Source organism: Streptomyces sp. NPDC017890, assembly GCF_044328675.1.
Classification (GTDB): domain Bacteria; phylum Actinomycetota; class Actinomycetes; order Streptomycetales; family Streptomycetaceae; genus Streptomyces.
Genome location: NZ_JBIRHU010000001.1, coordinates 493,144 through 550,814, shown reverse-complemented (window position 1 = coordinate 550,814; position 57,671 = coordinate 493,144). Strand labels below are relative to the sequence as shown.

The window sequence follows — 57,671 nt, the reverse complement described above, 5'->3', positions numbered from 1 at the left end:
GCCCGCGGTGATCGAGCCGGCGAAGATCACGATGAAGTACCAGTGGTACCGGAAGGTCCCGAACCACGTGTCCGGGCTGGCCGAGTCGCCCTTCGGCGTCACCACGAACTTGCTCTTGCGGCGCAGCACGGAGTCGATGAGCGCCTTCGCGTACAGCGGCGCCGACAGCGCGGACATCACCATGCCGGCCACACCGCCGGAGCCCTCCGGCTCGTGCGGCGAGACGTTGTGGCGGCGGTTCCAGACGTACAGACCGATCTGGAGGGCGGAGGCGTTGCCGTAGAGCATCAGCCAGACGGCCGGGTCGATGTTGACACCCGAGGCGCCCAGGCCCAGGAACAGGCAGCAGCTCAGCGCCGCCAGGATCCAGTTCAGGGCCGACATCGGGTAGAAGATGATCATCATCGTGTAGTTGAAGAGCTTGCTCGGCGGGAGCGAGTACCAGCCCTTCCAGTACTGCTTGAGGATCGTCTCGTACGTCCCTCGCGACCAGCGCATCTGCTGGGTGAAGAAGTCCGTCCAGGCGTTCGGGCCCTCACCGACGGCGAGCACGTCCGGGGTGTAGACCGAGCGCCACTTGCGGCCGGTGGCCGGGTTCTTGTGGCGGTGGATCTCGAAGCCGGTCGCCATGTCCTCGGTGATCGAGTCGTACAGACCGCCGATCTGCTTGAGCGCCTTGATGCGCACCGCGTTCGAGGTGCCCACGAACATGGGGGAGCCGTAGCGGTTGCCGGCGCGCTGGATCAGTGCGTGGAAGAGGAACTGCTGCGACTCGGCGGCCTTGGTGATCGGGTTGTCGTAGTTGCCGTAGACCTGCGGGCCGATGACGAAGCCGACGTCCGGGTCGCGGAAGAAGCCGAGCATCCGCTCCAGGTAGTTCGGCAGCGGCACGTGGTCGGTGTCGACCGAGGCGAAGAAGTCGTAGTCGTTCCCGTGCGCGTCCAGCCAGGCGTTGTAGTTGCCGTGCTTGGTCTTGGCGCGGTGCGGGCCCTTGGGCATGTTCCACTTCGCGACGCCCTTGCGGGAGAAGTGGTGGACGCCGAGGCGCTCGCAGACCGCCTTCACCTCGGGGTCGTCGCCCTCGTCGAGGAGCCAGACGTGCATCACACCGCGGTGGCGGATCTTCACGGCCGCCTCCAGGGTCTTCGTCACCATCTCCAGCGGCTCCTTGCCGGGCACGAAGGAGGTGAGGAAGGCGACCCGGGTGCCGGTCTCCGGCACCACCGGGATCGGGTCCCGGGCGACCAGCGTCGCGTGCGCGTTCGACAGCACGTTCAGGCAGCGGAACAGCTCGATCAGGCCGATCGAGACGAGCATCACGATGTCGAGCGTGGGCAGCCAGTCGAAGGCCGGGTAGTCGCGCTCGGTCCAGTGCGTGGGCTGCAGCAGCCAGACCAGCAGCACCACCGACAGCAGCGGGGCCGCGGCCAGCATGAGGGCGACCCGGATGCGGTGCGGCTCCTGCGAGATCAGCGAGCGGTACTGCACCTTGTACGGCCGGTTCGGGTCCGGCTGGGTGAGGGGGCCCGCGAGCCGGCTGTAGTGCTCGTAGTCGTACCTCGGCAGGGTCTTCCTTATCCGGCGGAACGAGCCGGTGTTCCAGGTCCGGTGCCCAGGCACCCTGAGCTGCGTGGTCTGGGACGGGTCGTGGTCCTGCCCGGCGCCCGTCGGCGTCGACGTCATGAGTCATCCCCCCACACGCGCATCACGCGTGTTTCGTCGCTTCCATCGTCCGCTCCGGTCCCCCTCGACTTTCACGGACGTAACTGTGGTGGGTTGCTGTCACCACGGCATCCACACCTTATATAGACATGGAACAGCGACCCCCGGTTGCATGATGCCCCCCTCGGCATCCCCTCGGCATCCGGCCCCCCAACCGGACCAGGGTTCTACGGTGTTCGTCATGATCGCAAGATGCCGGGGAGCGGATACACCTGAGGCCCCCCGCGTGCTACGGGAGGCCTCAGGTTGTCGGTGCGCCGCCAGGGACTCGAACCCCGGACCCGCTGATTAAGAGTCAGCTGCTCTAACCAACTGAGCTAGCGGCGCCTGCTGACCTGCACAACTCTACCGGATGCCGGCCGGTGCTCCGGACCGCTCCCGCCGCCCCGGCGGCTCCCGGCCGCCCGTCCGCCGCCGTGTACATCATTCGGACCGTCAACATGCGCCCGAAGAAGACAGTTGAGAAACTGGCCGACATGTACCGAAGTGCACCGTCGCGGACATGTTCGCCGGGAGTGTGAGGGGAATCGCATGGAGGCTCCCGTATTCGAGGAAATCGGCCCCGCGAGCGACTGCGACTGCCCCGGCTGCCGTCACTGGCGCCGCGTCCTGCCGCATTCCCCGGCCGGTCGCGCCCCCGCCCATCCGGCGGCCCGCCGCGCGCTGATCGCGGCCGCCACCGCCACCGCCGCGGCTCTCGGCGCGGGTCAGGCGGCGGCGGCCCCGGCCGCCGTCCACGCACCGCACCGGCCGGGTGTCCTGGCGGGTGACGCGCCGGACACCCCCCAGGGGGTCAGGGCGCCGCTGTACGGCCCGCCCGGCCGGCCGGCGGCGCCCCCGGCCGGTGCGGAGCGGGCCGCGGTCACCCGTACGGAGATCATCGCCCGGGCGCAGACCTGGGTCACCGCGCAAGTGCCGTACAGCACGTCCGCCTACTGGTCCGACGGCTACCGGCAGGACTGTTCGGGTTATGTGTCGATGGCCTGGAAGCTGCCCACGAACGAATGGACGGGCAGCCTCGGCACGTTCGCCGACCGCATCACGAAGGCGGAACTGCTGCCCGGCGACATCCTGCTGTTCCACAACGCGGCCGACCCCCTGAACGGCTCCCACGTGGTGGTCTTCGGTGGCTGGACGGACGCCGCGCACACCACCTACACGGCCTACGAGCAGACCCCGCCGCACACCCGGAAGCAGCCCGCGCCCTACGCCTACTGGAGCGACTCCGCCGCGTACCTGCCCTACCGCTACAAGGGCCTCACCGGCGGAACGGCCGGCGCGGCGGGCGGAGCGCCGGCCGCCACGGCCCCCGCCTCGCACTCGGTGGCCGGCTACCCCGGCCGGGCGATGTTCCGGCCGGGCGCCGTCAACCCGTACGTCACCCGGCTCGGCAGGCGGCTGGTGGAGAGGGGATTGGGCACGTACGGCACGAGCGGACCGGGTCCGCGCTGGGGCGAGGCGGACCGGCGTGGTGTCGAGGCCTTCCAGCGCGCCCAGGGCTGGCGCGGCGGCGCGGCGGACGGCTACCCGGGCCCGGAGACCTGGCGGCGGCTCTTCTCCTGACCGCCCGCCCGCGGTGATCCCCCGTTTCCCCCGTTCATGACGCGTCTGGCGCGGAGGCTGGAGCACGCATGAGTACGACCTCTTCCACGAACCCGGACACCAGGCCGCCGGCCGCTCCCGAGCCCGAAGGGGCGGCGGAGGCCGGTCAGCGGTCCGTCCGGCTCATCCGCAACGAGGCCACCACCGAGATCCCCGTCCACCTGCTGTTCCGCGACGACCTCGATCCGGCGCCGGTGGCGGCGCGGCCCGCGGTGGCCGGCCGCCGGCCGGGTACGGGGGAGCGGCCCCGGACGCGGCGCCCCACCGCCGCGCGCGCTCGCCCCGTGCCGGGCGTCGATCCGGAGCTGGCGGAGCGTCCGGCCCGGGTGCTGCCCGGAGCGGCGGGCGTGGCCGCCGGGGCCTGCGGGGCGGCGGGCTGCGCGGTCACCTCCTGGTGGGCCGGGGCCGTACCACCGCTCGCGTCCGAGGCGCTGGGGCTGCCGGCGTACACGGGGTCCGGGCTCGGGCCCGCGCAGTGGGCGGCGTACGCGGCCGCCGGGGCGCTGGCGCTGTTCGGGTTCGGCGGGCTGGCCCGGGGCCGGACCGGACGGGCCTGGGTGCTCGGTCTCTTCGGCCGTTACCGGGGGACCGTCCGGCGCACCGGCCTGATGTGGGTCAACCCGCTGCTGCTGCGCCGCCGGGTCGACGTCCGGCTGCGGCACTGGCGCAGCGAGCCGATGCCCGCGGCCGACGGCAACGGGGTCGATCTGAGGGCGGTGACGCTGGTGGTGTGGCGGGTGCGGGACACCGCGCGGGCCACGCTGGGCGTCGAGGACCACGAGACGTATCTGCGCGAGTGCGTGGAGGCGGCGCTGGCCAGGGTGCCGGTGGAGCCGCTCGGCACGGTCCGCAGTGCGGCGGACGTGGCCGGCGAGACGCTGACCCGGCTGGTGGCGGCGGACACGGCGCCGGTCGGCCTGGAGGTGTTCTCGGTGCGGCCGGTCCGCGTGGAGTACGCCCCCGAGGTCGCCGCCGAGATGCACCGGCGGCGGATCGCCGCGCTGGACGCGGCCCAGCGGGCGAGCGTGCTCATGTCGGTCGTGGACTCGGTGGAGGACACGGTGACCCGGCTGACCATGCGCGGGCTGGTGGAGCTCGACGACCACGAGCGCAAGGTGCTGGTGAAGGACCTGACGGTGGCGTTCTGCGCGGGGCGCGGGGAGACGGGGGCCTGACCCGTTCCCCAATTGGTATGGACATGTTCAACCAACGGCAATAATCTGAGACTTGGTCTAGACCTGCACGGCTCACTGCACTTCCCCCACGTCACAGGAGCAGCAGTATGCGCACAAGGACCAAGCTGTACGCCGCCGCGGTGGGCATGGCGACCACCGGAGCCCTCGTTCTCTCGTCCGGCGGCGCCACCGGCCACGGCTACACCGACCTGCCGGTCAGCCGGCAGAAGGTCTGCCAGAACGGCACCGTCAGCGGCTGCGGCGACATCCAGTGGGAGCCGCACAGCGTCGAGGGCCCCAAGGGCTTCCCGGCGGGCGGCCCGGCCGACGGGCGGATATGTTCCGGGAACAACACCCGGTTCGCCCAGCTCGACAGCCCGAAGACGCCGAACGGCCAGGCGTGGCCGACCACCAGGGTGAACGGCGGGCAGAGCTACACCTTCCGCTGGCAGTTCACCGCCCGGCACGCCACGACCGACTTCAGGTACTACGTCACCAAGCCGGGCTGGAACCAGAACCACAACCTGTCCCGGTCCGACCTCAACCTCACGCCGTTCTTCACGGTGCCCTACGGCGGCAAGCAGCCGCCGGCCACGCTCTCCCACAGCGGGACGCTGCCCTCCGGGCTGAGCGGCCACCACGTCGTCGTCGCGGTGTGGACGGTCGCCGACACGGCCAACGCGTTCTACGCGTGCTCGGACGTGACCTTCTGACCGAGCGGCCGGGCGGACGGCAACGCGCGAAGGGCCCCCTCGCCTGGGCGAGGGGGCCCTTCTGCTGTGCGCCGCCAGGGACTCGAACCCCGGACCCGCTGATTAAGAGTCAGCTGCTCTAACCAACTGAGCTAGCGGCGCATGACTCCCGCCGTCCGCTTCCCGCGGCCGGCGACGACGAAAATACTACCCGGTCCCGGGGGGTGCTGCCGACCACCCGGTCCCCGCTCAGCGCAGGTAGGCGAGAACCGCCAGTACCCGCCGGTTGTCGTCGTTGGAGGGCGGCAGGTCGAGCTTGGCGAACAGGTTCGAGGTGTGCTTGATGACCGCCCGCTCGGTGATCACCAGACGCTGGGCGATCGCGGCGTTGGAGCGGCCCTCGGCCATCAGGGCGAGCACCTCCCGCTCCCGCGGGGTCAGCCGGGACATCGCGCCGCTCTGGTTGGTCTCCTTGGCGAAGAGCCGGGCGACGACGTCGGGGTCCATCGCGGTGCCGCCCGCCGCGACCCGGCGGACGGAGTCCACGAACTGGTCGGGGTCGAAGACCCGGTCCTTGAGGAGGTACCCGATGCCGCCGCTGCCGTCGGCGAGGAGCTCGCGGGCGTAGAGCTGCTCCACGTACTGCGACAGGACGAGCACCGGCAGGCCCGGCACCTGGCGCCGGGCCTGGAGGGCCGCCTGCAGTCCCTCGTCGGTGAAGGTCGGCGGCAGCCGGACGTCGACCACCGCGACGTCCGGCTTGTGCTCGAGCAGTGCCCGCAGCAGGCCGGGGCCGGTGTCCACGGCGGCGACCACCTCGAAGTCGTACGACTCCAGGAGGCGCACCAGGCCGTCCCGCAGCAGGAACAGGTCTTCGGCTAGGACAACGCGCATGGCACTTCCATCGTCAGAGTGGTCGGGCCGCCGACCCGGCTGCTGACGGCGAGGAGGCCGTCGAAGTTGGCGAGACGGCGTTCGATGCCGCGGATCCCGGTGCCGCGGCTCGGGTCGGCGCCGCCCTGGCCGTCGTCGGTGACCTGGCCGCGCAGCCTGCCGTCCTCGTACCAGAGGTCGACGGTGACGCTGTTCGGGGCGGCGTGCTTGGCGGCGTTGGTCAGGGCCTCCGAGACGGCGAAGTAGATCGCGGACTCCACCGGCGCCTCGGCACGGCCGGGCAGGTCGGCCTTGACCGTGACGTTCAGCGGGCTGTCCATCGCGAGGGCGCGGACGGCGTCCGCGAGACCGCGGTCGGCGAGCACCGGCGGGTGGATGCCCCGGATCAGGTCGCGCAGCTCGGTCAGCGCGGTGGCCGAGGCCTTGCGGGTGTCGGCGAGGATGGCGCGGACGGCCTCGGGGTCCTTGGCGAGGAGCCGCTCCGCGACGCCCAGGTTCATGCCGAGGGCGACGAGGCGGGCCTGGGCGCCGTCGTGCAGGTCGCGCTCGATGCGGCGCAGCTCGGCGGCCGAGCTGTTGACGGCGTCGCTGCGGGTCTCGGTGAGGTGCCGCACCCGCTGCGTGGTCCGGGTGGGGGCGAGCAGCTTGTGGGCCAGCGCGGCGTGGGTGCGCAGCGTCCAGGGGCCGATGGCGAGGCCGGCGAGCAGGACGAGGACGCCGGAGCCGGCGGCGTACCAGGCGGAGGTGGCGTCGGTGATCTTGACCCACATGTACCAGTTGTCGCCGCTCGCGTCGACGATCGGCCGGTAGTAGGCGGGCATCAGCATCCCGCCGAGACCGCCCACGACGCACGCGAAGGGCAGCAGGGCGAGCGTCAGACCGGCCACCGGGTTGACCAGCGTCCAGCCGAGGTCGCGCCAGGTCGCCGGGTCGGTGAGCACCCACTGGGTGCGCTGCCAGTGCCCCTTGAGGCCCGGCTGCGGGGCGGGCGCCGGCAGGTACGGCTCGGGGACGGCGACCCCCGACCAGTCCCCGGCCAGCCGGCGGGAGACGTTCACCGTGGCGCGCAGGGCCACCGCGAGGAGCGGTACGAGCAGGACGCCGAGGCCTATGCCGAGCAGTGAGACCCCGGTCACGAACAGGCAGAAGAGGACGAGCTCCGCCAGGGCGAGTCCCACTGCGGGCAGCCCCTTGACCACCGTGCGGATGCGTGTGCCGAGATTCATCGTCCCATTCCCCTCTTCGAACGGCGCCTTGCCGTCTCCCCGCAGAGAGTCTCCCCCGCAGCGCCGCGCGGGGCACTGGACCCCGGTGCCCTCCCTCGTGGTGTACCTAGGTCCCCCACAGATGCCACCAAGGGCCATTCTGCACCGGCGCCGCACGGACTTGACTCGGTGTCATGACGAATCGACAGCGGCTCATCGCCTCGCTCCAGGCGTTTGTCCTCGCGCTGCTCGTGGCGCTCGGTACCGCCGGCACGGCCCGGGCGGCGGACGCGGACCCGGCTCGCGGACCCCTGTCCCGGGAGCTCGACCAGCTCGTACGCCGGCAGCTCGCCGACTACCGGATTCCGGGCGCCTCCGTCGTGGTCGTCGAGGACGGCCGGCAGGTGTTCGCCAAGGGCTACGGGGTGGCGGACACCGACGAGGGAACGAAGGTGGACCCGGAGCGCACCGGCTTCTTCATGGCCTCGGTCGCCAAGGTGTTCACGGCCGTCGCCGTGCTGCAGCAGGTCGAGAAGGGCCGGCTCGACCTCGGTGCCGACGTCAACCGTTATCTCAAGGGCTTCCGGATCAAGGACAGTTATCCCGGTCACCCGGTGACCGTACGCGATCTGCTGACGCACACGGCGGGCTTCGACAACAACATCATCGGGCTCTCCACGGTACGGCCCGAGAACGCGCGGTCGCTCGGCGAGAGCCTCGCCGAGCACCAGCCGCGCCGGGTACGCCCGCCCGGTGAGCTCGCCAGCTACGACAACTACGGTGTGGCGCTCGCCGGTCACCTGGTGGAGACCGTGACGCAGGTCCCCTTCGCCACCTACGTGGAGCGCTCCGTCCTGCGGCCGCTCGGCATGGACCGCACCAGTTTCGCCCAGCCGCACCCGGGCTCCGCCGACCTGGAGCTCGCCCGCGGTCACCGGCCCGACGACGGCGGGCAGAGGGCCCAGAGCGGCCAGTACGGTGCCTGGTCGCCGACCGGTGCGGGAGCCGTCACCACGGCCACCGACATGGGGCGGCTGCTGACCGCGCTGCTGTCCGACGGCGGAAAGGTGCTGCGGCCCGGCTCCAACGCCGCCATGCAGAAGAGGCAGTCCGGCAACGACGAGCGGCTCCCCGGTCTCGGCTACATCCTCGAGGAGCGCGTCCGCGGCGGGCAGCGGATGCTGGTCAAGGACGGCGACCTGCCCGGCTTCCACGGCAACCTCGCACTGCTGCCGGACCGCGACGCCGGTGTGTACGTGGTGTACAACGGCGACGGCGAGGACGGCCGGGCCACGTACGCCGGCCAGCAGGTGGCGGACCTGTTCGCCGACCACCACGGCGCGCGCGGCGCCGCGCGGGCGGAGCGCTCCGCGGCCACCGCCGACGTGGACCGGTACACCGGTCACTACCGTTCCACGCGCACCAGTTCGTCGGACCTGACCGAGGCCGGCGCGCTCACCGGCTCGGTGCGGGTGAGCGCGGGGGCGGGCGCGACCCTGACCACCACGGGCCCGCTGTCCCGCGACCCGGACGCCGTCGAGCGGCACTGGGTGCAGCTGAGCCCGGGGCTCTTCCAGGAGAAGGGCGGCCAGGACCGCATCGCCTTCCGCGACGGCACGCTGGTCGTGGCGTCCGACGCGTCCGTGGCGTACGAGCGCCTGCCCTGGTACCGGTCCCCGGTCCTGCACCAGCGGGTGCTGCTCGCCAGCCTCGCCCTCCTGGTCCTGACCGTGCTCGCGCTGCCGCTGCTGTGGCTGGTGCGCCGGCGTACGGGGAGCGCTCCGGCCGGGGCCCGCGCGGCCGGGCTGATCGGCTGGGTCACCGGGGCGCTGATCACGGCGGCGACGGTGTGCTTCGCCCTGATGACCGCCGACCCGAACGCCCTCAACCGGACCGTCATGGTGGGTGACTCGCCGCTCCTGACGGTGGTGCCCGCCCTCACGGGCATCGCGCTGGCCACCACCGCCGCCATGGTGTGCTGCGCGGTGCTGGCCTGGCGGCGCCGGTGGTGGCGCCTCGCGGGCCGGGTGCACTACACGTGCAACACCCTGGCCGCCCTGGTCTTCCTCGGGGTGTGCGCCTCGTACCACCTCGTGGGGCGGGGCTGACGGGCTCATACGGGTCTCCTCCCGGACTCGGAGGGCCCGGGCAGGAACCATCCCCTGCCCGGGCCCTCGTCGTCCTCGCGGTCGTGCCGGGTACTACCAGCGGGTCGTCTCGCCGAAGAAGTCCTCCACCCGGACGTCCTCGCCCGCTTCCTGCGCCCTGCGGAACACGTACAGGCCGACGGCGAGGTCGAGCACACCGAGTCCGAACGGCGAGAAGATCACCGGCTTGTCGGTGCCGGTGGCCACCTCGCCCCGGATGACCTGGGCGAGGGTGCCGGTGATGAAGTGGCGGTCGCCGTACTTCTGCTCCGCGAGGTGCGGGGAGGTGTCGGCCTTCAGGCAGTGGTCGACGTCGTCGACGATGTTGTAGGCGCCCTCGATCAGTTCCGGACCGATGTCGCGCAGGGAGATGTTGAGGATCACCTGGCCGGGGGCGAAGGCCCGCGGGTCGACGATGTAGGGGACGCCCGCGGTGGTGGCGAGGACCACCACGTCCGCGCCGGTGAGCGCGGTGGCGAGGTCGGACTCGCAGTCGGCCGGGTAGTCGAGGGTGCCGGTGACGTGGGCCGCGAGGGCGCCGGCGTACTCCTCGCTCCTGTCGTGCACCGTGACCGAACCGATCTCCCAGTCGCGGGCCTTGAAGAACTCCAGGATGTTGCGGGCGATGATGCCGGCGCCGACGACGGTCAGCCGGCCGGCGCCGCGGCCGCCGGTGAGCTGTTCCGCGGCGAGCACCGCGGAGGCGGCCGTGCGGGCCGCGCTGATCTGGGAGGCCTCGAGGCAGGCGAAGGGGTAGCCCGTCTCGTAGTCGTTGAGCAGCAGGGCCGCCGAGGCCCGGGGTATGCCGCGCTCGATGTTCGCCGGGAAGCTGCTGATCCACTTGATTCCGGCGACGTCGGCGGAGCCGCCGAGGTGGGCGGGGAGGGCGATGATCCGGGCGTCGGGCTTCTCCGGGAAACGGAGGAAGTAGCTGTCGGGGTTCACCGAGTCGCCGTCGTGGTGCGCCAGGTAGGTGTCACGGACCACGTCCACCACGTCCGGGCGGGACCGGCCGATGATCTCCCGTGCGGTCTTGCCGCCGATGACGCTGAACTCGTACATGGATGAGAATCCTTGGTCGCTCGAAGGGTGAGGTGAGCGCACCGCGCGCGCACTCGGGGTGCACGCGCGGTGCGCTCGGTGCCGGCTGCCGGGGGCCGGCTGCCGGGTGTGGTGCGGAAGCGGGGTCAGCGGGTCGCGAGGCTGCGTGCCTCGGTGGCGCCCTGCGGCTCGGCGGTGCCCTGCCCGGCGTCGGGGGCCGGCTCCTCGCCGTGCGAGAGGTGCGGCAGCCACTTCAGCCAGCCGGGCAGGTACCAGTTGGACCGTCCCAGCAGGATCATCACGGCGGGCAGCAGCACCGCCCGCACGAGCGTCGCGTCGAGCAGGACGGAGACGGCCAGGCCGACGCCCAGCTGCTTGAAGTCCTGCATGGACAGCGTGCCGAACACGGCGAACACGGCGACCATGATCATTCCGGCGCTGGTGACGACACCGGCGGTGGAGCGGATGCCGTGGGCGACCGCCGACCTGTTGTCGGCCCCCTGGTCGTGGGCCTCGCGGATCCGGGAGACCACGAACACGTGGTAGTCCATCGACAGGCCGAACAGCACCACGAAGACGAACAGCGGCATCCACGACTCGATCGCGCCGACCGCCGTGGTGCCGACCAGCTCGTCGCCCCAGCCCTTCTGGAAGACCGCGGTCATCACGCCGTACGCGGCCGCCACCGACAGCAGGTTGAGGAGGATCGCGGTGATCGCGATGACCGGTGAGCGGAAGCAGAGCAGCATCAGGAGGAAGCTGACGCCCATCACGAAGGCGAAGACCGGCACGATCGACGACTTGAGCTGGTCGTTGTAGTCGGTCGAGAAGGCCAGGTCGCCGCCGACCGGGGCCTCGGACCCGGCGTCCTTCGTCAGGGTGGCCGGGATGATGTCGTCGCGCAGGGCCTCCAGGGCCTTCACCGAGCTAGCGCCGTGTCCGTCGCCGGCCAGCGGGGCGTTGATCACCGCGATGTTCTCGGCCTTGTGGACGGTCACCTCGATCGGGTTGGTGACCTGGCCGGAGTCGAGGGCCCGCTTCCTGAAGTCGGCGATGGCGCCGGTGGCGGCCGCCGAGCCGATGTCGGACGTCCTGAAGACGATCTGGGCGGGCGCGGGGGCGCCGGGGAAGACCTTCTCGATCTGCTTGGCCGTCTGCGCCGTCACGTTGTCGGCGGGCAGCAGCTGGGCGAAGCCCAGCTTCTCGGTCTTCATGGACAGGGCCGGGGAGGCGAGCGCGAGCAGGAAGGCGACGCCGAGGACGGCGAACAGCGCGGGCGACTTCAGGACCGCGCCGAGCAGCCTGCCCGACTCCTCGCCGGCGCGGCGCGGGCGTGACTTGCGGCGCAGTCCGGGGATCCTGCCCATGTCGACGCGGTCGCCGAGCATCGCCATGACCGCGGGCAGCACCGTCATGGAACCGAGCACCGCGATCAGCACGACCTCGATCGTGGCGATGGCGAAGCCCTCGAAGACGGTCAGACCGGAGAAGAACATGCCGGCCATGGCCACGGCCACGGTCAGGCCGGAGATGAGCACCGAGCGTCCCGAGGTCGCCGCGGCTATGCGCAGCGCGGTCGCGTTGTCGCGTCCGGCCGCGCGTTCCTCCCGCTCGCGGCGGATGTAGAACAGGCAGTAGTCGACACCGACCGCGAGGCCCATCAGGAGCAGCACCGAGCTGGTCATCGTGTCGACCGGGACGAGCTGGCTGGAGAGCGCGAGCAGGCCCATCGCGGCGACGCACGCGGTGATCGCGAGGATCAGCGGCAGTACGGCGGCCAGCAGCGCGCCGAACACGACGAGCAGGATGCCGAGCGCGACCGGTACGGCGGTGAACTCGGCGCGGACGAAGTCCTCGCCCAGCGAGTCGTTGATGCCCTTGAGGCCGGTCGCGGCGCCGTACTGGCCGAACGTCACGCCCTCGTGGGCGTCTTCCGCCTCGGCCAGGGCGTCGATCACCGGCTGCACGCGGTCGGCGGCGGTGTCGGGGTCGCCCTTCACCGCGAACTGGATGAGTGCGTCGTGCTTGTCCGCCGAGACCGCCCCCGTCTCGTACGGGTCGCCCATGTTCACGGCGAGGCCCGTGCCGTTCACCGCCTCGACCGCTGCGGCCACGGCCTGCTTGAACTCGGGCGCGTCCGCGGTCAGTCCGTCGCTGTGCACGAGGACCATCTCGGGGGCGGGCGTGGTGATGCCGGCGTCGTCCAGGACGCGGGCGGCCCGGCCGGACTCTCCGGTGCCGTAGTCGGCATCGGTCAGCGTCTTCTGCCCCACCAGACTGCCCAGCACTGTGAGCGCGACAACGGCGAAGATCCATCCGAAAAGCGCGGTCTTGCGGTGCTGAGCGCTCCATGCGCCCAGTGAAGCCGCCAGATTTCGTTGACTTGCCATTACCTCTCCCAGTGGGCCGATTCGGGGGCGTCGTTCAGCAGCCTCGGTCAGGATAGGTTGCGGAGAATGCCGGCTCCCGTAGCGGAACTGTCAGTTGAATGCCGTGGCAGCTTCCTGCCAACCGTCCCTGCGGAGGGCGTTGCAGCAACCTGTCACTGCAATTTCTGGCCATTCACGACGCGTCTCCTCCGGCCGTCGAGGCAGTTAGATTCCCTTCCGTCGGGAATTTCAATCATCGTCATTCCGCCGATCACTGATTCGCCGACTCACCGACTCACCGACTCAACCGATTCGCTGATTCGTTGATTCATCAAGTCTTCTGATTCATGGAGAGGGGGAACCGTGAACAACGCGATCGAGGCCGAAGGCCTGACGAAGCAGTACGGCAGCCATCGGGCCCTGGACGGTGTAGACCTGTCGGTCGGGGCGGGTACGGTGCTCGGCCTGCTGGGGCCCAACGGGGCGGGCAAGACCACCACGGTCCGCACGCTGGCCACCCTGCTCGAGCCGGACTCCGGCACCGCCCGCGTCGCCGGCTTCGACGTCGTACGGCAGCAGCGCGAGGTGCGCCGCCGCATCGGTCTCGCCGGGCAGTACGCGGCCGTCGACGAGTTGCTCACCGGCCGGGAGAACCTGGTCCTGCTCGGCAGGTTGCTGCGGCTCGGCCGCCGGGGCGCACGGGCGCGGGCCGCCGAACTGCTCGCGCAGTTCGAGCTGGAGGACGCGGCGGACAAGCCCGCCAAGGACTACTCGGGCGGTATGCGGCGCCGGCTCGACCTGGCCGTCTGCCTGATCGCCTCGCCCGAGGTGCTCTTCCTGGACGAGCCCACCACGGGACTCGACCCGGCGAGCCGGGCGACGCTGTGGCGGATGGTCCAGGACCAGGTCGACCGCGGTGTCACGGTCCTGCTCACCACCCAGTACCTGGAGGAGGCCGACTTCCTCGCCGACCGGATCCTGGTCGTCGACCGCGGCCGGGTGATCGCCGAGGGCACCTCCGACGAACTCAAGCGGAAGGTGGGCGGCGAGCGTCTCGAGGTGTCGGTGGCCGACGCCTCGGCCCTCGCCGGGGCCGCCGCCGTACTCGCCCCGCTCGCCGTGAACGCGCCGCAGCTCGACGAGCGCCAGCGCTCCATCCAGGTGCAGCTGCCGGACGGCATGGGCGCGCTGGCGGCCGCCGCGACCAGCCTCGAGAGGGCCGGCGTCAGCGTCGAGGAGTTCGCGCTGCGCCGGCCCTCGCTGGACGACGTCTTCTTCCATCTGACCGGGGGATCCGCCGGTCGTCAGGTCACAGAGAAAGCGGAGGCCGCCCGATGAGCACGGTGCTCGCCTACGGCCAGGATGTCGCCGCGCTCACCGGCCGGCATCTCCGCCATCTGCGACGGACCCCGGAGAAGATCATCGGGGTGGCGCTCACGCCCGTCGCGATGGTCGTCATCCTCGGATACCTGTTCGCCACCGTCGTCCAGGTCAAGGGCTCCGGCAGCAGCTACCGCGAATACATCATGGCCGGAGTCTTCGCCCAGGTCGGGCTCTCCTGCATCGGCATCACCGCGATCGGCGTGGCCGGCGACCTCGGCAAGGGGCTGATCGACCGGTTCCGTTCGCTGCCGATGGGCCGCGCGACGGTGCTGCTCGGCCACACCCTCGCCGATCTGGTCGCCGCCGCGCTGAGCATCGTCCTCGTCGCGCTCACCGGACTCGCCGTCGGCTGGCGGGTGCACGGCACGTTCTTCGAGAACCTGGCCGGTTTCGTCCTCCTGCTCGCCTTCGCCTACGCCATGCTCTGGGTCGGCGCGCTGCTCGGCATGATGATGCGCAACCTGGAGGCGATCAACGGTGTCGCCGCGCTGATGCTCGTCCTCTTCTCCTTCCTCTCCAGCTCGTTCATGCCGCTGGCCGGACTTCCGGACTGGCTTCGGGTGATCGCCGAGTGGAATCCGGTCAGTGCCGTGTCCGAGGCCTGCCGGCAGTTGTGGGGCAACACGGACGCCGTCTCCTCCGGGAGTTTCCCGGTCGAGCACCCGGTGATTGTCTCGCTCATCAGCATCGGACTTCTCATCGCTCTTCTCATACCGCTGAGCCTGCGCGTCTACCGCACGTCGGCCACGCGTTGAACTGGTTGTTTTGGGGGAACTGTGCCGGTCATTTCAGCGCCGCAGGAATTCAACACCGAAGACCTGTACGTAGACCTTCGCGCGATGTACGGGTATCCGCTGCATCTCAAATGTGAGGGTTTCAATTTCGCCGGGTCCGTGAAACTCAAGGCGGCCACGAGCATGATCGAGGCGGCCGAGCGCAGCGGTGCGCTCGGCCGGGGCTCGACACTCGTGGAATCGTCCTCCGGCAATCTCGGAGTCGCGCTCAGCGTCATCGCGGCCGCCAAGGGATACCACTTCATCTGCGTGGTCGACTCGCGCACCAACCTCGCCACGCGCAAGGTCATCGAATCGCTCGGCAGCGAGGTGCACACCATCTCGGAGCCGGCGGAGGAGGGCGGATTCCTCGCGGCCCGCCTCGCACACGTGCGGGAACTGCTGGAGCGGGACCCGCGCTGCGTCTGGCTCAACCAGCACGCCAACCCGGACAACTGGCGTGCCCACTACCGCTCCACGGCCCCGCAGATCGAGAAGCAGTTCCCGGACCTGGAGGTGCTGTTCGTCGGCGCCGGCACCACCGGCACGCTGATGGGCTGCGCCCGCTACTTCAAGGACCAGCCGCGCCCGGTCAAGATCGTCGCCGTCGACAGCGTCGGATCGGTCACCTTCGGCGGGCCCGCCGGGCAGCGCCTGATCCCCGGACTCGGCACCGGAGTGCGGCCCGCACTGCTGGACACCTCGTTCATCGACGACGTCGTGCACGTCCCGGAGGCCGACACCGTACGCGCCTGCCACACCCTGGCACGCGGCGGATTCCTCTTCGGCGGCTCGACCGGAACGGTCGTCAGCGGCGGGCTGCGCTGGCTCGCCGAACACCACCCCGGGCAGGACATCACCGCGGTGGCCATCGCCCCCGACCTCGGCGAGCGCTATCTCGACACCGTCTATCAGACGAGCTGGGTCCGCGACATCTACGGCGACGCCGTCGGCATCGACGGCCATGGTCTGACCGAACACCCCTCTGGAGCACTGCAGTCATGACTTCCCCACGGCCCACGCAGCAGCTGCCGCTCTCCGCCGCGCAGCGTGAAATGTGGTACGGGCAGCAGGCGGATCCGGGCAACCCCGTGTTCACCATGGGCGACTTCCTCGAACTGCGCGGCCCTCTGGACACCGGACGGTTCGAGGCGGCCTGGCAGGGCGTGCTGCGGGAGGCGGGCACCCTGCGCGCCCGCTTCACCGAGCACGACGGCGAGCCGCGGCAGGACCTGGTCCCGGCAGAGGCCTGCCCCGTGGAGACGGTCGACCTGTCGCACGAGGCGGCACCGCTGCGCGCCGCCGACTCGTTCATGCGGCAGGACCTGCTCACGCCGCCCGACCTCACCGAGGCCACCCTGCGGTCGGTGCTGCTGCGCCTGGGCCCCGACCACGCCCTGTTCTACACCCGGGTCAACCACATCCTCGTGGACGGATTCAGCCGGGTCCTCGTCTACAACCGGCTCGCCGAGCTGTACGCCGACCCGGAGGCCCCGGGCGCCTTCCCCGACCCGGGGACGCTCACCGACGACGAGGCCGCGTACGTCCGGACCGACAAGTACCGCAGGGAGCGGGACTTCTGGCGCGCCCGGTTCGAGGAGACCCCCGAACCGGTCAGCCTCTCGCAGCTGCCCGCGGTGCCCGCGCGCAGCTCACTGCGGTGCGAGGCGACCCTGCCCGCGGACACCGCCGAACGGCTGCGCGCCCTCGCCTGGGACACCCGGGTCACCTGGCAGACCCTGCTGATCGCCGCGACCGGCGCCTACGTCCAGCGCGCCGCGGGCGTCGAGCGGGCCCTGCTCACCCTCGCCGTGCCGGCCCGCCCCACGACGGCCTCCCGCGCCGTCCCCGGCATGCGGGCCAACTTCGTACCCCATCCCGTGCGGGCACTGCCCGGGACGACCGTGGCGGAGTTCCTGCGGGAGAGCGCCGGCGAACTGCGCGCCACCCTGCGCCACCAGAACTACCGGGGCGAGAGCATCCGCCGCGACCTGGGATTCACCGGTGACGCGGGCCGCTCGCTGGGGCCGACCGTCAACGTCCTGGAGTCCGGTTTCGACTTCACGTTCGGACCGTGTGCGGGCCGACTGCACAACCTGTCGACGGGGCCCGTCGACGACATGCAGATCATCTACCTCGACTCGGCCGCCGACGGCTACGCGGTACGCCTCGACGCCAACCCGGCCCGCTACACGCAGGAGGAGCTGGAGCTGCACCAGCAGCGCCTGTTCGGCTGGCTGCGGACGATCGCCGAGGCAGGACCGGACGCGGTGCTCGACCGGCTGGAGATCCTGCTGCCCAGGGAGTGGGCGGTAGTGCGGGAGGGCTGGGACGCGACGGTCGTGGACGAGCCGTATGTGGGTGTCGTGGAGCGTGTCCGTGCGGCGGCTGCGGCTGGTCCGGAGCGGGTGGCGGTGACCGATGCGGCTGGTTCGGTGACCTATGGGGAGCTGGTGGGGCGGGTTTCGGTGCTGGCTCGTCGTCTGGGGGCGGCGGGTGCGGGGCCGGGTGTTCGGGTCGCGATGCTGTGCGAGCCGGGTGTTCCGTTCGTCACCGGGGTTCTGGCGGTGCTGGCCACGGGTGCGGCGTGGGTGCCGTTGGATCTGCGTGCGCCCAGGGCGCGGACCGCCGGGCTGCTGGAGGACAGTGGTGCCGGGGTTCTGTTCACGGGTCCGGGTCAGGAGGGTCTTGCGGGTGAGGTTCTCGCCGGGGCGGGTGCCGGGCCGGTGCGGGTGGCCTGGGAGGCTGCTGTGGCGGACGACGACGGTGGGCCGGTGGTGCCGGCGGGGGATCCGGACGATCTCGCGTATGTGATCTTCACGTCGGGTTCGACGGGTCGTCCCAAGGGGGCGATGGTCCATCGGGCGGGGATGGTCAATCATCTGCTGGCCAAGGTCGACGACCTGCGCCTGACCGCTGATGACACGGTGGTGCACAACGCGCCCGTCACCTTTGACATTTCGGTGTGGCAGATGCTGGCTCCGTTGATCACGGGCGGGCGTCTTGTGGTGGTGGACCGGGAGACGGCGGCGGATCCGCAGGAGCTCTTCGGGTGTGTCGCCGCTGAGCGGGTGACGGTTCTGGAGGTTGTTCCGTCGTTGTTGAAGGCGGCGGTGGACTCGTGGGCGGAGGGGCTGGAGCGGCCTTCGCTGGAGCCGTTGAGGTGGCTGATGGTGACGGGTGAGGCGCTGCCCGCGGATCTGGCCCGCCGGTGGACGGCGCTGGCTCCGAAGATTCCGTTGGTGAACGCGTACGGGCCCACCGAGTGCTCCGACGATGTCACCCACGCTGTCATCACGGCCGGCACGGCGTTGGCCGGGCGGGCGCCGATCGGGCGTCCGGTGCGCAACACGCGTCTTTATGTGCTGGACGGGCGCCTCAAGCCGGTGCCGCCGGGGACGCCGGGTGAGCTGTATGTGGCCGGCGCCGGTGTGGGGCGTGGTTATCTCGGTGATCCGGTGAAGACCGCGGTCACGTTCCTGGCTGATCCGTACAACCCGGTGCCGGGTGCGCGGATGTACCGGAGCGGGGACCGTGTCGTGCAGCGGGCCGACGGGCAGCTGGAGTTCCTGGAGCGTACGGATCATCAGGTGAAGATCCGTGGTCACCGGATCGAGCTGGGGGAGGTCGAGGCGGCGTTGCGTGCGCTGCCCGGTGTCAGTGATGCGGCGGCCGCCGTCCATCAGGGGCGGTTGACGGCCTACCTGGTCGGTGCCCCCGACACGCCTGCCAGGGCGGCTCTGGCGGCCACCCTGCCCGACTACATGGTGCCCACCACCTACCTCACCCTCCCCGCCCTGCCCCTCACCCCGAACGGCAAGACCGACCGCAAAGCCCTCCCCACCCCCGACCCCACCACAACCACCGACGACCTGCGTCCGCCACGCGACGCGCGGGAGCAGGCGCTGTGCGAGATCTTCGCCCAGGTGCTGGGGCTTCCCGCCGTCGGCATCGACGACGACTTCTTCGACCTCGGCGGGCACTCGCTGCTCGCCACCAAGGTCGCGTCCCGGATCCGGGCGCGCCTGGGCCTCGAGGTCGCCATCCGGACCCTCTTCCAGGCGTCGACGGTCGCCGAGCTGGCGGCCAGGCTGGACGCGGGCGAGGGCGCGTCCGGGACGCGCCCCACGCTCGTCGCGTCCGGGCAGCGCCCCGGCGAGCTTCCGCTCTCCCCGGCGCAGCAGCGGCTGTGGTTCCTGAACCAGCTGGAGAAGGGCTCCGCCACCTACCACCTGCCGTTCGCCGTGCGGCTGACGGGCGCGCTGGACGTGGCCGCGCTCACCGCCGCCCTCGGTGACGTGGTGGACCGGCACGAGAGCCTGCGCACCGTCTTCCCGGAGGACTCCGGGCGGCCCCGGCAGAGGATCGTCCCGGCGGGCGAGGCACGCCCGGACCTGCCGGTCACCGAGGTCACCGCCGGAGCGCTTCCCTCCCTGCTGACCGGCGTGGCGGTCCGCGGTTTCGACCTGGCGGTCGAGCTGCCGTTGCGTGCGGAGCTGTTCCGGGTGGCGGACGAGGAGCACGTGCTGCTGCTCGTGCTGCATCACATCGCCTCCGACGGCTGGTCGATCGCTCCGCTGGCCCGGGATCTCGCCACCGCCTACGAGGCCCGCGTGGCCGGCGCCGCCCCGGGCTGGCAGCCGCTGCCGGTGCAGTACGCCGACTACACGCTGTGGCAGCGCGATCTGCTCGCCGAGGCCTCGGACCGGCAGCTCGCCTACTGGCGTGGCGCGCTCGACGGGCTTCCCGAGGAGCTCGAGCTGCCCACGGACCGTCCGCGTCCGGCCGTTCCCACGCACCGGGGCGGCACCGTCGAGTTCCGTATCGGCGCGGAGCTCCACGCGGCCGCGACCCGTCTGGCGCGGTCCCGGGGTGCCAGTACGTTCATGGTTCTCCAGGCGGCTCTCGCCACGCTCCTGCACAAGCTGGGCGCGGGCGACGACATTCCCCTCGGGACGCCCGTCGCCGGACGCACCGACCCCGCCCTCGACGACCTCGTCGGCTTCTTCGTCAACACGCTGGTGCTGCGGACCGACCTCGCCGGTGATCCCACCTTCGAGGCGCTCCTCGACCGGGTGCGCGCCACCGACCTGGACGCCTACGCCCACCAGGACCTTCCCTTCGAAGCCCTCGTCGACGCCCTCGCCCCCACCCGCTCCCTCGCCCGGCACCCCCTCTTCCAGACCATGCTGGCGTTCCAGAACAACGCGTCGGCCGAACTGGCCCTGCCAGGCCTAGGTTTGGACGTCGTTCCGGTCCGCACCGGCACCGCCAAGGTGGACCTGGCCTTCGAGCTGACCGAGCGGCACGACGACGACGGAGCGCCGGACGGGATCGACGCCGTACTGGAGTACAGCACCGACCTGTTCACCGCCGGCACCGCGCGGACCCTCACCGACCGGCTCACCCACCTGCTCGACGCACTCGTGCACCACCCCGGCCGGCGGATCTCCGAAACGGACGCACTGCTGCCCGAGGAGGCGGCCCGCATCCTCGGCGAGTGGGCCGGCCCGGCCCGGCACGTGGACGTCGCCCCGGTGCACGAGCTGTACGCCGCGAAGGCGGCGGAGCAGCCCGGCCATCCGGCGCTGCGGTTCGGCGGGCAGACGGTGACCTACGCCGGGCTGGACGCCCGCGCCGACCGGCTCGCGCACGAGCTGACGGCGCGCGGGATCGGCCCGGACGACCTGGTCGCCCTGCTCCTGCCGCGCTCGCCGGAGATGGTCGTCGCCCTTCTCGCCGTACTCAAGGCGGGGGCCGCCTACCTGCCGATCGACGCGGCCTACCCGCTCGACCGCATCGCCTACATGACCGACGACGCGCGGCCCGCCCTGGTGCTCACCATGGCGGCCGAGTCGGCGAGCCTGGGCGCCTCGCCGGTGCCGCGGCTGCTCCTCGACGACGAGGACGTACGCGCCTCGGTCGCAGCCCGGCCCGCACGCGCCGTCACGGACGCCGACCGGACCCGGCCGCTGTCGGTGAACGACGCGGCGTACGTCATCTACACCTCGGGTTCCACGGGCCGGCCCAAGGGCGTGGTCGTCGAACACCGCACGGTCGCCGTGATGGTCGCCGACCAGGGCCCGCGCATGGGCATCGGGCCGGACACCCGCTGGCTGCAGTTCGCCTCGTACAGCTTCGACGCCGCGACCTGGGAGCTGTGCATCGGACTGCTGTCCGGCGCGACGATGGTCCTGTCGACGGCCGAGGAACGCGGCCCCGGCGAACCCCTCGCCGAGCTGGTCACCCGTACCGGCGTCAACATGATGTGCCTGCCGCCGACCGTGCTCTCCGCCTGGCCGGCCGACCACCCGATGCCCGAGGACCTGCAACTGGTCGTGGCGGGCGAGGCCTGTCCGCCGGAGCTGGTCGAGCGCTTCTCACGCGGCCGGGTGATGCGCAACGCCTACGGGCCGACCGAGGCCACCGTCTGCTCCAGCATCAGCGAGCCGCTGTCCGGCGCGGTCAAGCCGCCCATCGGCTTCCCGCTGCACAACACCCGGCTGTACGTCCTGGACGCGCGGCTGCGCCCGGTGGCGCCGGGGGTGACCGGTGAGCTGTACATCGGCGGTGCCCAGCTGGCCCGCGGCTATCTGCGCCGGGCCGGGCTGACGGCCGGCCGCTTCGTCGCCGACCCGTTCGCGACGCGGCCCGGCGGCCGGATGTACCGCTCGGGCGACCTGGTGCGCTGGAGCCCCGACGGCAGCCTCGACTACGTGGGCCGCGTGGACGACCAGGTGAAGCTGCGCGGCTTCCGCATCGAACCGGGGGAGATCGAGGGCGCGCTGCTGGCCCGCGACGACGTCGCGCAGGCCGCGGTGATCGTCCGTGAGGAACGCCCCGGCGACAAGCGCCTGGTCGCCTACGTGGTGGCGGCGGGCCAGGCCGGCACCCCGGCCGCCGTCGACCCGCGCGAACTGCGCACGCACCTCGCCGCCGGCCTGCCCGAGCACATGGTGCCCGCGGCCGTGGTGGTCCTGGACGAGCTCCCGCTGACCGGCAACGGCAAGCTGGACCGGCGGGCCCTGCCCGCCCCCGACTACACCTCGTCGGCCTCCGGCCGGGCGCCCGCGAACGACCGGGAGGCGGTGCTCTGCCGGGCGTTCGCCGAGGTACTCGGCCTGGACGAGGTCGGCGCCGACGCCGGCTTCTTCGACCTCGGCGGGGACAGCATCAGCTCGATCCAGCTGGTCGGCAAGGCCCGGGAAGCGGGTCTGGCGATCACCGCGCAGGACGTCTTCGTGCACCGCACCCCGCAGGGCCTGGCCCTCGCGGCACTCACGGCCGGCCAGGTCGAGACGGTCGGTGTCGGGGACGGCACGGGAGCGGTGCAGCCGACTCCGATCACGGCCTGGCTGGCCGAGACGCAGGGCCCGACCGACGGCTTCCACCAGGCCGCCGTCGTACAGACCCCCGCCGGCGCCACGTACGGACGTATCGCGGCGGCGCTCCAGACGCTCCTCGACCACCACGACGTGCTGCGGTGGAACGACGACACCATCACAGAGGCCGGCTCGGTGCGCGCCGAGGACATACTGCGCCGGGTGCGGGTCACCGCGGCCGGCGACCCCGGCGAGCCGGTACGGGCGGAGGCCGACCGTGCCAGGGGCGAACTCGCGCCCCGGGACGGTGCCGTGCTGCGCGCGGTCTGGATCGACGCCGGCGCGGACCGGCCCGGCAGGCTGCTGCTCACCCTGCACCACCTGGTGGTCGACGGTGTCTCCTGGCGCATCCTGCTGCCCGACCTGGCGCAGGCCTACGAGCGTCCCGGGCAGCCCCTCGCCCCGGTGGGCACGTCCTTCCGGCAGTGGGCGCGCCTGCTGCACGAAGAGGCCCGCGGTGCCGCCCGCACGGCGGAACTCCCCTTGTGGCAGGAGGTGCTGGAGGGCGGTGACACGCCGATCGGGCGGCTCCCGCGGGATCCGGCACTGGACACCGCGGCGACCGCGCACCGGCTGCGCCTCGAACTCCCCGCGGAGTTCACCGCCGCGCTGCTCACCGACGTCCCCGCCGCGTTCCACGCCGAGGTCAACGACGTGCTGCTGACGGCCCTGGCCCTGTCCGTGGCCGACTGGCGGCGCGGACGCGGTCAGGCACCGGACGTGCTCGTCGACCTCGAGGGGCACGGGCGGGAGCAGATCGTGCCGGGCACGGACCTGACGCGTACGGTCGGCTGGTTCACCAGCACCCACCCGGTCCGGCTCGATGTCGGCCTCTGCGACTGGGACGACGTCTGGGCGGGCGGGCCCGCGGTGGGCCAGGCGCTCAAGGAGATCAAGGAGCAGCTGAGGCGGCTGCCCGACCACGGCATCGGCCACGGCCTGCTGCGCCACCTGGTGCCCCGGACGGCCCAGGTACTGAAGGCGTACCCGGCACCGCAGCTCGGGTTCAACTACCTGGGCAGGATGGCGGTCCCGGAACCGGGCGACTGGCAGATCACCGCCGAGTCGCTGGACGTCGCGGCCGGCACCGACCCGGACATGCCGCTGCCGCACACGCTGGGAGTCAACGCGCGCACCGAGGACCGGCAGGGCGGCCCCTGCCTGGTGGCCGACTGGGCGTGGGCGGGCCGCGTGGTCGCCGACGCCGACGCCGAAGCCGTGGCGCACGGCTGGTTCCGGGCGCTGAAGGCCCTGGCGGGGCACGCCGCACGACCGGAGGCCGGGGGCTTCACGCCCTCGGACCTGTCACTCGTCGACGACCTGGACCAAGGCGAGATCGACGAGTTCGAGAACGAGTTCGCAGACGAGTGGGGGAGCGAAGGATGAGCACGGCCCAGCAGAGAACGAAGGCGTCGGGCGGACTCAGCGACGTACTGCCGTTGACGCCGCTCCAGGAGGGGCTCCTCTTCCACGCCGTGTACGACCGGCAGGAGCTGGACGTGTACACGGTCCAGCTGGTCCTCGACCTCGAAGGCCGGCTCGACCGGGACGCGCTCAAGGCCGCGGCGGGCAGCCTGCTCGCCCGGCACCCCAACCTGCGGGCCGGTTTCCGCTACCGCAAGAACGGCCGTCCCGTTCAGCTGGTCCCGCGGCACGTACCGGTCGACTGGCGGGAGCACGCGGCGCACGAGGACCTCGACGAACTCACCGACCGGGACCGCGCCGAGCCCTTCGACGTCGGCAGGCCGCCCCTGATCCGCTTCACCCTCGTCGACACCGGCACGGACCGGTACCGGCTGCTGATCACCTGCCACCACATCCTGCTCGACGGATGGTCGATGCCGATCCTGCTCGCGGAGCTGTTCTCCGCGTACGCGGCCGGCGGTGAGAGCGCGGCGCTGCCCGCCGTCACCTCGTACAAGACCTACCTGTCCTGGCTGGCGGGCCAGGACGGGGAAGCGGCCGCCGGTGCCTGGCGGGAGCTGCTGGCAGGACTGGAGGAGCCCACGCGGCTCACGTCCGCCCCGCCGGGACGCAGGCCCGTTCTGCCCGAGCAGCACATCGCGCGGCTCGACGCGGCGGCCACCGCCCGGCTCACCGACTGGGCGCGGGCGCGCGGTGTCACCCTGTCGAACGTGCTGCAGGGGGTGTGGGCCGTCGTCCTCGGCGCCCTCACCGGCCGCGACGACGTCGTCTTCGGCACCACCGCGTCGGGCCGCCCCCCGGAGCTGCCGGGGGTCGAGTCGATGGTGGGGCTGTTCATCAACACGCTGCCGGTGCGGCTGCGCACGCCCGCCTCGGGCACCCTCGCCGAGGTCGTCGAGGCGGCGAAGGAGCAGCACACCGCGCTCCTGCCGCACCAGCACCTGGGCCTGTCCGGCATCCAGCGCGACGCCGGCCACGGTGAACTCTTCGACACCGTCCTGATCTTCGAGAACTACCCCCTCGACCCGGACGCCCTGCACGACACCGTGCCGGGGCTGACGGTGACCGGTATCCGGGGCCGCGACGCCACGCACTACCCGCTGTCGCTGCTCGTGCTGCCCGGCGAAGAGCTCACCCTGCGCCTGGACCACGCCCCCGACCTGATCCCGGCGGACCGGGCCGCGGCGATCGCTGCCCGGGTGCTGAGGCTCCTCGAACTCCTCCCCGAGAACGCCGAACGCCCCCTGGCCCGCCTCGACCTGCTGACCGAACCGGAGCGCGAGACACTGCTGCGGGCCCACAACGACACGGCCCGCGACTACCCGGCGGCCCCGCTGCGCGACCAGCTCGCGGCCCGCGCGGCGGCCTCCCCGGACGCCCCCGCCCTGCGCTGCGGCGACGACCGGCTCTCCTTCGCCGAACTGCACGCCAGGGCCGACCGCCTCGCGCACGAGCTCGTCGGGCGCGGTGCCGGCCCCGGTGCGCTGGTCGCCATCGCCCTGCCCCGCTCCACCGACCTGATCGTCGCGACGCTCGCCGTCGTCAAGGCCGGGGCGGCGTACCTGCCGCTCGACCCGGACTACCCGGCCGACCGCATCGGTTACATGCTGGACGACGCCGCGCCCGCTCTCGTCCTCACCACGACGGGCGTCGCGGCCGCGCTGCCCGAGGTCACCTCCTTCACCCACCTCACCCTCGACACCGCGGCCGAGGAGCTCGCCGCCCGGCCCACCGGCCCGGCCGGCACCCGGGACCCGGACCCGCTGGACACCGCGTACACGATCTACACCTCCGGTTCCACCGGGCGGCCCAAGGGCGTGGTGGTCCCCCAGGGTGCGCTGGCCAACCTCCTCCACGACATGGCCGGACGGTTCCGGATCGGCGCCGGCGACCGCTTCCTGTCGGTCACCACCTTCGGCTTCGACATCTCCAACCTGGAGATCCTCGTGCCCCTGCTCGCGGGCGCCGAACTCGTCCTCGCCGAGCGCGACACGGTACGCGACCCCGCCGCCCTCGCCACGCTGATCACCGGCAGCGACGCCACCGTCATGCAGGCCACCCCGACGCTGTGGCAGGCCCTGGTCACCGAGCACCCGGACAGCCTCACCGCGCTGCGTGTCCTCATCGGCGGCGAGGCCGTGGGCGAACCGCTCGCCGACGCGCTGCGCGCCGCGTCCCGCGAGGTGACCAACGTCTACGGCCCCACCGAGACCACCATCTGGTCGACGGCCGCCGCCCTGGACGGCCGGCGCCCGGGAGTCCCGCCGATCGGCCGCCCCATCGCCAACACCCAGGTGTACGTGCTCGACGACGCGCTGCGCCCGGCACCCGAGGGCGCGATCGGCGAGCTGTACATCGCGGGTGACGGAGTGGCCCGCGGCTACCACGGGCGGCCCGCGCTGACCGCGACCCGGTTCGTGCCCGACCCGTTCGGTCCGCGCGGCAGCCGGATGTACCGCACCGGAGACGTCGTGCGCTGGGGCGCCGACGGCCAGGTCGAGTACATCGGCCGCGCCGACCACCAGGTCAAGATCCGCGGCTTCCGGATCGAACTGGGCGAGATCGAGTCCGCGCTCTGCGCGTGCCCCGGAGTGTCCCAGGCCGCGGTCCTGGCCCGTCAGGACCTGACCGGCGGCACCCAACTGGTGGCCTACACGGTCGGCACGGCCGCGCCGGCCGCACTCCGCGCCCACCTCGGCGCGTCACTGCCCGCCCACATGGTCCCGGCCCTGTACGTCGCGATGGACGAACTGCCCCTCACCGCCAACGGCAAGATCGACCGCAAGCTGCTGCCCGCGCCGGAACAGGGCGCGCGCGGCGCCGAGCGGGCCCCGCGCAGCCCGCAGGAGCAACTGCTGTGCGACGTGTTCGCCGAGGTGCTCGGGCTGCCCGCGCCGGCCGGCCCCGACGACGACTTCTTCGAACTCGGCGGGCACTCCCTGCTCGCCACCCGTCTCACCGGCCGCATCCGGGCGGCGCTCGGAGCCGACCTGCCCGTGCGCGCGGTCTTCGAGTCGTCGACCCCGGCACAGCTGGCACGGCTCGTCGCGGACGCGGAGGAAGCACGCCCCGCACCGGTCCCCGTCGTACGGCCCGAGACGCTGCCGCTGTCACCGGCCCAGCAACGCCTCTGGTTCCTCGGCCAGTTGGAGGAGGGCAATCCCGCGTACAACATCCCGGTGGCCGTCCGCCTGACGGGCGCCCTCGACGTGGCCGCGCTCGGTGCGGCCGTGCGGGACGTCGTCGTACGCCACGAGGCGCTGCGTACCCGGTTCCCGGACACGAACGGACGCCCCCGGCAGGAGATCGTCGAAGCCGACGCCGTACGGATCGACCTGCCGGTGTCGGCGCTGACCGAGGACTCGGTACGGGAAGCCGCACGTCGCGGTTTCGACCTGGCGGTCGAGCTGCCGTTGCGTGCGGAGCTGTTCCGGGTGGCGGACGAGGAGCACGTGCTGCTGCTCGTGCTGCACCACATCGCCTCCGACGGCTGGTCGATCGCCCCGCTGGCCCGGGATCTCGCCACCGCCTACGAGGCCCGCGTGGCCGGCGCCGCCCCGGGCTGGCAGCCGCTGCCGGTGCAGTACGCCGACTACACGCTGTGGCAGCGCGATCTGCTCGCCGAGGCCTCGGACCGGCAGCTCGCCTACTGGCGTGGCGCGCTCGACGGGCTTCCCGAGGAGCTCGAGCTGCCCACGGACCGTCCGCGTCCGGCCGTCCCCACGCACCGGGGCGGCACCGTCGAGTTCCGTATCGGCGCGGAGCTCCACGCGGCCGCCGCCCGTCTGGCGCGGTCCCGGGGGGCCAGCACCTTCATGGTCCTCCAGGCGGCCCTCGCCACCCTGCTGCACAAGCTGGGCGCGGGCGACGACATTCCCCTCGGGACGCCGGTCGCCGGACGCACCGACCCCGCCCTCGACGACCTCGTCGGCCTGTTCGTCAACACGCTGGTCCTGCGGACCGACCTCGCCGGTGATCCCACCTTCGACGCGCTCCTCGACCGGGTGCGCGCCACCGACCTGGACGCCTACGCCCACCAGGACCTTCCCTTCGAAGCCCTCGTCGACGCCCTCGCTCCCACCCGCTCCCTCGCCCGGCACCCCCTCTTCCAGACCATGCTCACGCTGCACAACACGGCGGGCGCGTCAGTGGAGCTGCCGGGTGTCCGGTCGGAGCCCCTGCTGGTCGGCACCGGGACCGCGAAGGCCGATCTCGCCTTCGAGCTGTTCGAGCGGCGCACCGCCGACGGAGCGCCGGGCGGGATCGACGCCGTACTGGAGTACAGCACCGACCTGTTCACCGCCGGCACCGCGCGGACCCTCACCGACCGGCTCACCCACCTGCTCGACACACTCGTGCACCACCCCGGCCGGCCCGTCTCCGAGAGCGATGTCCTGCTGCCCAGGGAGTGGGCGGTGGTGCGGGAGGGCTGGGACGCGACGGTCGTGGACGAGCCGTATGTGGGGGTCGTGGAGCGTGTCCGTGCGGTGGCGGAGGCTGGTCCGGAGCGGGTGGCGGTGACGGATGCGGCTGGTTCGGTGACCTATGGGGAGCTGGTGGGGCGGGTTTCGGTGCTGGCTCGTCGTCTGGGTGCGGCGGGTGCGGGGCCGGGTGTTCGGGTCGCGATGCTGTGCGAGCCGGGTGTTCCGTTCGTCACCGGGGTTCTGGCGGTGCTGGCCACGGGTGCGGCGTGGGTTCCGCTGGACCTGCGTGCGCCCAGGGCGCGGACCGCCGGGCTGCTGGAGGACAGTGGTGCCGGGGTTCTGTTCACGGGTCCGGGTCAGGAGGCTCTCGCCGGTGAGGTTCTCGCCGAGGCGGGTGCGGCGCCGGTCCATGTTGCCTGGGACGCGGCTGTGCCGGACGGTGAGGGTGGGCCGGTGGTGCCGGCGGGGGATCCGGACGATCTCGCGTATGTGATCTTCACGTCGGGTTCGACGGGTCGTCCCAAGGGGGCGATGGTCCATCGGGCGGGGATGGTCAATCATCTGCTGGCCAAGGTCGACGACCTGCGCCTGACCGCTGGTGACACGGTGGTGCACAACGCGCCCGTCACGTTCGACATTTCGGTGTGGCAGATGCTGGCTCCGTTGATCACGGGTGGGCGTCTTGTGGTGGTCGGCCGGGAGACGGCGGCGGATCCGCAGGAGTTGTTCGGCCGGGTCGCCGTTGACGGGGTGACGGTTCTGGAGGTTGTTCCGTCGTTGTTGAAGGCGGCGGTGGACTCGTGGGCGGAGGGGCTGGAGCGGCCTTCGCTGGAGCCGTTGAAGTGGCTGATGGTGACGGGTGAGGCGCTGCCCGCGGATCTGGCCCGGCGGTGGACGGCGCTGGCTCCGAAGATTCCGTTGGTGAACGCGTACGGGCCCACCGAGTGCTCCGACGATGTCACCCACGCTGTCATCACGGCCGGGACGGCGTTGGCCGGCCGGGCGCCGATCGGGCGTGCGGTGCGCAACACGCGTCTTTATGTGCTGGACGGGCGCCTCAAGCCGGTGCCGCCGGGCACGCCGGGTGAGCTGTATGTGGCCGGTGCCGGTGTGGGGCGTGGTTATCTCGGTGATCCGGTGAAGACCGCGGTCACGTTTGTCGCTGATCCGTTCAGTCCGGTGCCGGGTGCGCGGATGTACCGGAGCGGGGACCGTGTCGTGCAGCGGGCCGACGGGCAGCTGGAGTTCCTGGAGCGTACGGATCATCAGGTGAAGATCCGTGGTCACCGGATCGAGCTGGGGGAGGTCGAGGCGGCGTTGCGGGCGCTGCCCGGTGTCAGTGATGCGGCGGCCGCCGTCCATCAGGGGCGGTTGACGGCCTACCTGGTCGGTGCCCCCGACACGCCTGCCAGGGCGGCTCTGGCGGCCACCCTGCCCGACTACATGGTGCCCACCACCTACCTCACCCTCCCCGCCCTGCCCCTCACCCCCAACGGCAAGACCGACCGCAAAGCCCTCCCCACCCCCGACCCCACCACGACCACACTCACCGAACCCGGCCGTCCGCCCCGCACGGACACCGAGCGCGCCCTGTGCGAGGTCTTCCGCGCCGTCCTCGGCGTGGCCGACGTATCCGCGGACGACAGCTTCTTCGACCTCGGCGGCGACAGCATCCGCTCCATCGAGGTGGTCGCCAAGGCCCGCCGGGCCGGCCTGCGCGTCACGGCCGCCGACGTGTTCACCCACAAGACCGTCGCCGCACTGGCCGCGGCCGTCGGCTCGGCGGAGACCACCGAGACCGTCGGCACCGACGACGGGACCGGTGAACTGGCCCCCACCCCGGTCATGCTCCGCCTCTTCGAGGAGGGCGGGCCCATCGACGGCTTCAACCAGTCCGTCGTCCTGGCCACCCCCGCCGCACTCGACGTGGACCGGCTCACCGCGGCCCTCCAGCGCACCATCGACCACCACGACGCGCTGCGCCTGCGCATGACCGGGGACGGGCCCCACAGCCGGCGGCTCACCATCGGTGCCCCCGGCTCCGTGCCGGCGGCGCCGCTGCTGACCCGTATCGACGCCTCGCACCCCGCCTACGAGGACGAGTCACTGGTCCGGTGGGCCGTCGCCGCCCAGGCGCAGGCCGCGCGAAACCGGCTGGCCCCGCACGACGCGGTCACCCTGCAGGCCGTCTGGATCGACCGCGGCCCCGACCGCCCCGGCCGGCTGATCCTGATGCTGCACCACCTGGTGGTGGACGGCGTGTCCTGGCGCATCCTGCTGCCCGACCTGCTCCGCGCCTACGAGACGCCCGACGCGGAACTCGACCCCGTCGGCACCTCACTGCGCCACTGGTCCCGGCTGCTGCGCGGCCAGGCCGCCGCCCGCGCCCACGAGATACCGCTCTGGCACACCCTGTCGACCAGGGACGAACCCCTGCTCGGCCGGCGCGCGCTCGACCCGGGACGCGACACCCGCGCCACGGCCGGCACGCTTCGCCTCGCACTGCCCGCCGAGCACACCGCCCCACTGCTGGAACGCGGCGCCGCCGCCTTCCACGCCGAGGTCAACGACCTGCTCCTCGCCGCACTCGACCTCGCCGTCACCGAATGGCGCGGCACGGGCCTGCTCGTGGAGGTCGAGACACACGGCCGCGAGCAACCGCACCCCGGCGTGGACCTCTCGCGTACGGTCGGCTGGTTCACCAGCACCCATCCGGTGCTGCTGCCGGCCGCCGGGCTGGGGGCCGAACAGACCGTCAAGGAGATGGCCGAACAACTGGCCGCGCTGCCCGACCACGGCATCGGCCACGGCATCCTGCGCCACCTCTCGGACGGCCCCTCACCCCTGCCGGCGGTGAACCCGCAGATCGGGTTCAACTACCTGGGGCGCTTCGCGGGAGTGGAGTCGTACGGCGACGGCTGGACGGCCGCCCCCGAGACCCGGGAGGCGTTCGCGGCGGCCGACGACGGAATGCCGCTGGGCCACGTCATCGAGCTGGACGCGATCGTCGAGGACGGCCCGGAAGGACCGTCCCTGGTCGCGAACTGGACCTGGGCGGGCGAGGTGCTGGACGCCCAGGACGCCGAGCAGCTCGCCCACGGCTGGTTCCGCGCGCTGCGCGGCCTCGCCGAACGAGCCGCCGAACTCGCCGCCACCCGGCCCCGGGAAACCGGCCGGCGACGTCCCGCCCTGCTCACCGAGGCCTTCGAGACGGTGCTGCCGATCCGGCCCGACGGAACGCGCCCGCCGTTGTTCTTCATGCACGGCGGAGTCGGTCTCAGCTGGCCGTATCTCGGCCTCGTCGAACATGTGGCGCAGGAATTCCCGGTGTACGGGTTCCAGGCCTCAGGAATCGTCACGGAAGCACCTCTTCCGTCGTCGGTGCAGGAAATGGCCGAGGGATATGTGCGGCGAATTCTGGAAATCCAGCCCAGCGGGCCCTACTATCTTCTTGGTTGGTCCTTCGGTGGACTTCTCGCCCACGCGGCGGCCACCCGGCTGGAATCGCTCGGGCACCGTGTGGCACTCCTGGCGAACCTCGACAGCTACCCCGTCCCGGAGCCCGGCGGCATCCCGGACGACCGGGCCCTGCTGGCGAAGATCCTCGAGTACTGCGGGTACGACGCCGAGTCGTTCGAAGGGGGCACGCCCCGGCTCGCCCAGGTACTGGACCTGTTCAGGCGGGACGCCAACCCCCTGGCGGGACTCGACGAGGAGCAGCTGGGCCGGCTGCTGCGGATCGTCCGCAACCACGCCGTACTCAGCGCCGAGTTCGTCCCGGACCGCTTCGGCGGGGATGTGCTCTTCCTGTCCGCGGCGAAGGGCGGCGACGGACACTCGCCGACCGTCGCGGAATGGACGCCGTACATCGGCGGCCGGGTCTCCCACCACAGCATCGACTCCGACCACGACGGAATGATGCGGCCCGAACCCCAGCGGGAGATCGGACGAATCATCGCCGCCCGCCTTTCCGAAGCCTGAATCCGAGCCAATACCGGACGAGTTCCTTCGGGTGCGACGCGCGTCCGAAGAAACTCGCGGTGATCGACGGAGGAAACGAAATGAAGAACAACCCGTTCGACGACGAGAACGGCACCTTCCTGGTCCTGGTCAACGACGAGGGACAGCACTGCGTCTGGCCCGAGTTCGCGGCCGTTCCCGCCGGCTGGACCACCGTTCTGCCGGCCGGCAGCCGCGAGGCCGCCCTCGACCACATCGAGCGGAACTGGACGGACATGCGGCCCAAGTCCCTCGTCGACAGCGTGGCCTGAGCCCGCCGGGACCGACGCCCGAGTCCGACATCCGAGCACGAAGACCGAGCACGAAGACCGAGCCCGAGACCCGAGCCCGACGCCCGAGCCCGAGACCCGAGCCCGAAAACCGACCCCGAAGCCCGAAGCCCGAGCCCGAAAACCGAGAGGTACCCCTCCCATGACCAGCAACACTGCCGCCGACGTGGCGGCCGTCCGGTCCATCATCATCGACATCCTGGAACTGCCGGAGGACGAGCTCACCTCCACCAGCCTCTTCGTCGACGACCACGGAGCCGACTCGCTGGGCGCCATCGAGATCCTGTCCCGCATCGAGAAGGAACTCAACATCGTCATCCCGCAGGAACACCTCACCAAGATGGTGAACCTGGACTCCGTCCTCGAGGTCATCGCCACGGCCGAACGGCGCACGCCATGAGCGCCGCCGAGCCGCGCCGCGTCGTCCTGACCGGCTGCGGAGTCCTGTCCAGCATCGGCATCGGAGTCACCGAGTTCGGTGCCGGACTGCGGGCCGGCCGGGTCGGCACCGCAGACATCACCGTCTTCGACACCTCGGCCTTCCCCAGCCGCCGCGGCCACCAGGTGCGGGGCTTCGACCCGGGCGCCCGGCTGCGCACCGTACGCCCCGAGAAGGCCGGCCGGGCCACCCAGTTCGCCGCCGCGGCCGCCCGGATGGCCGTCGAGGACGCGGGCCTGGACGAGGCCTGGCTGCGCGAGCGGCGCGGCACCGTGGTCGTCGGCACCACCGACGGCGAGGTCGGCGAACTGGACCTGCTCGCCGAGGCGGCCCTGACCATCGGGTTCAGCGCCTTCACCGGCGCGGCCATGAGCAGGTCGTCCGTGGGCAGCCTCGCGCTCGGCGTCGTACGCGAACTGGGCCTGTCCGACGTGGAGACGGCGACGGTCGCCACCGCCTGCGCCGCCGGCAACTACGCGATCGGCAGCGGATACGACGCGGTGCGCGGCGGGGACGCCGAATGGGCGCTCGTCGGCGGCGCGGACGCGCTGAACCGCAAGACCTTCGCCGGATTCGCCCGGCTCGGCCTGATCGCCGCCGACGAGTGCCGCCCCTTCGACTCCGAGCGGACCGGACTGCTCACCGGCGAAGGCGCCGGCCTGCTGCTCCTGGAGTCGGAGGAGTCGGCGCTCGCCCGCGGCGCGCACATCTACGCCGAGATCCTCGGCTACGGGCTGAACTGCGACGCCGCGCACCCCACCGCGCCGGAGGAGGACAGCGTCGCCCGCTGCGTGCGCCTCGCCCTCGACAACGCCGCCGTCAAACCGGAGGAGGTCGACCTGATATCGGCGCACGGCACCGGCACCCCGACCAACGACGCCACCGAGATCGCCGCGATCCGCCAGGTGTACGGGGACGCGGTGCCCCGCACGGTCGGCATCAAGTCGATGATCGGCCACACCATGGGCGCGGCCAGCGCACTCGGCGCCATAGCCTCGGCGCTCGCCGTCCGGGACGGTTTCGTCCCGCCGACGGCCAACCACCGTACGACCGACCCGGCCTGCGACGTCGACGTGGTGCCGAACGTGTCCGTGGCCGCCGACGTGCGGATCGCGCAGAACAACGGACTGGCGTTCGGCGGCAACAACGCCGTCGTGCTGCTCGGCCGCCACGAGAACCCCCGAGGGGAGTACGCCCAGTGAGTACCGCTGTCATCACCGCCTGGTCGGCAGTGTCGCCGTACGGCACGGGCCGGGAACCGCTCGCGCGGGCCCTGCGGTCCCGTACCCGGCCGCCCGAGTCCGCCGCGCCCGAGGAGTGGACGGCGGCGCGGCCCGCGGAGACCGCCCGCCTCGTGCCCGGCTTCGACGTCCGGGAGGCACTCGGCAAGGCCGGCACCCGGGGCATGGACCGGCTGACCGGACTCACCGCGGTGACCGCGCGGGAGCTGCTCGGGGAGCAGGAGGGCGACCTCGGCACGGGACTGGTCCTCGGCACGACCGCCGGGAGCGTGCAGGGCTTCCTGGAGTTCACCAAGGCGTCCTTCGAAGGGGACCGCCCCATCGACGTACCGCCGTCGAAGGTGCCCAACATGGCGATGAACAGGGCGGCCTCGGCCAGCGCCATCCGCCATGGCCTCAAGGGCCCCAACTCGACCGTCGCGGCCGGCCGGCTGTCCGGGCTCGTCGCCCTCGCCCACGCCCGCCGGCTCCTGGCGGACGGCCGCGCCCGGCGGGTGCTGGCCGGTTCCGCCGAGGAGTACTCCGCGAGCCGCGCCCACCTCACGCACGCCGCGTACGGCGACGACGTGGTGCTCGGCGAAGGCTGTGTGCTGTTCCTCCTGGAACCCGGCGAGTCCGCCACCGGTGAGCCCCTGGCCGAAGTCCTGTCGGTCCATCACCGGGTGGCACCGGCCGGCGACTTCGGGGCCGTCCTCACCGCGACGGTGCGCACCGCGCTGACCGAGGCGGGCGTACACGCCGAGGACGTCTGGGCGGCCCTCCCCTCGGACGCCCCCGGCCCGGCCGGCGCGCAGGAGCGGGAGGCGCACCGGTCCCTGTTCGGGGCCGACGCCCTGGACCGTGCCGCACCGCCGGCGCTGCTGGGCGAGACGGCCGCCGCCACCGGCGGGTTCCAGCTCGCGGCGCTGCTGTCCGAGCCGGGCGAGCCGGGCCGCGTCGCGGTCTGCACCACCACCGACCCGGACGGACCGGTGGGCTGCGCGGTCCTGCGCCTGCTCACGGACGGCCGGACGACCGGACGGAGCGATGCCGCATGACCGCCGAGAACACCGAGCCCGCCCGCCCCGTCGCCCTGATCAGCGGTGGCTCCCGGGGGATCGGACGGGCCACCGCCCTGCGGCTCGCCGAGGACGGGTACGACATCTCCTTCTGCTTCCGTGGTGACGACGCCGCCGCCGCCCTCCTGGAGAAGGAACTCGCCGCCGCGGGCGCCCGCTGCCTGGCCCGCCGGGTCGACGTGAGCGACGCGGAGGAGGTACGCGACTGGGTCGCCCGCACCGAGGACGGCTTCGGGCCCGTGGCGGTCGCCGTCACCTCCGCCGGCATCACCCGCGACAAACCGCTCCTGATGATGTCCGACGCCGAATGGCACGACGTCGTCGCCACCAACCTGGACGGCGCCTACCACGTGTGCCGGGCCGTCGTCTTCCCCATGCTGAAGCGCCGCCGCGGCAGCATCGTCACGGTGTCCTCCGTGTCCGGAGTGCAGGGCAACGCCGGGCAGACGAACTACGCCGCGTCCAAGGCAGGGATCATCGCCCTGACCCGCTCCCTCGCCAAAGAGGTCGGGCGGCGCGGAATCCGCGTCAACTCGGTGGCGCCCGGCCTGATCGACACCGACATGTCGGCCGTGCTCGACGACGCGGTCAAGAACCAGGTCAGCGAACGCACGGCGCTGGGCCGGGCGGGCCTCGCCGCCGAGGTCGCCGACGCGGTGGCCTACCTGGCCTCCGACCGGGCCTCCTACATCACCGGCGCGGTGCTCCCCGTGGACGGCGGACTGTGAGCGCACACCACCGCCGCACCCCCGCACCCGACGCGCCCGCAACGGAAAGGAAGCCGACTCCATGAGCCAGTACGTAGCCCTGATCGCCGACGCGCTCAGTCCGGGGGCCGAGTCCGTGCTCACCCGGAACGCCGGCACCGAGGTGCGGCACGTCGACGGCACCGACCGGCCCGCGCTGCTCGCCGCGCTCGCCGACGCGGACGCCGTGCTGGTGCGCTCCGCCACCCGCATCGACGCAGAGGCCCTGGCCGCCGCCCCCCGGCTCAAGGTGGTCGCCCGGGCCGGGGTGGGCCTGGACAACGTGGACGTGGCCGCGGCCACCGCCGCGGGGGTCGTGGTGGCCAACGCCCCCGCCTCCAACGTCGTCAGCGCCGCCGAACACGCCGTCGCCCTGCTCCTCGCACTCGCCCGCCGCGTCCCGCAGGCCGACGCCTCACTCCGCGACGGCCACTGGGCGCGCAGCTCCTGCACGGGCGTCGAACTGGCGGGCAAGACGGCCGGCGTACTCGGCCTCGGCAGGATCGGCTCCCTCGTGGCACGCCGGCTCGCCGCCTTCGACATGGAGGTCATCGCCCACGACCCGTGGGCGAGCCCCGCGCACGCGGAGAGCACCGGCGCACGCCTCACGAGCTTCGGCGAACTGCTGAGCCGGTCGCAGTTCCTGACCGTGCACCTGCCGCGCACCGAACAGACGGCCGGCCTGATCGGCGCCGACGCGCTGCGGAGGGTCCGCCCGGACCTGCGGATCGTGAACGCGGCACGCGGCGGCATCGTCGACGAACGGGAGCTGTACGCGGCCCTGAAGGACGGACGCGTCGCGGGCGCCGCCCTGGACGTGTACGACAACGAACCCTGCACCGACTCCCCGCTGTTCGAGCTGGACAACGTGGTCGTCACCCCCCACCTGGGCGCCAGCACCCCCGAGGCCCAGGAACGCGCCGGCGTGCAGAGCGCCGAGTCCGTCCTGCTGGCCCTCGCGGGCCGGCCCGTGCCGGACGCGGTCAACGCGCCCGGTGGCGTCCTGACCGAAGCCCGGTGAGGTCACTCACCGTTGCCGCCCCGGCCCGGAGCGCCCTCCGCGACCGCGTCACCGGCACCGAACCAGCCCCGGGTCATCGCCAGCGCCCCCGCCTGGAAACGGCTGCGGGCGTCCAGCCGGGTCATCAGTTCGGCGGTGACGCGGCGTGCCGTGCGCACCGAGACACCGAGCCTGCGGGCGACGACGTCGTCGGTGTGGCCCTCGAAGAGGAGGTCGAGGACGGCCTGCTCCTGCGGGGAGAGCCGCTCCGGCACCGGGGGCCTGACGGCGCCGACCGGCTGCGCCTGCTCCCAGGTCAGCTGGAACAGCGATCCCAGCGCGGTGACGACGCCGGCGCCGTTCAGCACGAGTATCCCGCGTGCGGCGGCCTCGGGGTCGATGGGCACGATCGCGGTGCGACGGTCGTAGATGATCATGCGCAGGGGCAGTTGCGGGAGCGCGCGGGCCTCGCCCCCGATCTCCCGGAGCCAGTGCGCGTAGCTCAGCGTCGCCTGGTCGTTGCGGATGGAGTCGAGGTAGACGTAGCGGACCCGCAGGCCGCGGTCGACGGCCGAGCGGTCGAGCGGGCGGGCCGCCTCCAGCGCCTCGGGCGTCTGCGCCCCGCGTGGCGCGAACACCTCTATGGAGCTCTCGGCGCCGTGCGACAGACGCTCGATCTGCGAGCCGATGGCGTCCAGTCCGGTGTACCGGCGCACGTCGTCGGTCTGCGCCGACGGACCCTCGCCGTACTCGGTGAGCATCTCGGTGATGGTCAGCCTCGCGGTGGCCAGCGCCTGTTGCCGCTGCGCCAGTTCCTGTTCCTGCCGGTGCAGCAGACTGGCGAGCCCGAACTCCGGGTTGACCAGGCACATTTTGCCGGGTTCCTCCGAGGAGTTGCGTATCAGCGTCAGCTCCGCGAGCTTGTCGAGGGTGGCCTTCGCTCTCCCGGTGGGCCAGCCGAGTCCCTCGGCGATCTCCGCCACTCCGGCCCGCGGTGTCTTCAACAAGATCCGGTATACAGACTCACTGTCTGGGTCCAGCCCAAGTTGACTCATTCTTCATCCCCCTGAAGAACCCGTACCGAACGCACGGACGAAGCCATGAGCTCCGTGCCTATTTTAGGACAACTCAATCATGAACAACCCGCTCATGGGCAACCTACCCATGGGTACGTTGTTCGATTAACTGGTTGTTCATGGAGGTGCAGCCATGTTCCTGGTGACGGCCATGGTGCCCGCGGAATGCCTGCCGAGGCAGGCCGCACTGGACGCGCGCGTCGGTGAGCTGGCCGGTCCGGAAGACAGGGTGGAGCATCTTCATCTCGCCCCCTCTCCCGACGGCGGAGCGTGCCTGACGTTGTTTCTCAGCCAACCGGACGCGGGGCGGAGCGAGGAGGCCGCGGCGCTCCTGGTGAGCCGCGCCCTGGCGCCGGCCGCCGACGCCGCAGCGGTGCGCTGGGGGCCTGCCGCGCCGCTCCTCCACGTGATGGAGCGCCTCCGACTGGGCGTCGCTGACAGGGACTTGCCATCACAGGACCCTGACACTGCGTGATGCTGGTGGCGCGCGCGGTGAGAGGTGAGACTCATGGAGGTCAAGGAGAAACACCTCGCCGAAGTGAAAGTCCTGGGGGGACACGCACCATGAGCATCAGCGCTCGCCATTGCACTCGGAACATCGTCAAGTCCGCCGCCGCCCGGCGGATCGCCGTCATGACCCTGGCGGTTCTGGCGATGAGCTCGGTGGCCACGACCGCCGTGGCCGACGAGCTGGGCCGGGCCTCCGGTTCCGGCTCGGGCGTTCCGGGTGCGGCGACCGGCATCGTCACCCACCTCCAGGGGCTGTTCGAGGCGAGCGGCTCGTTCGTGGCCACCCCCAACCGCAACACCTGGGGCAACTGATGCGGACGGAGGGCGAAACGGTGACCGTGGACGAACTGCGCGCCGACCTCGACCGGGTCGACGCGGAGATCCGAGCCCTGTTCGAACGACGCCGCGAGCTGTCGCAGGCGGTGCAGCGCACCAGGATCGCCGGAGGCGGCCCGCGTACGGACCTCACCCGGGAGATGCGGGTCATCTCCCCGTACGCCGACGCGTACGGCCGTCAGGGCACGGCGATCGCCATGGCCCTGCTCGAGATCTGCCGCGGGACGTCCTCGGCGGTCTGAAGGGCGTCGTTCGAATCTTGCCGGGGTCGCGGGGTCCGGCACGCACATCTGCGGCGTCGTCGGTCCGGAGCCGGCCTGATCCGAACGACACCTTCCTGGGCGCGCGGTCCGAGGGTGCCCGTGCCCCGCGTGCCGGGTGCCTGGGGAAGTGAGGGCCTTCTGGGCTCGGCGGGGACCGGGACGGTCTCCACCGGCGCCCGGGAGGCCCTCGTGTCCTGCTCGACGCCCGGCCTGCCCCGACGGGACGACCGCGGTCACGGCAGCCGCTAGATCGCCAGCGACAGCAGGACCGGCGCCGCGTTCCGGTTCAGCTCGTCCGCGGCCCGGCGCAGCCGGTGGGCGTGCTCGACCGGGAGGGACAGGGCCAGGCAGCCCACGGCGGACCCGGCCGTGATGGGGACGGCCGCGCAGACCGTGCCCACCGCGTACTCCTGGAGGTCGAGGACCGGCACGCTGGAGGGCTGGGACTCCAGCCGGGACAGCAGCAGCTTGTCGCTGGTGATGGTGCGCGAGGTCAGGCGGGCCATCCGGTGCCGGGCGAGGTGGTCGCGGCGGCCCGCGTGGTCGAGCTGGGTCAGCAGGCTCTTGCCGACCGCGGTGGCGTGCGCCGAGACACGGAAGTCCACCCACTCGTTGACCTTGGGCGTGGCCGGGCTGTCGGCGTACTGGGTGACGCTGACCTCGCCGTCGACGTACCGGCTGATGTAGACGGCGGCGCCCACCGAGTCGCGCAGCCGGTCCAGGGTGTGCTGGAGCTTGTCGCGCAGGGCCTGCTCGCGGCCCTGGGCCGAGCCCAGGCGAGCCAGGGCCTCTCCGGCGGTGTACGCGCCGTCGGCGGTCTGCTCGACGTAGCCCTCGCGGCGCAGCATGCGCAGGAGCGTGGTCAGGCGCTCCCGGCCGAAGCCGGTCTGCCGGGCGAGTTCGGTGTCGGTGACTCCGGTGGTCTGCCGCGTCACCGTCTCCAGGACGCGCAGGGCGTCCTGGGCCGAGTGGTGCGGCGCGGTCGGCTTGTGCTGCAGCGCCACGGTGGTCTCCCCCTGCGCTCGCTGGTAGGCCCCTGCCACTGTCCCTGCCTGTGCCCCCGGTCCGGACAGCGGATCCCCTTCACGATAGCGGCCGAGGGGCCCGGCGTGAGGGAGTGTTCGGGAGATTCCAAGGCCCCCAACTGCGGCACAGGTCCTCTGGCATATGCCGGTGACCTGCCCCAACGCCCCGACCTCGGACGTTGGGGCGGCGACGCCGCGGGCCGCGAGCAGCACAGCGGCACAGCGTCACAGCACCGCGCTGAGGAACTCCCGGGTACGGTCGTGCTCCGGCTCGCTGAAGATCTTCTCCGGCGGACCGGTCTCGATGACCCGGCCCGAGTCGAACATCAGGACCTGGTCCGAGATGTCCCGGGCGAAGTTCATCTCGTGGGTCACGCAGAGCATGGTGATGTCCGTGGTGCGGGCGATGTCCCGCAGCAGGTCGAGGACGCCCGCGACCAGCTCCGGGTCGAGCGCCGAGGTCACCTCGTCGAGGAGGAGCACCTTCGGCCGCATCGCCAGCGCCCGGGCGATCGCCACGCGCTGCTGCTGGCCGCCGGAGAGCTGCGCCGGACGCGCGTCGCACTTGTCGGCCAGGCCCACCATGTCGAGCAGCCCCCTGGCCCGCTCCACCGCCTCGTCCTTGGACATGCCGAGCACCGTGACCGGCGCCTCGGTGATGTTGCGCAGGACGCTCATGTTCGGGAACAGGTTGAACTGCTGGAACACCATCCCGATCTGCTTGCGGGCCTCGCGCCGCTCCTTCTCGGTCGCCGGGAAGAGCTTCTGCCCGTCCACGGTGATCGTGCCCTCGTCGGGCTTGAGGAGCGTCATCAGCAGCCGCAGGATCGTCGTCTTGCCCGACCCGGACGGGCCGATCAGGGTGACGTGCTTGCCGGCGTCGACGGCGAAGTCGAGGTGGTCGAGGACCGTGTTGTCCCCGAACCGCTTCGTGACCTGCTCCAGGCGGATCAGCTCGCCGGAGCTGCGCTCGGGGCTCTTCTCGGGATTGGGGAGAGTGTCAGTGGGCAAGGCGTCGCTCCAGGGCTCGCAGGGCAAGGGAGGCCAGGTAGGAGATGACGATGAAGGCCACGCCGATCACCGTCAGGGGTTCGGTGAACTGGAAGTTCTGCTGCGAGAACAGCCGTGCCTCGCCGAGCATCTCCAGCACCGTGATCGCCATCAGCAGCGGCGTGTCCTTGAGCATGGAGATCACGTAGTTGCCGAGGGCGGGCACCACACGGCGGATGGCCTGCGGCAGGATGACCGCCGTCCAGGTCCGCCCCACCGGCAGGTTCAGCGCCGTGGCGGCCTCCCACTGGCCGACCGGCACCGCCTCGATGCCGGCCCGGTAGACCTGCATCGTGTACGTCGAGTAGTGCAGGCCGATGGCGAGCACACCGGTGGTGAGCGCCGAGGCCGTCACACCCCACTCGGGCAGCACGTAGAAGAGGAAGAACAGCTGCACCAGCAGCGGGGTGTTGCGGACGAACTCGGTGACCACGCCGACGGGCCAGGTCACCCAGCGGGAGGGCACCCGCATCAGCAGCGCCCACACCAGGCCCAGAACGAAGGAGACCAGCGACCCCAGGACCAGGATCTGCAGGGTGACCAGCAGACCGTCCCAGAAGTGCGGCATGAAGTCGGAGACCGCGCTCCAGTCCCACTTCATCGGACACCCCCGATCCCGGCCGGCTCACGAGCGGCGGCCTCGCGCTTCGGTGCCGTCTTCCCGACGCCCGCTTTCAGCTTCTTCTCCAGACCGCGCATCACCCGCGTGAGCAGGAACGCGATCACGAAGTAGATCAGCAGGACGTACGTGTAGATCTCCGCGCTCTCCTGCAGCGCGAGGCGCACCAGGTTGCCGCTGAAGGCCAGATCGCCCATGCCCATGATCGACACCAGTGCGGTGCCCTTGAGCAGCTCGATCAGCAGGTTGGAGAAGGGCGGGATCATCTCCGGCACCGCCTGCGGCAGCAGGATCAGCTTCATCCGCTGCCAGGGCGTGAAGCTGAGCGCGATGCCGCCCTCCTTCTGCGCAGGGTCGACCGAGCCGAGCGCGCCGCGCACGATCTCGGAGCCGTACGCCCCGTAGGTCAGGCCCAGCGCCAGCGTGCCCGCCCACATCGGCACCAGCTGCCAGCCGAAGGCCGGTGGCAGCACGAAGAACACCCAGAAGATCATCACCAGCGCCGAGGTCCCGCGGAACACCTCGGTGTAGACGCCGGCGACGAAGCGGACGATCCACAGCCGGTGGGTGCGCGCGACGCCGACCACGAAGGAGACGGCCGCCGCGAGCAGCGAGCTGAAGACGAGCAGCTGGATCGTGACCCAGACGCCCTGGAGTACGAGTTCCCACAGTCCCGAGGTCATCCGCCGCACAGCTCCTTCGCGGTCAGATCGGTCATCTCGTTCTCGGTGAACCCGAAGGGCTTGAGGATGCGCAGCAGTTCGCCGCTCTTCTTGAGCTTGTGCAGCTCGACGTTGAAGGCGTCCCGCAGGTTGGTCTCGTCCGGGCGGAAGGCGAAACCGCCGCCGTCGACGTGCGGTTCGCCGTCGACGATCGGCGCGAACGGCTCGGTCGCCTCGGCCTTGCCGGACTTCTTCACGACCTCGCGGACGGTCAGCGCCGTACCCGCGAAGACGTCCACGCGCCCGGACTCGACGGCGTTGAGTCCGGCCACCTGGTCGGGGACGATCAGGATGTCGTCCTCCTTGTACCCGTGCTCCACCGCGTAGGCGATCTCGGCGTAGCCGGTGCCGGTCGCGAACTTGGCCTTCTTCCTGACGACGTCCTCGTAGTTGCGCAGCCCGAGGGGATTGCCCTTGCGTACGATGTACGCGTCGAGCATCTGGTAGTCGGGGTCGGAGAAGATGACCTGCTGGCAGCGGTCGGGGTTGATGTACATCCCGGCCGCCACGACGTCGAACTGCTGCGACGCCAGCCCCGGGATGAGCGAGCCGAACTCCGTCGGCACCGGCTGCACCCGGTCCACTCCGAGCCGCTTGAAGATGACCTTCGCCAGCTCCGGGGCCTCGCCGGTCAGCTCACCGTCCTTGTCGATGTACCCGAAGGGGATCTCGCCCGCGATGCCGAGCCGGGCCACGCCCTGGGCCCTGAGCCGGTCGAGGAGATCGCCGCCTTCCACGTCGGACGCGGTGGCCACCCGCGAGCAGCCGGCCGCCCCCAGCCCGCCGAGCGCCGCGACCCCCGCGAGCAGCGACCGGCGGGTGGGCCCGGCTGTCCTGGACCTTCGGTCGGATATACCCCATGGAGGGGTTCTGTGTGGTGGAGCCATGGGCGCGCAGCTACCCGAAGCCGGGCAGGTTATGCCGATCTTTTTCAGTCCGGTACGGCGGCACGGCACCCTTGACCCGGGCGGCGCCGGGCACTGCCATGGAGGGCATGGCTGATCGCTACATCGAAGTCTCGCTGGTCAAGCGCGGAATCACGTGCACGGCCCAACTCCTTCAGGACCGGGCCCCGGTCACCTGCGCGGCGGTCTGGGACGCGCTGCCTCTCGGCGGCGACGTGTATCACGCCAAATACGCGCGCAACGAGATCTACGCCCTTTTCCCGCCCTTCGCGGCATCCGAACCACCGCTGGAGAACCCGACCGTGACGCCCATCCCGGGCGACCTGTGCTATTTCGCCTTCGCGGGCGCCGAGTTGGGCACCAAGGCGTACGGCTACGACCGCGAGGTCCGCGCGGGCACCACTCTCGTCGACCTGGCCCTGTTCTACGAGCGCAACAACCTGCTGCTCAACGGCGACGTCGGCTGGATCCCCGGCACCGTCTGGGGCCAGGTCGTCGAGGGCCTGGACGAGATGGCCGAGGCCTGCAACGACCTGTGGCGGACGGGCGCGGCGGGGGAGACGCTCGGCTTCCGGCGGGCGTAGACCTCCGGCGGATCGGCGCGGGGGAGTCACCGCACCTCGTCAGGGGCCGCACCCCCGCGCCCCCGTGCCCGCGGCGGTCCTCGCGTACGGGGTCCTACGCGTACGAGGCGGGCACCGCGCCCGCCTCGTACAGTGCGTGTGCCGCCCGCAGAACCAGGTCGTCCCGGTGGCGGGCCGCCACCAGTTGCAGGCCGATCGGCAGCCCGTCCCCGTCCGTGCCGACCGGGACGGTCGCCGCCGGCTGCTGGGTCATGTTGAACGGGTAGGTGAAGGGCGTCCACCCGGTCCACCGCCGGTGCCCCGAACCCTTGGGCACCTCGGCGCCCGCCTCGAACGCCGTGATCGGCAGCGTCGGCGTGATCAGCAGGTCGTACGTCTCGTGGAAGCGGCCCATCCGCCGGCCCAGCTCCATCCGCACGTCCACCGCGGCCAGGTACTCCAGCGCCGAGTACCGCGCCCCCGCCCCGACGATCTCCCGCAGCCCCGGGTCCAGCGACTCGCGCTGCCCCGGCCGCAGACGCTGCACCACGCGCGCCGCCCCGCTGAACCACAGCGCGTGGAAGGCGTCCACCGGGTCCGCGAAGTCCGGGTCGGCCTCGCTCACGTACGCGCCGAGTCCCGCCAGCCGCTCCACCGCCCGCCGGACCGCCGTAGCCACCGCCGGGCGCACCGCCACCTGCCCGCCGAGCGAGGGCGAGTACGCCACCCGCAGCCCCCGCACCCCGCCGGTCAGGGCCTCGGAGTACGAACCGGGCGCCGGGCCCAGCGCCGACCAGTCCCGGGTGTCCGGGGTGCCGATGACGTCCAGCATCAGCGCCGCGTCCGCCGCGTCCCGTGTCATCGGGCCGACATGCGCCAGGGTGCCGAAGGCGCTCGCCGGGTAGAGCGGGACCCTGCCGTACGTCGGTTTCAGGCCGAAGACGCCGCAGAAGGAGGCCGGGATGCGCACGCTGCCGCCGCCGTCCGTGCCGAGCGCGAGCGGCCCCGCCCCGCGTGCGACGGCAGCGGCCGCGCCCCCGCTGGAGCCGCCCGCGGTGCGGGTGGGGTCGTGCGGGTTGCGGGTGACGCCGGACAGCGGCGAGTCGGTCACGCCCTTCCAGCCGAACTCGGGCGTCGTCGTCTTTCCGACGAACACGGCGCCGTGCTCCCGCAGCCGGGCGACGGACGGCGCGTCCTCGTCCCACGGCCCGTCCGGCGAGACGGCCCGGGAGCCGCGCAGCGTCGGGTGACCCCGCGTCAGCAGGATGTCCTTCACGGTGACCGGCACCCCGTCCAGCCGCCCGCACGGCTCCCCGCGCCGCCACCGCTCCTCGGCCCGCCGGGCCCCCGCGAGCGCCTCCTCGCCGGTCAGCCGGACGAACGCGTTCAGCTCCGGCTGGATCCGCTCGGCCCGCTCCAGGGCCGCCCGGGTCACCTCCACGGGGCTGAACACGGCCTTGCGGTAGCCGTCGACGAGCTGTACCGCGGTCAGCTCGGTGAGGTCGGTCATGCAGCACCCTCCCGCGTTTTCGGGACGCCGTTCCCCGAGATGTCGTGTCACGAGATGACGTTTCCCTGGACGTCAGTGTCCGGGCACGTATCCGCGTTTCTTGTCGACCACGTTCGTGAGCGGGCCGCCCGTCGCCCAGCTCTCGTACAACTCCACGAACTGGGCGCCCAGTTCGTCCCGCCAGCCGATCGTGTCCCCGCTCATGTGCGGCGAGATGATCAGGTCCGGCACCCGCCACAGCGGGCTGTCGGGCGGGAGGGGCTCGTGGCTGAGCACGTCCAGGGCGGCGCCCGCGATCCAGCGCCTGGTCAGCGCCTCGGCGAGATCGTCCTCGACGACCAGCTGTCCTCGTCCCACGTTCACGAACCGGGCGGAGGGCTGCATCACCCCGAACCGCCGGGCGTCGAACATGCCGCGCGTGTCGTCGGTGAGCGGCGCCGCCGCGACCACCCAGTCGGCCCGGGCCAGCAGCCGGTCCAGCTCGCCGGGCCCGTGGACGCCGGTGCGCGGGGTGCGGCCGACCACCGCGGTGGTGATGCCGAGCGCCTTCAGCGTCTGCGCGACCGCCCGCCCGATCGGCCCGGAACCCACCACGCAGGCGCGGGTCCCCGCCACCCGCGTCGACTCGCGGTGCCGCCAGGTCCGCTCGCCCTGCAACCGCAGCGTCCTGGGCAGGTCCTTGGCCATCGCCAGGACGAGCGCGGCGACGTACTCGGCGATCGGCTGGTCGAAGACCCCGCGCGCGTTGGTCACCACCGTGTCCGACCCGGCCAGCTCCGGGCACATCAGGTGGTCCACACCGGCGCTCGCCGTGTGCACCCAGCGCGGCCGGGGACCGTCACCGGGCCACGCCCTGCGTACGGCGTGCGAGGTGAAGTCCCACACCAGCAGGACGTCGGCGTGCGGCAGCCGCTCGGCGAGGGTCGTCTCGTCGGCGTGCTCGATCCGGGCGCGGCCGGTCAGCCGGCCCAGGCGGGGGAGCGGCTCGGCGTCCAGGACGAGGAGCGTGGGCGTGGTCATCGGCAGGCCTGTCTCCGGTTGGCGGGAGCGGGGGCGGTTCGGTGGGTGACGGGGAACTTAACCGGCTGTTGACCTGGAGGTGACGCGGGCGGATTGACCACGCTCGCACCGGAACCTACCTTCGTCAACACGGCCGTGCGTAACGGTGCGTTGTCCTCCCCTTTCTCAGTGTGAGGCCGGTGCGTGCCATGGACATCTCCTTTCTCGGCGGACCAGCTCCGCAGCGCGGGGCCGGCGTGGTCGCCCCGTTCGACTTCGCGCTCGACCGCGAGCTGTGGCGGTGGGTGCCCGACGACGTGTCGCTGCACATGACGCGGACCCCGTTCGTTCCCGTAGAGGTCAGTCTGGACCTCGCCCGGCTGGTCAGCGAGCACGAGACGCTCGGCGAGGCGGTGCGCACCCTCAACGCCGTCGCGCCCGAGGTCGTCGCCTACGCCTGCACCTCGGGCAGCTTCGTCGGCGGCATCGCCGGCGAACGCGCGATGTGCGAGGCGATGACCTGGGCGGGCGCGGTCCCGTCCGTGACCACCTCCGGCGCGCTGCTGGACGCGCTGACCGAGCTGGGCGTACGCCGGGTCGCGCTGGTGACGCCGTACACCGTGTCCGTGACCCGGGCGCTGGAGGCGTACGTCGCCGAGGCCGGCGTCGCCGTCACCGGCTGCGCCTTCATGGGGCTGACCCGGCACATCTGGAAGGTCCCGTACCGCGACGTGGCCGACATGGCACGCCAGGCGGTACCGCGCCCCGGGGCGGCGGACGCCCTGTTCATCTCCTGCACCAACCTCCCCACCTACGACGTCATCCCGCAGCTGGAGGCCGAGCTGCGCATCCCGGTGATCTCGGCCAACCAAGTGACGATGTGGGCAGCGCTGCGCCGACTGGGTACCCGTGCGGTGGGGCCGTACCAGGCGCTGACCGATCCGGCAGCGCGCCCCGGCCCCACGGTGCCGGGTCCGGCCGGTCCCGCGGTGGCGGGCCCGGTCGGTCCCGCGGTCGCGGACATGCCGGGCGTCGGCGACGCACCGGACACGGAACAGCAGCAGGAAGGGTGGACATGACAGCACTGGGATTCCTGTACCCGGGCCACTCCGGCGAGGGCGACTATCCACGCATCGAGCAGCTCCTGGGCAGCGACATCCGGGTGGACCTGGTGCACACGGACATCGGTGAGGACGCGCACCGGGTCGACGCGCTGCGCGAGATGGGTTCCGCGCGGCGGCTCGCGGCCGGCGTCGAGGAACTGCGGCTCGCCGGCGCCGACGCCGTGGTGTGGGCCTGCACCAGCGGAAGCTTCGTCCACGGCTGGGAGGGCGCACAGGAGCAGGTGCGCGCCCTCGCCCAGACGGCGGGCCTCCCGGCCTCCTCCACCTCCTTCGCCTTCGTGCACGCGGCGAAGGAGATCGGGGCGCGGCGGGTCGCCGTCGGCGCGACCTACCCGGACGACGTGGCGCGGCTCTTCGCGGATTTCCTCGCCGCGGCCGGCATCGAGGCGGCCGACGTCGTCAGCTCCGGCATCGTCACGGCGGCGGAGGTCGGCACCTGGACCGAGTCGCAGGTGCTGGCCCTGGCTCGCGCCGCCGACCGCCCGGACGCCCAGGCGGTCCTGCTGCCGGACACGGCCCTGCACACGGCGGCCCACATCCCCGCCCTGGAGAAGGAACTGGGCAAGCCGGTCCTCACCGCCAACCAGGTCACGGTCTGGGAGGGTCTGCGCCTGGCCGACCGCCGGGTCAACGCCCCGGAACTGGGCGCGCTGTTCACCCGGGAGCCGGTGGTGCAGGCCTGAGCGCGGTCGGCGATCGCGAGGGGGAACCGGCACGACGAGCCACCGCCTGCGGCGACGGTGACCAGGACGGCGGGGACTGAAGAACCCCGGTCCCGCTGGAGCGGGGCCGGGGTTCTCGTCGAGCGCTGGGCAGGCCTTGCACCTGCATTTCCCCACGGGAAGCGGGGCGTCTTTCCTTGGACCACCAACGCACTGCCGTTCAGCGGGGGTTGAGCCCCCGTGAGCCGGCGGATTGATCGTATCGCAGCTCCGTCCCGGGCGCACATCGGCTCAGCGCGGCTGGGGGCAAGATCTCATCCGCTGTTCATCCATGTGTACACCGGCCTTCATTCTGAACCTGCCAGATCTCTTGCCAGCCCCTGTGGGGCCCCCTATTCTCACGCCGAGAAAGCGCTTTCCCGTCTGGTCATGTTGACATGATCTCGACAAGCCTGCCGTTCCGGCATGTGAAGACGAATGGGGAGAACGAGGATGAGACGACCAGTCGCGCTGCGACTCAACGCGGCGCTGGCCACCTTGGCCGTTGCCGCCGCGACCGGTGTGGTGCTGTCGATGCCCGAGGCGGCGGCAGCGGCCAGTGGTGCCACCGGCTACGCGACCCAGAACGGCGGCACGACCGGCGGTGCGGGCGGCCAGACCGTCCGGGCCACCACCGGGACCGCGATCCACCAGGCCCTGTGCGGCCGGGCCAGTAGCAGCACCCCGATCACCATCGAGGTCACGGGGACGATCAACCACGGCAACACCACCAAGGTGTCGGGTGACAGCTGCAGCACCGCCGCGGACAGGATCGAGCTCAAGCAGATCAGCAACGTCACGATCGTCGGAGTCGGCGGCGGCGCCGTCTTCGACCAACTGGGCATCCACATCCGGGAGTCCAGCAACATCATCATCCAGAACGTGACGGTCCGGAACGTCAAGAAGTCGGGCTCGCCCACGTCCAACGGCGGCGACGCCATCGGCATGGAGAGCGGCGTCCGCAACGTCTGGGTCGACCACACCACCCTGGAGGCGTCGGGCGGGGAGTCGGAGGGCTACGACGGCCTCTTCGACATGAAGGACGACACCAAGTACGTGACCCTGTCGTACAGCGTCCTGCGCAACTCCGGCCGCGGCGGACTGATCGGCTCCAGCGAGAGCGACGTGTCCAACGGCTACGTCACCTTCCACCACAACAAGTACGAGAACATCGACTCCCGCGCGCCCCTGCTGCGCGGCGGCGTCGCCCACATCTACAACAACCACTACGTGAGCCTCAACGAGTCCGGCATCAACTCCCGGGCCGGCGCGAAGGCCAAGGTCGACAACAACTACTTCGAGGACTCCAAGGACGTCCTCGGCACCTTCTACACGGACCAGGCCGGCTCCTGGCAGGTCAGCGGCAACATCTTCGACAACGTGACCTGGTCCGAGCGCGAAGGCGACAACAACCCGGCGGGTCCCAACCCCCAGTCCAACACCACCGTCAGCATCCCGTACTCCTACAGCCTCGACGCGGCCGACTGCGTGCCGGGTGTCGTGAGCCAGACGGCGGGCGCGGGCAAGGGCCTGAAGGTGTCGGACGGCAGCTGCACGCCGCAGAACCCGGACCCGACTCCGACCGACCCCGGCCCCACCGACCCGGACCCCACCGACCCGGGCCCGACCCCGACCGACCCTGAGCCCACCGACCCGCCGACCGGGGCCAACCTCAGCATCGGGGCGGGCGCCGACGGGACCTCCAAGGCCGACGGAACGAGCTACGGCAACGTCCGTGACGGCAACATGAGCACCTACTGGTCCCCGTCCGGCTCGACCGGTTCCGTCTCCGTCAAGTGGGGGTCCGCCACCACGGTCTCCAAGGTCCGCATCCGCGAGGCGGCGGGCGCCGAGGGCGGCATCGGGTCCTGGCGGGTCATCAACCACGACACGGGCTCCGTCCTGGCCTCCGGCAGCGGAGCGGGCGTCATCGGCTTCGCCCAGGTCTCGCTGAAGAAGATCACCTTCGAGATCACCGGATCCACCGGCGCACCGAAGGTCGCCGAGTTCGAGACCTACGCCGGGTAGCGAGCGGCGTGGTCCCGCGGGAGTGGGTGAGGGGTGCCCGGTACGCGCGTACCGGCACGGCCTCGCCCTCTTGCACGGGCGCGGGACAATGGACGGTGGCCCACTCCACCCGGAGTGCCCCGGTGCACGGGGAGGGCCGTCGTGCGTACGAGGAGGAGAAGACATGGCGGAGCCCACGCCGCGTCGGAACGAACCGCGGCTACGCCCCGCGCCCCTGCTCTTCGAGCCGGCGGAGGCGGCCGCCGATCCGGAGCACTTCTTCGACCTCGAGTCGATCGACGACCCCCGGGCGCTGCTGGACCGGGCGACGGAGCTGACGCACGCCTTCCGGGCGGCGGCGGACCGGGCGATGGAGTTCCAGGCGATGGCGGCGGCGCAGCTGGCCGACCCCCGGCGGTTCGACCGGCTGACGACCGCGGACATCGCCGAGCGGGCCGAGTGGACCGAGGACTACGCCAAGAAGATGGTGGAGTTCGGGCGGGACCTGATGCGCGGCGGCGAGGGCGGCCCGCACGCCGACTAGCCCGTACCCCGGCCGGCTCGTACCCAGGCCGGCCCGTACGGGCAGACCCCCCGCATATGCCAAGTGGGTGGGCAAGATACTCCTTCCGCCTTCCTTCTGTCCCGGTTTCCCGCAACTCCTCGGAGTCGGTTCCTCACGCCGGGTAAATCTAGGCGGCATGAGCAGCACGCGCGATGTCGCCCTCGAATCCGCCCCCCACATCTCGGACGTCACCTCGGACGGTGCCGCCTGGCTGGCCTCGGCGGGCCCGTACCCGCGCAGCACGCTCGCGCTCTGGGAGGAGCGCCCCGGGGCCCCGGTCGTCCTGCCCTGCGGTTCCGCCTTCGACGTGGTGAGCGCCCCCGCGATCTTCGGGCGCCGGATGCTGGACCGGATGTGGGACGAGGGGCCGGGTTCGGGACCGGTGGCCGAGTTCCGGGGCCGGATGCTGCTGTTCACCGCGCCGGGCACGGCCCAGCGGCTGCCGTCGCTGCTGGAGTGGGAGGAGTGGGGCGCGCGCGGCCGGGCGGGCGGCCGTACGGGCACGGTGCCGCCGCTGCTGTGCCACGGCGCCGGGGACGCGGTGACCGTGCCGGCCCCGGTGGGCGCCGAGACCGGAGCGGCGCCGGTGGGCCCACCCGGCGGAGCCGGTCCGGACGCCGCGCCCGCCCGTTCCGGTTCCCGCTGGCTGGTGGCCCCGGACACGCGCCGGCCGTGGCTGCCGGGCCCGGAGATCCTGCTCTGGGCGGCCGTACGGGCGGCCCGTGCCGCCGTCCGCATTTCGATTTTTCCCTCCGCCGACCAGGATGCTAAGGTCTACGACGTCAGCAGGCGCCGCTAGCTCAGTTGGTTAGAGCAGCTGACTCTTAATCAGCGGGTCCGGGGTTCGAGTCCCTGGCGGCGCACGTTGCCGATGGCGAGGCGGGATCGCGGAAAGCGCGAACCGGCCTCGCCATCGTTGTTCCCGCGCGGATCCGCCACGCGTGGCGGGGGCTCCCCCCGCACCCCCTCGGCCGACGTGACCTCGGGCAAGCGGCTCACCCCGGCGTGACCTGCACCGTCCACGCCCCCGACACCGTCCGCCCCGCCACCTCCACCCGTACGCCATCATCCGGCACGGTGAAGCTCTCGCCCAGGCTCACCGGGGCGTCGGCGAGCGGGGGGTAGACCGAGTCCTCCCAGCAGGCCTCGGTGTCCGGGTGGGCGTCGACCACCTCGACCGGCCCGCCCCCGGACTCCGCCCCGCTGCGCACCCGGTACACCAGCACCCCCGCCCGGCAGGCTGCGGCGTCGTTGCCGACCGGCCCCCGCGCCTCGAAGGCGAGCACGCTGTCCGCCCCGGTGCGCACCACCGCGAGCTTGGTGCCCCGCCCGAGACCGAAGGCCGGCGCCCCGGCGGCGCCCGTCACCACCACCCCCGGCCCCGCCCCCAGCGGCTCCAGCGTCAGCCGGGTGGGCCCGCGGCCCCGCACGCACGCCACCTGCCGGGGTTGCAGCCAGCCCAGCTTCCACTTGTGCCAGCCGAAGAGGTCGGGGGCCAGTCCGAACTGGCTCCCCATGAGGTCCCAGTCACCGACATGGGTGTCCCAGTCGCCCTTGCCGTCGACGGGCCGCTGATACAGGTCGGGCAGGTCGAAGACGTGCCCGGTCTCGTGGGCCAGGACCAGCCGGTCCGGCGGATGGTTCTCGAAGACCGTGACGACGCGCCGGATGTCGGTGCCGTCGGCCCGCATCGGGGTGTCCAGGTTGACGACCTTCGTGGCGTCGGAGTCCACGCCGGGCGCGTCCGGGTCGGCGACGAAGTAGACGACGTCGTAGCGGGAGAAGTCGACGTGCCGGTCGGCGGCGTCGAGCGCGTCCCGCAGGTACGCGGCCCGGTGCCGGGGGCTCCAGTCGCGCTGTATGTCGTACCACGTCGACGGCCGCGGCATGGGGATCCAGGTGCGCAGCGGGTGCGGGCGGAGCGTGAACGTGCCGTACGAGGCGCGCTGGAAGAAGCGGGTGGTGGCCGGGAAGTGGTCGGCGGCCAGTTCGGCCGGCGCGGTCAGCGGCTGGGAGTCGGGGAAGGACAGGAACACCATCACCGCGTCCAGGGCGCGGACGGGCCGCGGATAGGCGGCGTTCCAGGTGTGCAGGCCCTCGGAGTGGTGCACGTCGGTGCGCTGGAGCGCACAGGGCTGAGGGGAGAAGGGCTCCGCGACCGAGGGGGCGGTGACCAGGGAGGTCGCGGCGAGCGCCGACATCGTGGTGCACACCGCCGCCGTACTGCGCAGCCTGGGCCGCACCGTCCCCGCGGTCCGCCGGTCCGCGCCGAGCCTCTCGAGGGCCTCCCGGGGAAGTCGCCTCAGGGGGAGCTGGCGCGGCACATGAACCTCCGGGTGCGGTTGAACGGGACACCGCACTCAGCTTGTGCATGTTTGTCGTACTGCGCCCTGTTCGCCTGCACCGGATGGGTGAGCCGCCCGGAATTTCACCGGAGGACCCCTGGCCGACACCTTCAGGTCACTCACGGAACGTCACAACTGGTCGGGGGTGTGAGAAACCCGTCCAGGTGTGAGCAGAAACGGTCTGTCGGGGAGATCACTTGGTCCCGATCGCGGAACGGCGGCTGGTAGGGCCCGGTGGCAGCCTCTATGATCGGCACACTTTCCTGCACGAACAGAGCACGAACAGAGATCGAGGCACTGCGGGAGCGAGCGGTGAACGGAACCTCCGAAGGGCCGGCGCCCGCGGCAGACCTCGACCGGTCGGCCGTCACGGACAGTGACAACCATCTGGCGCCTCGTACTCCGTGTACGGGGTCCCCGGCCTACCGGTCGGCGTTCACGGCCGCCCCCCTGGCCATGGCCGTCGTCGACGCCGAGGGCCTGGTCGTCGGCGCCAACGACACGCTGGGCACCCTGCTCGGCACCGACCCGGCCACGCTGGCCGGCTGCCCGGCGGCCGACCTCGTCGACCTCGCCTCCGACGCGGGCACCTGGCACGCGTACCGCGAGGTGCTGCGGGGCCGGCAGCCCCGGCTGCGCTGCACCCGGCGGCTGAAGCGGGCCGACGGGCACTCCCTGTGGGTACAGGTGACGGTCGCTCCCCTGGCCGGGTCCGGGGACGCGCGGGAGGGCCTGCTGATGTCGGTCGCCGACATCAGTGCCCGGCGTGAGCTCCAGGCCCGCCTGCGCCACCTCCAGATGCACGACCCGGTGACCCGGCTGCCCAACCGCGCGCTGTTCTTCGAGCGTCTGACGGCCGCGCTGGAGGCGGAGCCGCACGAGCACGGCGGCACGGGCCGGATCGGCGTGTGCTACCTGGACCTGGACGGCTTCAAGGCCATCAACGACACCCTCGGCCACCGCGTCGGCGACCGGCTGCTGGCCGCCGTGGCCGAGCGTCTGACCCGGTGCGCGGAGGACGCCGTCCACACCCGGTCCGGCGCCCCGCTGGTGGCCCGGCTCGGCGGCGACGAGTTCGCCCTCCTCGTGGAGGACTCCACGGGCACCGACCAGCTCGCCGAACTGGCCGAATCGGTCCTGACGGCCCTCCAGGCGCCCTTCGAGGTCGCCGACCGCAGTCTGTCGGTCACCGCGTCGGTCGGCGTCGTCGAACGCCACACCGTCGGCACCACCCCCACCGCCCTGATGCAGGCGGCGGACACCACCCTGTACTGGGCGAAGGCCGACGGCCGGGCCCGCTGGACGCTCTTCGACCCCGAACGCAACGCGAACCGCATGACCCGCCAGGCCCTCGCCGCCACGCTCCGCCCCGCCATCGAGCGCGGCGAGTTCGCCCTCGAGTACCAGCCGCTGGTCGGCATGGAGGACGGCCGGGTGCGGGGCGTCGAGGCGCTCATCCGCTGGAATCATCCTCAGTTCGGCGTATTGGCGCCGAATCGGTTCATCGCACTGGCGGAGGAGGACGGTTCGATCGTTCCACTGGGCCGCTGGATCCTGCGCACGGCCTGCCACCAGGCCCGCCGCTGGCAGCTGGCCCACCCGGACGACCCGCCGATCTTCGTCAGCGTCAACGTGGCGGTCCGCCAGGTCTGGGACTCCGACCTGGTGGCGGACGTGGCGGCGACCCTGGAGGAGACGGGCCTGGCCCCGCACCTGCTCCAGCTGGAGCTGACGGAGTCGGCGGTGATGGGCTCGGCGGGCCGCCCGCTCCAGGCCCTCAAGGCGCTCAGCGACATGGGCGTCCACATCGCCATCGACGACTTCGGCACGGGTTACTCGAACCTGGCCTACCTCAGCCGGCTGCCCGTCTCGGTCCTGAAGCTGGACGGTGCGTTCGTACGGGGGTTCCAGTACGACGGGGTGCGGGACGGCGGGATCCAGGGCGCCGGGGCGGACGCCGACGCCGCCTCGGCGGCCGACGCGTCCTCGGCCAACCCGGCCGACGAGGTCATCGTCGAGGCGATGGTCCAGCTCGCCCACCGGCTCGGGCTGACCGTGACCGCCGAGTGCGTGGAGACCTCCGACCAGGCGACCCGCCTGCGCCGCATCGGCTGCGACACCGGTCAGGGCTGGCTGTACTCCCGACCGGTGGCGCCGGATCGTATCTCCGCACTGCTGGGCACCTCGTCAGGCCCCGGGGCGGCCGGGGTTCAGGCCGGCGTCGGCAACCCGTAGGCGTCGGCGATCAGCTCGTAGGAGCGCAGGCGTACGTCACCGCCGTGGGCGTTGGCGGTGAGCATCAGCTCGTCGGCGCCGGTGCGCTTTTGGAGATCGTCCAGGCCGGACCGGACCTCGTCCGGGGTGCCGTGGACGACGTTGGAGTTCCAGGACGCCACGAACTCCTGCTCCATCGGGCTGAAGTCGTACGCCTCGGCCTCCTCCGGCGTCGGCACGAGCCCGGGGCGTCCGGTGCGCAGCCGGACCATGTTCAGCGCGGCGGCCAGCACCTGCCGGCGGGCCTCCCTCTCGTCGTCCGTCGCCAGCGCGGAGACGCCGATGAGGGCGTAGGGGGCGTCGAGGACGGCGGACGGCCGGAAGGACTCCCGGTACAGGTCCAGCGCCGGGACGGTGTTCTGCGCCGAGAAGTGGTGCGCGAAGGCGAAGGGCAGCCCGAGGCTGCCGGCCAGCCGCGCGCTGAAGCCGGAGGAACCGAGCAGCCAGACCGGCGGCCGGTGCGGGGACTGGACACCGCCGGGGGAGGTCGCCTGCACGGGACCGGGCACGGCGTGGATACGGCGGTACGGGTGCCCGTCGGGGAAGTCGTCGTCCAGGAACCGGATCAGCTCCGCGAGCTGCTGCGGGAAGTCGTCGGCGCCTTCGTTCAGGCGGTCGGTGCGGCGCAGGGCGGCGGCGGTGGCCCCGTCGGTGCCGGGGGCGCGGCCGAGGCCGAGGTCGACGCGGCCCGGAGCCATCGCCTCCAGGGTGCCGAACTGCTCCGCGATCACGAGGGGCGCGTGGTTCGGCAGCATGACGCCGCCCGAGCCGAGCCGGATGCGGTCGGTGTGGGCCGCCAGGTGGGCCAGGATCACCGCGGGCGAGGAGGAGGCGACGCCGGGCATGGAGTGGTGCTCGGCGACCCAGTACCGGTGGAAGCCGCGCTGCTCCGCGAGGCGTGCGATGTCCACGCTGGTCCGCAGCGCGTCGGTGGCGGTACGGCCGGCGCCGACGGTCACCAGGTCCAGTACGGAGAGGGGGACGGGCGCGGTGCCGTGGACCGGGCCCCGGATCTCCTCTGCGGCGTCTGCGGGCATGGTGGGGTGCCTCCTGTGTGGTGTGACGTACGCGGTTCGCTGCGCGGCGTAACAGGAGGAGGCCTCCGGTTATTCCCCGGCGGGGGTCCTGAGGGCGGCGAGGAAGGCGGGGGCGGGGACGGCGCCGGGGGCACGGGGGTGCCGGCGTTATTCGTGAGTCGTCATTCGGGGATCTCGTCGATGGATTGGGCGGAGGGGCCGATGGCACCGGTGCGGATCCGGTCGAGGAGGGTGCCCTCCAGTTGCCGCAGCGGGAAGTCGCGGTCCTCGGCGGCCAGGGCCAGTCCGCCTCGGATGCCGGCCATGAGCAGCAGCCGGTCACCCTCCGGATCGGGCGAACCGATCGCCACCAGGGCGTCGTCCAGCGCGCGCAGCAGATCGGCCGAGTCGATGTCCGCCCCGGCCTCGCGCAGGACGACCCGGGCCTGCGGATCGGCGAGCAGCGCCGAGACGGCGCGGCCCTCGTCGATCTCGTCGGGGGAGGTGTCCAGCCCCAGGAGCGCGGAGCGGACGAGCAACCGCAGGGTGCGGGCCGGGTCGCCGTCCTGCTGGTCGGCGAGGGCGGCTCGGGTGCGCGTCCGCCAGCCGTTGGCGACATCGATCAGCAGCCCGTCCTTGCTGCCGAAGTAGCGCGAGGGCAGACCGTCGGCGACTCCCGCGCGGGCGGCGACCTGGCGCAGGGTGGTGGCGTGGTAGCCCTGCTCGGCCATCAGCAGGACGGCCGCGCGGCGGATACGGGCCCGGGTCGCGTCCCGGACGGCGGCCGAAGCCTCAGGAGTGCGGGGCATCGCGGTGTCCTTTCGCCGGCCGACGGGTGTCCGGTCCACGGACGCGACGGCTCCGTCTTTTGGATGAACGATAGTTCAATCTGAACAGGCCGAGCCGCCACACGCCACCGGCACGTCATGGCCGACCGCGCTCAGGGCCGCCACGCCACCCGGTGCTCCGCCAGATGTGCCGGCACCGCGTGGTTCGCCTCCCAGCCGTCCGGGGCTGTGCCCGTTGGCCGCCTCGGGCGGTGTGCCGGACTCCG

The 57,671-nt window shown here is 72.1% G+C and carries 40 protein-coding genes, 3 tRNA genes and 1 pseudogene (1 of these 44 running past the window's edge); 26 read left to right on the top strand and 18 right to left on the bottom strand.

Annotation, left to right across the window (positions count from 1 at the left end; translation table 11 throughout):
• Together ACH4F2_RS02310 and ACH4F2_RS02305 are read right to left on the bottom strand one after the other, a co-directional pair.
• Positions 1-1,683: the 5' portion of a glycosyltransferase family 2 protein gene (locus tag ACH4F2_RS02310; RefSeq protein WP_398130791.1), read on the bottom strand. Its footprint begins 321 nt before the window's first position; the window shows 1,683 of its 2,004 coding nt (coding positions 1-1,683); its start codon is at positions 1,681-1,683; its stop codon lies beyond the left edge, outside the window.
• Between the two features lie 292 nt (positions 1,684-1,975).
• Positions 1,976-2,049: transfer RNA gene (locus ACH4F2_RS02305), tRNA-Lys, on the bottom strand.
• A 204-nt stretch (positions 2,050-2,253) separates the two neighbouring features.
• Here ACH4F2_RS02305 and ACH4F2_RS02300 point away from each other — a divergent pair.
• The 3 genes from ACH4F2_RS02300 (at position 2,254) to ACH4F2_RS02290 (ending at position 5,212) form a co-directional block, all read left to right on the top strand.
• On the top strand, positions 2,254-3,285 hold the full coding sequence (locus ACH4F2_RS02300; RefSeq protein WP_398130790.1) for a peptidoglycan-binding protein: 1,032 nt from the start codon (positions 2,254-2,256) through the stop codon (positions 3,283-3,285).
• Positions 3,286-3,353: 68 nt separating this feature from the next.
• The gene (locus ACH4F2_RS02295; protein WP_398130789.1) at positions 3,354-4,499 is read left to right on the top strand and encodes an SPFH domain-containing protein; all 1,146 of its coding nucleotides are present in this window, start codon (positions 3,354-3,356) and stop codon (positions 4,497-4,499) included.
• A gap of 107 nt (positions 4,500-4,606) precedes the next feature.
• Positions 4,607-5,212, top strand: coding sequence for a lytic polysaccharide monooxygenase (locus tag ACH4F2_RS02290; protein ID WP_398130788.1), 606 nt, complete (start codon positions 4,607-4,609; stop codon positions 5,210-5,212).
• A 67-nt stretch (positions 5,213-5,279) separates the two neighbouring features.
• Here ACH4F2_RS02290 and ACH4F2_RS02285 read toward each other — a convergent pair.
• From ACH4F2_RS02285 to ACH4F2_RS02275, 3 genes are all read right to left on the bottom strand, one after another.
• Positions 5,280-5,353, bottom strand: a tRNA-Lys gene (locus tag ACH4F2_RS02285).
• A gap of 87 nt (positions 5,354-5,440) precedes the next feature.
• Entirely contained in the window at positions 5,441-6,085 is a 645-nt protein-coding gene (locus ACH4F2_RS02280) for a LuxR C-terminal-related transcriptional regulator (protein ID WP_398130787.1), read from the bottom strand.
• The gene (locus ACH4F2_RS02275; protein WP_398130786.1) at positions 6,070-7,311 is read right to left on the bottom strand and encodes a sensor histidine kinase; all 1,242 of its coding nucleotides are present in this window, start codon (positions 7,309-7,311) and stop codon (positions 6,070-6,072) included. Before ACH4F2_RS02275 ends, ACH4F2_RS02280 begins: the two co-directional genes overlap by 16 nt.
• Positions 7,312-7,484: 173 nt before the next feature.
• Here ACH4F2_RS02275 and ACH4F2_RS02270 point away from each other — a divergent pair, with 173 nt between their 5' ends.
• Positions 7,485-9,398 (top strand): serine hydrolase domain-containing protein, encoded by a 1,914-nt coding sequence (locus ACH4F2_RS02270; protein WP_398130785.1) that lies wholly within the window; start codon positions 7,485-7,487, stop codon positions 9,396-9,398.
• Positions 9,399-9,491: 93 nt separating this feature from the next.
• On the opposite strand, the gene sbnB is transcribed toward ACH4F2_RS02270, so the two are convergent.
• Both sbnB and ACH4F2_RS02260 read right to left on the bottom strand, forming a co-directional pair.
• Entirely contained in the window at positions 9,492-10,499 is a 1,008-nt protein-coding gene (gene sbnB / locus ACH4F2_RS02265; protein ID WP_398130784.1) for a 2,3-diaminopropionate biosynthesis protein SbnB, read from the bottom strand.
• A 125-nt stretch (positions 10,500-10,624) separates the two neighbouring features.
• Positions 10,625-12,868 carry an MMPL family transporter gene (locus ACH4F2_RS02260; RefSeq protein ID WP_398130783.1) on the bottom strand — a complete coding sequence of 748 codons (2,244 nt, stop codon included), beginning with the start codon at positions 12,866-12,868 and terminating at the stop codon, positions 10,625-10,627.
• 342 nt (positions 12,869-13,210) lie between these two features.
• Here ACH4F2_RS02260 and ACH4F2_RS02255 point away from each other — a divergent pair, with 342 nt between their 5' ends.
• From ACH4F2_RS02255 to ACH4F2_RS02205, 11 genes and pseudogenes are all read left to right on the top strand, one after another.
• Positions 13,211-14,185: an ATP-binding cassette domain-containing protein gene (locus ACH4F2_RS02255; protein WP_398130782.1), complete on the top strand. Its 975-nt coding sequence runs from the start codon at positions 13,211-13,213 to the stop codon at positions 14,183-14,185.
• A complete protein-coding gene (locus ACH4F2_RS02250; protein WP_398130781.1) occupies positions 14,182-14,985 on the top strand; it encodes an ABC transporter permease in 804 nt (267 codons plus the stop codon). Before ACH4F2_RS02255 ends, ACH4F2_RS02250 begins: the two co-directional genes overlap by 4 nt.
• A 21-nt stretch (positions 14,986-15,006) precedes the next feature.
• Positions 15,007-16,008, top strand: coding sequence for a 2,3-diaminopropionate biosynthesis protein SbnA (gene sbnA, locus ACH4F2_RS02245; protein ID WP_398130780.1), 1,002 nt, complete (start codon positions 15,007-15,009; stop codon positions 16,006-16,008).
• Positions 16,005-23,771, top strand: coding sequence for an amino acid adenylation domain-containing protein (locus ACH4F2_RS02240; protein ID WP_398130779.1), 7,767 nt, complete (start codon positions 16,005-16,007; stop codon positions 23,769-23,771). The genes sbnA and ACH4F2_RS02240 overlap by 4 nt, the downstream gene beginning before the upstream one ends.
• The gene (locus ACH4F2_RS02235; RefSeq protein ID WP_398130778.1) at positions 23,768-32,215 is read left to right on the top strand and encodes an amino acid adenylation domain-containing protein; all 8,448 of its coding nucleotides are present in this window, start codon (positions 23,768-23,770) and stop codon (positions 32,213-32,215) included. Before ACH4F2_RS02240 ends, ACH4F2_RS02235 begins: the two co-directional genes overlap by 4 nt.
• An 80-nt stretch (positions 32,216-32,295) precedes the next feature.
• Positions 32,296-32,505 (top strand): MbtH family protein, encoded by a 210-nt coding sequence (locus ACH4F2_RS02230; RefSeq protein WP_398130777.1) that lies wholly within the window; start codon positions 32,296-32,298, stop codon positions 32,503-32,505.
• Between the two features lie 160 nt (positions 32,506-32,665).
• Positions 32,666-32,923, top strand: coding sequence for an acyl carrier protein (locus ACH4F2_RS02225; protein ID WP_398130776.1), 258 nt, complete (start codon positions 32,666-32,668; stop codon positions 32,921-32,923).
• Positions 32,920-34,164, top strand: a complete 1,245-nt coding sequence (locus tag ACH4F2_RS02220; RefSeq protein WP_398130775.1) for a beta-ketoacyl-[acyl-carrier-protein] synthase family protein — start codon at positions 32,920-32,922, stop codon at positions 34,162-34,164. Before ACH4F2_RS02225 ends, ACH4F2_RS02220 begins: the two co-directional genes overlap by 4 nt.
• Positions 34,161-35,240, top strand: coding sequence for a beta-ketoacyl synthase N-terminal-like domain-containing protein (locus ACH4F2_RS02215; RefSeq protein WP_398130774.1), 1,080 nt, complete (start codon positions 34,161-34,163; stop codon positions 35,238-35,240). Before ACH4F2_RS02220 ends, ACH4F2_RS02215 begins: the two co-directional genes overlap by 4 nt.
• A complete protein-coding gene (fabG, locus tag ACH4F2_RS02210; RefSeq protein ID WP_398130773.1) occupies positions 35,237-35,989 on the top strand; it encodes a 3-oxoacyl-ACP reductase FabG in 753 nt (250 codons plus the stop codon). The genes ACH4F2_RS02215 and fabG overlap by 4 nt, the downstream gene beginning before the upstream one ends.
• 61 nt (positions 35,990-36,050) lie before the next feature.
• Positions 36,051-37,019 (top strand): annotated as a pseudogene (locus ACH4F2_RS02205) (hydroxyacid dehydrogenase); the annotation flags it as partial.
• Between the two features lie 11 nt (positions 37,020-37,030).
• On the opposite strand, the gene ACH4F2_RS02200 reads toward ACH4F2_RS02205, so the two are convergent.
• Positions 37,031-38,062, bottom strand: coding sequence for a helix-turn-helix domain-containing protein (locus ACH4F2_RS02200; protein ID WP_398130772.1), 1,032 nt, complete (start codon positions 38,060-38,062; stop codon positions 37,031-37,033).
• Positions 38,063-38,216: 154 nt separating this feature from the next.
• On the opposite strand from ACH4F2_RS02200, the gene ACH4F2_RS02195 reads away from it, so the two are divergent.
• The 3 genes from ACH4F2_RS02195 to ACH4F2_RS02185 all read left to right on the top strand — a co-directional run bounded on the left by ACH4F2_RS02195 (position 38,217) and on the right by ACH4F2_RS02185 (position 39,171).
• The gene (locus tag ACH4F2_RS02195; RefSeq protein ID WP_398130771.1) at positions 38,217-38,558 is read left to right on the top strand and encodes a hypothetical protein; all 342 of its coding nucleotides are present in this window, start codon (positions 38,217-38,219) and stop codon (positions 38,556-38,558) included.
• Positions 38,559-38,647: 89 nt separating this feature from the next.
• The gene (locus ACH4F2_RS02190; RefSeq protein WP_398130770.1) at positions 38,648-38,905 is read left to right on the top strand and encodes a hypothetical protein; all 258 of its coding nucleotides are present in this window, start codon (positions 38,648-38,650) and stop codon (positions 38,903-38,905) included.
• Complete coding sequence (locus tag ACH4F2_RS02185; RefSeq protein WP_398130769.1) at positions 38,905-39,171, top strand: chorismate mutase; 267 nt, start codon at positions 38,905-38,907, stop codon at positions 39,169-39,171. The genes ACH4F2_RS02190 and ACH4F2_RS02185 overlap by 1 nt, the downstream gene beginning before the upstream one ends.
• Before the next feature lie 266 nt (positions 39,172-39,437).
• Here ACH4F2_RS02185 and ACH4F2_RS02180 read toward each other — a convergent pair whose 3' ends face one another.
• The 5 genes from ACH4F2_RS02180 to ehuB form a co-directional block, all read right to left on the bottom strand.
• Positions 39,438-40,196: an IclR family transcriptional regulator gene (locus ACH4F2_RS02180; RefSeq protein WP_398130768.1), complete on the bottom strand. Its 759-nt coding sequence runs from the start codon at positions 40,194-40,196 to the stop codon at positions 39,438-39,440.
• Positions 40,197-40,442: 246 nt separating this feature from the next.
• Positions 40,443-41,228: an ectoine/hydroxyectoine ABC transporter ATP-binding protein EhuA gene (gene ehuA / locus ACH4F2_RS02175; RefSeq protein WP_398130767.1), complete on the bottom strand. Its 786-nt coding sequence runs from the start codon at positions 41,226-41,228 to the stop codon at positions 40,443-40,445.
• The gene (gene ehuD / locus ACH4F2_RS02170; protein ID WP_398130766.1) at positions 41,218-41,868 is read right to left on the bottom strand and encodes an ectoine/hydroxyectoine ABC transporter permease subunit EhuD; all 651 of its coding nucleotides are present in this window, start codon (positions 41,866-41,868) and stop codon (positions 41,218-41,220) included. Before ehuD ends, ehuA begins: the two co-directional genes overlap by 11 nt.
• Positions 41,865-42,569 carry an ectoine/hydroxyectoine ABC transporter permease subunit EhuC gene (ehuC, locus tag ACH4F2_RS02165; RefSeq protein WP_398130765.1) on the bottom strand — a complete coding sequence of 235 codons (705 nt, stop codon included), beginning with the start codon at positions 42,567-42,569 and terminating at the stop codon, positions 41,865-41,867. Before ehuC ends, ehuD begins: the two co-directional genes overlap by 4 nt.
• On the bottom strand, positions 42,566-43,495 hold the full coding sequence (gene ehuB / locus ACH4F2_RS02160) for an ectoine/hydroxyectoine ABC transporter substrate-binding protein EhuB (protein ID WP_398130764.1): 930 nt from the start codon (positions 43,493-43,495) through the stop codon (positions 42,566-42,568). The genes ehuC and ehuB overlap by 4 nt, the downstream gene beginning before the upstream one ends.
• 107 nt (positions 43,496-43,602) lie before the next feature.
• On the opposite strand from ehuB, the gene ACH4F2_RS02155 reads away from it, so the two are divergent.
• Entirely contained in the window at positions 43,603-44,097 is a 495-nt protein-coding gene (locus tag ACH4F2_RS02155) for a DUF3830 family protein (protein ID WP_398130763.1), read from the top strand.
• Between the two features lie 94 nt (positions 44,098-44,191).
• On the opposite strand, the gene ACH4F2_RS02150 is transcribed toward ACH4F2_RS02155, so the two are convergent.
• The gene (locus tag ACH4F2_RS02150) at positions 44,192-45,586 is read right to left on the bottom strand and encodes an amidase (protein ID WP_398130762.1); all 1,395 of its coding nucleotides are present in this window, start codon (positions 45,584-45,586) and stop codon (positions 44,192-44,194) included.
• A gap of 72 nt (positions 45,587-45,658) precedes the next feature.
• Complete coding sequence (locus ACH4F2_RS02145) at positions 45,659-46,606, bottom strand: D-2-hydroxyacid dehydrogenase (RefSeq protein WP_398130761.1); 948 nt, start codon at positions 46,604-46,606, stop codon at positions 45,659-45,661.
• A 188-nt stretch (positions 46,607-46,794) separates the two neighbouring features.
• Between ACH4F2_RS02145 and ACH4F2_RS02140 the strand changes: the two genes are divergently transcribed.
• The 6 genes from ACH4F2_RS02140 (at position 46,795) to ACH4F2_RS02115 (ending at position 51,845) form a co-directional block, all read left to right on the top strand.
• Positions 46,795-47,664 carry a decarboxylase gene (locus ACH4F2_RS02140; RefSeq protein WP_398130760.1) on the top strand — a complete coding sequence of 290 codons (870 nt, stop codon included), beginning with the start codon at positions 46,795-46,797 and terminating at the stop codon, positions 47,662-47,664.
• Positions 47,661-48,392, top strand: a complete 732-nt coding sequence (locus ACH4F2_RS02135; protein WP_398130759.1) for an aspartate/glutamate racemase family protein — start codon at positions 47,661-47,663, stop codon at positions 48,390-48,392. Before ACH4F2_RS02140 ends, ACH4F2_RS02135 begins: the two co-directional genes overlap by 4 nt.
• Before the next feature lie 471 nt (positions 48,393-48,863).
• Positions 48,864-50,438 (top strand): polysaccharide lyase family 1 protein, encoded by a 1,575-nt coding sequence (locus ACH4F2_RS02130; RefSeq protein WP_398130758.1) that lies wholly within the window; start codon positions 48,864-48,866, stop codon positions 50,436-50,438.
• Positions 50,439-50,601: 163 nt separating this feature from the next.
• Positions 50,602-50,961 (top strand): hypothetical protein, encoded by a 360-nt coding sequence (locus tag ACH4F2_RS02125; RefSeq protein WP_398130757.1) that lies wholly within the window; start codon positions 50,602-50,604, stop codon positions 50,959-50,961.
• 157 nt (positions 50,962-51,118) lie between these two features.
• Positions 51,119-51,781, top strand: a complete 663-nt coding sequence (locus ACH4F2_RS02120; protein WP_398130756.1) for a bifunctional DNA primase/polymerase — start codon at positions 51,119-51,121, stop codon at positions 51,779-51,781.
• A tRNA-Lys gene (locus ACH4F2_RS02115) sits at positions 51,772-51,845 on the top strand. The genes ACH4F2_RS02120 and ACH4F2_RS02115 overlap by 10 nt, the downstream gene beginning before the upstream one ends.
• 132 nt (positions 51,846-51,977) lie before the next feature.
• Here the strand turns inward: ACH4F2_RS02115 and ACH4F2_RS02110 are convergent.
• Positions 51,978-53,306, bottom strand: a complete 1,329-nt coding sequence (locus ACH4F2_RS02110; protein WP_398130755.1) for a M6 family metalloprotease domain-containing protein — start codon at positions 53,304-53,306, stop codon at positions 51,978-51,980.
• 333 nt (positions 53,307-53,639) lie between these two features.
• Between ACH4F2_RS02110 and ACH4F2_RS02105 the strand changes: the two genes are divergently transcribed.
• Entirely contained in the window at positions 53,640-55,562 is a 1,923-nt protein-coding gene (locus ACH4F2_RS02105) for a putative bifunctional diguanylate cyclase/phosphodiesterase (RefSeq protein WP_398130754.1), read from the top strand.
• Here ACH4F2_RS02105 and ACH4F2_RS02100 read toward each other — a convergent pair.
• Entirely contained in the window at positions 55,538-56,638 is a 1,101-nt protein-coding gene (locus ACH4F2_RS02100; protein WP_398130753.1) for an LLM class flavin-dependent oxidoreductase, read from the bottom strand. The genes ACH4F2_RS02105 and ACH4F2_RS02100 overlap by 25 nt on opposite strands.
• A 161-nt stretch (positions 56,639-56,799) precedes the next feature.
• Positions 56,800-57,426: a TetR/AcrR family transcriptional regulator gene (locus ACH4F2_RS02095; RefSeq protein WP_398130752.1), complete on the bottom strand. Its 627-nt coding sequence runs from the start codon at positions 57,424-57,426 to the stop codon at positions 56,800-56,802.
• Positions 57,427-57,671 lie beyond the last annotated feature (245 nt).

Coding starts and splice junctions, on each gene's coding strand:
- ACH4F2_RS02125 (WP_398130757.1), top strand. CDS start 50,602: ATGGCGGAGCCCACGCCGCGTCGGAACGAACCGCGGCTACGCCCCGCG.
- ACH4F2_RS02135 (WP_398130759.1), top strand. CDS start 47,661: ATGACAGCACTGGGATTCCTGTACCCGGGCCACTCCGGCGAGGGCGAC.
- ACH4F2_RS02230 (WP_398130777.1), top strand. CDS start 32,296: ATGAAGAACAACCCGTTCGACGACGAGAACGGCACCTTCCTGGTCCTG.
- ACH4F2_RS02260 (WP_398130783.1), bottom strand. CDS start 12,868: ATGGCAAGTCAACGAAATCTGGCGGCTTCACTGGGCGCATGGAGCGCT.
- ehuC (WP_398130765.1), bottom strand. CDS start 42,569: ATGACCTCGGGACTGTGGGAACTCGTACTCCAGGGCGTCTGGGTCACG.
- ehuB (WP_398130764.1), bottom strand. CDS start 43,495: ATGGCTCCACCACACAGAACCCCTCCATGGGGTATATCCGACCGAAGG.
- ACH4F2_RS02280 (WP_398130787.1), bottom strand. CDS start 6,085: ATGCGCGTTGTCCTAGCCGAAGACCTGTTCCTGCTGCGGGACGGCCTG.
- ACH4F2_RS02290 (WP_398130788.1), top strand. CDS start 4,607: ATGCGCACAAGGACCAAGCTGTACGCCGCCGCGGTGGGCATGGCGACC.
- ACH4F2_RS02140 (WP_398130760.1), top strand. CDS start 46,795: ATGGACATCTCCTTTCTCGGCGGACCAGCTCCGCAGCGCGGGGCCGGC.
- ACH4F2_RS02185 (WP_398130769.1), top strand. CDS start 38,905: ATGCGGACGGAGGGCGAAACGGTGACCGTGGACGAACTGCGCGCCGAC.
- ACH4F2_RS02220 (WP_398130775.1), top strand. CDS start 32,920: ATGAGCGCCGCCGAGCCGCGCCGCGTCGTCCTGACCGGCTGCGGAGTC.
- ACH4F2_RS02275 (WP_398130786.1), bottom strand. CDS start 7,311: ATGAATCTCGGCACACGCATCCGCACGGTGGTCAAGGGGCTGCCCGCA.
- fabG (WP_398130773.1), top strand. CDS start 35,237: ATGACCGCCGAGAACACCGAGCCCGCCCGCCCCGTCGCCCTGATCAGC.
- ACH4F2_RS02295 (WP_398130789.1), top strand. CDS start 3,354: ATGAGTACGACCTCTTCCACGAACCCGGACACCAGGCCGCCGGCCGCT.
- ehuD (WP_398130766.1), bottom strand. CDS start 41,868: ATGAAGTGGGACTGGAGCGCGGTCTCCGACTTCATGCCGCACTTCTGG.
- ACH4F2_RS02145 (WP_398130761.1), bottom strand. CDS start 46,606: ATGACCACGCCCACGCTCCTCGTCCTGGACGCCGAGCCGCTCCCCCGC.
- ACH4F2_RS02250 (WP_398130781.1), top strand. CDS start 14,182: ATGAGCACGGTGCTCGCCTACGGCCAGGATGTCGCCGCGCTCACCGGC.
- ACH4F2_RS02195 (WP_398130771.1), top strand. CDS start 38,217: ATGTTCCTGGTGACGGCCATGGTGCCCGCGGAATGCCTGCCGAGGCAG.
- ACH4F2_RS02120 (WP_398130756.1), top strand. CDS start 51,119: ATGAGCAGCACGCGCGATGTCGCCCTCGAATCCGCCCCCCACATCTCG.
- ACH4F2_RS02235 (WP_398130778.1), top strand. CDS start 23,768: ATGAGCACGGCCCAGCAGAGAACGAAGGCGTCGGGCGGACTCAGCGAC.
- ACH4F2_RS02190 (WP_398130770.1), top strand. CDS start 38,648: ATGAGCATCAGCGCTCGCCATTGCACTCGGAACATCGTCAAGTCCGCC.
- ACH4F2_RS02100 (WP_398130753.1), bottom strand. CDS start 56,638: ATGCCCGCAGACGCCGCAGAGGAGATCCGGGGCCCGGTCCACGGCACC.
- ACH4F2_RS02240 (WP_398130779.1), top strand. CDS start 16,005: ATGACTTCCCCACGGCCCACGCAGCAGCTGCCGCTCTCCGCCGCGCAG.
- ACH4F2_RS02150 (WP_398130762.1), bottom strand. CDS start 45,586: ATGACCGACCTCACCGAGCTGACCGCGGTACAGCTCGTCGACGGCTAC.
- ACH4F2_RS02300 (WP_398130790.1), top strand. CDS start 2,254: ATGGAGGCTCCCGTATTCGAGGAAATCGGCCCCGCGAGCGACTGCGAC.
- ACH4F2_RS02200 (WP_398130772.1), bottom strand. CDS start 38,062: ATGAGTCAACTTGGGCTGGACCCAGACAGTGAGTCTGTATACCGGATC.
- ACH4F2_RS02155 (WP_398130763.1), top strand. CDS start 43,603: ATGGCTGATCGCTACATCGAAGTCTCGCTGGTCAAGCGCGGAATCACG.
- sbnB (WP_398130784.1), bottom strand. CDS start 10,499: ATGTACGAGTTCAGCGTCATCGGCGGCAAGACCGCACGGGAGATCATC.
- ACH4F2_RS02270 (WP_398130785.1), top strand. CDS start 7,485: ATGACGAATCGACAGCGGCTCATCGCCTCGCTCCAGGCGTTTGTCCTC.
- ACH4F2_RS02095 (WP_398130752.1), bottom strand. CDS start 57,426: ATGCCCCGCACTCCTGAGGCTTCGGCCGCCGTCCGGGACGCGACCCGG.
- ACH4F2_RS02130 (WP_398130758.1), top strand. CDS start 48,864: ATGAGACGACCAGTCGCGCTGCGACTCAACGCGGCGCTGGCCACCTTG.
- ACH4F2_RS02225 (WP_398130776.1), top strand. CDS start 32,666: ATGACCAGCAACACTGCCGCCGACGTGGCGGCCGTCCGGTCCATCATC.